45 protein-coding genes, 1 other RNA gene and 1 riboswitch (2 of these 47 running past the window's edge) are annotated in these 57,671 nt (G+C 52.7%); of the genes, 23 read left to right on the plus strand and 23 right to left on the minus strand.

Translation table 11 applies throughout. The features are described from left to right. The 4 genes from GGR27_RS15225 to cysS form a co-directional block, all read left to right on the plus strand. Positions 1-694: the 3' portion of a HEAT repeat domain-containing protein gene (locus GGR27_RS15225; protein WP_168038838.1), read on the plus strand. The gene continues 125 nt to the left of window position 1, outside the view; only the last 694 of its 819 coding nucleotides appear in the window; the start codon falls outside the window, past its left edge; it ends in the stop codon at positions 692-694. 160 nt (positions 695-854) lie between these two features. Continuing rightward, a complete protein-coding gene (locus tag GGR27_RS15230; RefSeq protein ID WP_168038840.1) occupies positions 855-1,646 on the plus strand; it encodes a DUF4097 family beta strand repeat-containing protein in 792 nt (263 codons plus the stop codon). Positions 1,647-1,789: 143 nt separating this feature from the next. After that, the gene (locus GGR27_RS15235; protein ID WP_168038842.1) at positions 1,790-2,542 is read left to right on the plus strand and encodes a DUF4097 family beta strand repeat-containing protein; all 753 of its coding nucleotides are present in this window, start codon (positions 1,790-1,792) and stop codon (positions 2,540-2,542) included. 114 nt (positions 2,543-2,656) lie between these two features. After that, positions 2,657-4,171, plus strand: a complete 1,515-nt coding sequence (gene cysS / locus GGR27_RS15240; protein WP_168038844.1) for a cysteine--tRNA ligase — start codon at positions 2,657-2,659, stop codon at positions 4,169-4,171. Between the two features lie 36 nt (positions 4,172-4,207). On the opposite strand, the gene ppgK is transcribed toward cysS, so the two are convergent. The 5 genes from ppgK to rnpB form a co-directional block, all read right to left on the minus strand. Continuing rightward, positions 4,208-4,972 (minus strand): polyphosphate--glucose phosphotransferase, encoded by a 765-nt coding sequence (gene ppgK / locus GGR27_RS15245; protein WP_168038846.1) that lies wholly within the window; start codon positions 4,970-4,972, stop codon positions 4,208-4,210. 307 nt (positions 4,973-5,279) lie between these two features. Then, a complete protein-coding gene (locus GGR27_RS15250; RefSeq protein WP_245184688.1) occupies positions 5,280-6,158 on the minus strand; it encodes a peptidylprolyl isomerase in 879 nt (292 codons plus the stop codon). 46 nt (positions 6,159-6,204) lie between these two features. Then, positions 6,205-6,846 (minus strand): peptidylprolyl isomerase, encoded by a 642-nt coding sequence (locus tag GGR27_RS15255; RefSeq protein ID WP_168038848.1) that lies wholly within the window; start codon positions 6,844-6,846, stop codon positions 6,205-6,207. 130 nt (positions 6,847-6,976) lie between these two features. Further along, positions 6,977-7,342, minus strand: coding sequence for a hypothetical protein (locus GGR27_RS15260; protein WP_168038850.1), 366 nt, complete (start codon positions 7,340-7,342; stop codon positions 6,977-6,979). 187 nt (positions 7,343-7,529) lie between these two features. Next, an RNA gene (gene rnpB / locus GGR27_RS15265) (RNase P RNA component class A) lies at positions 7,530-7,955 on the minus strand. Between the two features lie 100 nt (positions 7,956-8,055). On the opposite strand from rnpB, the gene GGR27_RS15270 reads away from it, so the two are divergent. The 4 genes from GGR27_RS15270 to GGR27_RS15285 all read left to right on the plus strand — a co-directional run bounded on the left by GGR27_RS15270 (position 8,056) and on the right by GGR27_RS15285 (position 10,893). Continuing rightward, a complete protein-coding gene (locus GGR27_RS15270; RefSeq protein WP_168038852.1) occupies positions 8,056-8,319 on the plus strand; it encodes a hypothetical protein in 264 nt (87 codons plus the stop codon). Further along, positions 8,312-8,566 (plus strand): type II toxin-antitoxin system RelE family toxin, encoded by a 255-nt coding sequence (locus tag GGR27_RS20635; RefSeq protein WP_168038854.1) that lies wholly within the window; start codon positions 8,312-8,314, stop codon positions 8,564-8,566. The genes GGR27_RS15270 and GGR27_RS20635 overlap by 8 nt, the downstream gene beginning before the upstream one ends. Positions 8,567-8,579: 13 nt before the next feature. Further along, entirely contained in the window at positions 8,580-10,082 is a 1,503-nt protein-coding gene (crtD, locus tag GGR27_RS15280; protein WP_168038856.1) for a 1-hydroxycarotenoid 3,4-desaturase CrtD, read from the plus strand. A 97-nt stretch (positions 10,083-10,179) separates the two neighbouring features. Continuing rightward, positions 10,180-10,893 (plus strand): OmpA family protein, encoded by a 714-nt coding sequence (locus GGR27_RS15285; RefSeq protein WP_320060358.1) that lies wholly within the window; start codon positions 10,180-10,182, stop codon positions 10,891-10,893. Between the two features lie 122 nt (positions 10,894-11,015). On the opposite strand, the gene gatA is transcribed toward GGR27_RS15285, so the two are convergent. Continuing rightward, the gene (gene gatA / locus GGR27_RS15290) at positions 11,016-12,425 is read right to left on the minus strand and encodes an Asp-tRNA(Asn)/Glu-tRNA(Gln) amidotransferase subunit GatA (protein WP_168038858.1); all 1,410 of its coding nucleotides are present in this window, start codon (positions 12,423-12,425) and stop codon (positions 11,016-11,018) included. 35 nt (positions 12,426-12,460) lie between these two features. After that, complete coding sequence (locus GGR27_RS15295) at positions 12,461-13,816, minus strand: MATE family efflux transporter (protein ID WP_168038860.1); 1,356 nt, start codon at positions 13,814-13,816, stop codon at positions 12,461-12,463. 119 nt (positions 13,817-13,935) lie between these two features. On the opposite strand from GGR27_RS15295, the gene GGR27_RS15300 reads away from it, so the two are divergent. After that, entirely contained in the window at positions 13,936-14,523 is a 588-nt protein-coding gene (locus GGR27_RS15300) for a hypothetical protein (protein ID WP_168038862.1), read from the plus strand. Positions 14,524-14,724: 201 nt separating this feature from the next. Then, a complete protein-coding gene (locus GGR27_RS15305) occupies positions 14,725-15,483 on the plus strand; it encodes a glycoside hydrolase family 25 protein (protein WP_168038864.1) in 759 nt (252 codons plus the stop codon). A gap of 118 nt (positions 15,484-15,601) precedes the next feature. On the opposite strand, the gene GGR27_RS15310 is transcribed toward GGR27_RS15305, so the two are convergent. From GGR27_RS15310 to GGR27_RS15325, 4 genes are all read right to left on the minus strand, one after another. Continuing rightward, positions 15,602-16,702, minus strand: a complete 1,101-nt coding sequence (locus GGR27_RS15310; RefSeq protein WP_168038866.1) for a homoserine O-acetyltransferase family protein — start codon at positions 16,700-16,702, stop codon at positions 15,602-15,604. Between the two features lie 17 nt (positions 16,703-16,719). Next, positions 16,720-17,058 carry a DUF5615 family PIN-like protein gene (locus GGR27_RS15315; RefSeq protein ID WP_168038868.1) on the minus strand — a complete coding sequence of 113 codons (339 nt, stop codon included), beginning with the start codon at positions 17,056-17,058 and terminating at the stop codon, positions 16,720-16,722. Then, complete coding sequence (locus tag GGR27_RS15320; RefSeq protein ID WP_168038870.1) at positions 17,055-17,396, minus strand: DUF433 domain-containing protein; 342 nt, start codon at positions 17,394-17,396, stop codon at positions 17,055-17,057. Before GGR27_RS15320 ends, GGR27_RS15315 begins: the two co-directional genes overlap by 4 nt. A 74-nt stretch (positions 17,397-17,470) precedes the next feature. Beyond that, the gene (locus GGR27_RS15325) at positions 17,471-18,757 is read right to left on the minus strand and encodes an O-acetylhomoserine aminocarboxypropyltransferase/cysteine synthase family protein (RefSeq protein WP_168038872.1); all 1,287 of its coding nucleotides are present in this window, start codon (positions 18,755-18,757) and stop codon (positions 17,471-17,473) included. Between the two features lie 249 nt (positions 18,758-19,006). Beyond that, positions 19,007-19,131: riboswitch (SAM riboswitch) on the minus strand. 224 nt (positions 19,132-19,355) lie between these two features. Here GGR27_RS15325 and GGR27_RS15330 point away from each other — a divergent pair. Continuing rightward, positions 19,356-19,664, plus strand: coding sequence for a hypothetical protein (locus GGR27_RS15330; protein WP_168038874.1), 309 nt, complete (start codon positions 19,356-19,358; stop codon positions 19,662-19,664). A gap of 33 nt (positions 19,665-19,697) precedes the next feature. Further along, entirely contained in the window at positions 19,698-20,873 is a 1,176-nt protein-coding gene (locus tag GGR27_RS15335; RefSeq protein ID WP_168038876.1) for an MFS transporter, read from the plus strand. Positions 20,874-21,023: 150 nt separating this feature from the next. Here GGR27_RS15335 and GGR27_RS15340 read toward each other — a convergent pair whose 3' ends face one another. The 3 genes from GGR27_RS15340 to GGR27_RS15350 form a co-directional block, all read right to left on the minus strand. Beyond that, a complete protein-coding gene (locus GGR27_RS15340) occupies positions 21,024-22,058 on the minus strand; it encodes an L-rhamnose/proton symporter RhaT (RefSeq protein ID WP_168038878.1) in 1,035 nt (344 codons plus the stop codon). 68 nt (positions 22,059-22,126) lie between these two features. Next, positions 22,127-23,560, minus strand: coding sequence for an arabinose isomerase (locus tag GGR27_RS15345; RefSeq protein ID WP_168038880.1), 1,434 nt, complete (start codon positions 23,558-23,560; stop codon positions 22,127-22,129). A 195-nt stretch (positions 23,561-23,755) separates the two neighbouring features. After that, positions 23,756-25,618, minus strand: coding sequence for a CocE/NonD family hydrolase (locus tag GGR27_RS15350; RefSeq protein WP_168038882.1), 1,863 nt, complete (start codon positions 25,616-25,618; stop codon positions 23,756-23,758). A 292-nt stretch (positions 25,619-25,910) separates the two neighbouring features. On the opposite strand from GGR27_RS15350, the gene GGR27_RS15355 reads away from it, so the two are divergent. From GGR27_RS15355 to GGR27_RS15365, 3 genes are all read left to right on the plus strand, one after another. Next, positions 25,911-28,853: a hypothetical protein gene (locus GGR27_RS15355; protein ID WP_168038884.1), complete on the plus strand. Its 2,943-nt coding sequence runs from the start codon at positions 25,911-25,913 to the stop codon at positions 28,851-28,853. Between the two features lie 202 nt (positions 28,854-29,055). Further along, a complete protein-coding gene (locus tag GGR27_RS15360; RefSeq protein WP_168038886.1) occupies positions 29,056-29,775 on the plus strand; it encodes a hypothetical protein in 720 nt (239 codons plus the stop codon). 251 nt (positions 29,776-30,026) lie between these two features. After that, a complete protein-coding gene (locus GGR27_RS15365; RefSeq protein WP_168038888.1) occupies positions 30,027-31,265 on the plus strand; it encodes a hypothetical protein in 1,239 nt (412 codons plus the stop codon). An 87-nt stretch (positions 31,266-31,352) separates the two neighbouring features. On the opposite strand, the gene GGR27_RS15370 is transcribed toward GGR27_RS15365, so the two are convergent. From GGR27_RS15370 to GGR27_RS15405, 8 genes are all read right to left on the minus strand, one after another. Beyond that, positions 31,353-31,685 carry a helix-turn-helix domain-containing protein gene (locus GGR27_RS15370; protein WP_168038890.1) on the minus strand — a complete coding sequence of 111 codons (333 nt, stop codon included), beginning with the start codon at positions 31,683-31,685 and terminating at the stop codon, positions 31,353-31,355. Between the two features lie 244 nt (positions 31,686-31,929). Further along, a complete protein-coding gene (locus GGR27_RS15375) occupies positions 31,930-32,679 on the minus strand; it encodes a LytR/AlgR family response regulator transcription factor (protein ID WP_168038892.1) in 750 nt (249 codons plus the stop codon). Beyond that, positions 32,660-35,788, minus strand: coding sequence for a sensor histidine kinase (locus GGR27_RS15380; protein WP_168038894.1), 3,129 nt, complete (start codon positions 35,786-35,788; stop codon positions 32,660-32,662). The genes GGR27_RS15375 and GGR27_RS15380 overlap by 20 nt, the downstream gene beginning before the upstream one ends. A gap of 21 nt (positions 35,789-35,809) precedes the next feature. Continuing rightward, positions 35,810-37,282 (minus strand): Dyp-type peroxidase, encoded by a 1,473-nt coding sequence (locus GGR27_RS15385; RefSeq protein WP_168038896.1) that lies wholly within the window; start codon positions 37,280-37,282, stop codon positions 35,810-35,812. Continuing rightward, positions 37,272-37,967: a hypothetical protein gene (locus tag GGR27_RS15390; protein ID WP_168038898.1), complete on the minus strand. Its 696-nt coding sequence runs from the start codon at positions 37,965-37,967 to the stop codon at positions 37,272-37,274. Before GGR27_RS15390 ends, GGR27_RS15385 begins: the two co-directional genes overlap by 11 nt. Before the next feature lie 433 nt (positions 37,968-38,400). After that, positions 38,401-38,772: a hypothetical protein gene (locus GGR27_RS15395; protein ID WP_168038900.1), complete on the minus strand. Its 372-nt coding sequence runs from the start codon at positions 38,770-38,772 to the stop codon at positions 38,401-38,403. Positions 38,773-38,842: 70 nt separating this feature from the next. Beyond that, positions 38,843-39,064, minus strand: a complete 222-nt coding sequence (locus GGR27_RS15400) for a hypothetical protein (protein ID WP_168038902.1) — start codon at positions 39,062-39,064, stop codon at positions 38,843-38,845. A gap of 61 nt (positions 39,065-39,125) precedes the next feature. Further along, the gene (locus GGR27_RS15405) at positions 39,126-39,566 is read right to left on the minus strand and encodes an energy transducer TonB (protein WP_168038904.1); all 441 of its coding nucleotides are present in this window, start codon (positions 39,564-39,566) and stop codon (positions 39,126-39,128) included. Between the two features lie 116 nt (positions 39,567-39,682). Between GGR27_RS15405 and GGR27_RS15410 the strand changes: the two genes are divergently transcribed. The 8 genes from GGR27_RS15410 (at position 39,683) to GGR27_RS15445 (ending at position 56,249) form a co-directional block, all read left to right on the plus strand. Further along, positions 39,683-40,405, plus strand: a complete 723-nt coding sequence (locus GGR27_RS15410) for a WD40/YVTN/BNR-like repeat-containing protein (RefSeq protein WP_168038906.1) — start codon at positions 39,683-39,685, stop codon at positions 40,403-40,405. 34 nt (positions 40,406-40,439) lie between these two features. Then, positions 40,440-43,832 (plus strand): sacsin N-terminal ATP-binding-like domain-containing protein, encoded by a 3,393-nt coding sequence (locus tag GGR27_RS15415; protein ID WP_168038908.1) that lies wholly within the window; start codon positions 40,440-40,442, stop codon positions 43,830-43,832. 13 nt (positions 43,833-43,845) lie between these two features. Beyond that, positions 43,846-44,484 (plus strand): hypothetical protein, encoded by a 639-nt coding sequence (locus tag GGR27_RS15420; protein ID WP_168038910.1) that lies wholly within the window; start codon positions 43,846-43,848, stop codon positions 44,482-44,484. A gap of 33 nt (positions 44,485-44,517) precedes the next feature. Further along, a complete protein-coding gene (locus GGR27_RS15425; RefSeq protein ID WP_168038912.1) occupies positions 44,518-47,292 on the plus strand; it encodes a TrlF family AAA-like ATPase in 2,775 nt (924 codons plus the stop codon). A gap of 232 nt (positions 47,293-47,524) precedes the next feature. Further along, positions 47,525-50,914, plus strand: coding sequence for a VPS10 domain-containing protein (locus tag GGR27_RS15430; protein ID WP_245184689.1), 3,390 nt, complete (start codon positions 47,525-47,527; stop codon positions 50,912-50,914). Between the two features lie 310 nt (positions 50,915-51,224). Further along, positions 51,225-52,556 carry an ATP-binding protein gene (locus tag GGR27_RS15435; protein ID WP_168038914.1) on the plus strand — a complete coding sequence of 444 codons (1,332 nt, stop codon included), beginning with the start codon at positions 51,225-51,227 and terminating at the stop codon, positions 52,554-52,556. Continuing rightward, positions 52,553-55,102 (plus strand): AAA-like domain-containing protein, encoded by a 2,550-nt coding sequence (locus GGR27_RS15440; protein WP_168038916.1) that lies wholly within the window; start codon positions 52,553-52,555, stop codon positions 55,100-55,102. The genes GGR27_RS15435 and GGR27_RS15440 overlap by 4 nt, the downstream gene beginning before the upstream one ends. 625 nt (positions 55,103-55,727) lie before the next feature. Beyond that, on the plus strand, positions 55,728-56,249 hold the full coding sequence (locus GGR27_RS15445; RefSeq protein ID WP_168038918.1) for a hypothetical protein: 522 nt from the start codon (positions 55,728-55,730) through the stop codon (positions 56,247-56,249). A gap of 260 nt (positions 56,250-56,509) precedes the next feature. Here GGR27_RS15445 and GGR27_RS15450 read toward each other — a convergent pair whose 3' ends face one another. Further along, positions 56,510-57,671, minus strand: the 3' portion of a protein-coding gene (locus tag GGR27_RS15450) for an ATP-binding protein (RefSeq protein WP_168038920.1). Its footprint extends 89 nt past the window's final position; the window shows 1,162 of its 1,251 coding nt (coding positions 90-1,251); its start codon lies off the right edge, out of view — the gene reads right to left on this strand; its stop codon occupies positions 56,510-56,512.

Genomic DNA, 57,671 nt, shown 5'->3' on the forward strand with positions numbered 1-57,671 from the left:
CCGCGCGATGCGGACAAGCTTGGCTGGTTTAGAGGATTTGGAGCCTTCCGCCATGACTGACCAACGCTTCGCAGCAGTGCTTGCCGCAACGGTGGCCGAGACTGCCGAACAAGCTGCTACGACAACTGAAAATGGTTCCATCGTGCGACGAATGCGCGAGGTATCTAGCGCAAAAAATACTTCCGGCCGAATGCGTTCCCTGAGTTGGAAAATCGCCGCGGTCGCCGCCGCCATTGCCCTGATCTTTACCGCCGGCCGCTATTACGAAGGTGGCTCGGCACTGGATGCTGATCGGGAACTTGCCGCCACCCGCACCCTCATGCTCGACCTAATGAATGACAACCGGACGAGTGCCCGCATCAGGGCTACGACCGTTACCCTGAATATGCCGACTGCCGACCCCGTAACTACCCAAAACCTCGGATACTTACTAAGAAACGACAATAACGCCAACGTACGTCTGGCTGCCCTCGACGCGCTCCGCCGCTTCGTCGATGACCCCGGCGTTCGGGATGAGTTGCTAGCCGCCATCGCCGAATCTCCGCCGGATGTCGTCCGCTTCGAACTGATCGAAACGCTGGTACGCGCCCGGGATAGCCGCGTGCTGCCCTACCTGCAAGAATTGATCGATACCGATTCCACCCCCCGACCTATGCGGGACGTGGCGCGGATGGGTAGGCTTAAGCTTATCTAAGTATTTGATTTACTCATCCGATGAGCTTTTGATTCTTCGCTTCGCTCATCGTCAAAAGTCGCATCTGATGATCACTACTGACCGATGGAGGAAGCGAAGCGACGAGTATAACGTCCTTACTCTTTTCTCTTACCTCTTTATTCCAAAACCTCCCCCCAACATGAAGTACCTCATCCAAACCATCTTCCTACTCCTACCCCTCCTCCTTCCGGCCCAAGCCGAACACCGCATCACGGTAACCGGAAAAGTCATTGAATTCGAAGAGATCGATGATTTGTCGATCATCGGTACCGACGAAAAAGACCTCAGAATCAGCCGCAGGGGCGGAAGTAAGGAAGTCGACGAAAAGATGAAAGGCATGCGCAAAATCAGCGCCGACGGTAAAGTGGACAACACGGGCTTCGGTCTTTCCGCCGAGGAACTGGACGGGCGGGTAGTCATCAGTCAGGTCGGGAAAAATAACGGGACGATTATCGTCCACGTTCCGAACTCGGCTAGTGTAAAAGTTACGCAATCCACTTACCGTGGTGATGACCTGGAGGTGGATAATTTCAAAGGGGAACTGGACGTGAGCATGATGTACCACGACGTGAACCTGACGAACGTGTACGGACCGCTGGCCATCAATACCGTTTACGGGGGCATCGAAGCGACCTTTTCCGCCGGTCCGCCTACGGAAGACCTGCGCCTACATTCTACCTACAGCACCGTCGACGTAAGCCTGCCCCAAACCACGCCGGCCACTCTTCGCCTGAGTACCGGTTACGGGGCGATGTACACGGATTTCGACTTGGACGTGAAGGCGAACATGCCGAAGTCCGACGCAACCGTACGACGGGACCGCGATGACAGCGGGAGTAAGAACAGCGGACTGACCGGTACCATTAACGGGGGTGGGATATTGATCAATCTGCGGGCTACCTACAAGGATATTTACGTCCGTAAGCTTTAAAGACTTTTGATTCCTTACGAATACTTCCTACGTTGCTATCTACGCTGCTCCCGGGTTAGCTACCGGCTGCGTAAACGGAGCAGTACGTGAAGCGAGCCCGAACTAAGCTTCCAGCCTTCCCGCCCACTAAAACAACCCAACCCATGAAATTCTTATTCAGCCTCCTCCTGGTGGCCCTCCCCCTCTTTGCCTACGCACAAGAAAACCGCCAGAGCATCGACCTGAACGGTGCCACCTCCCTCCACATCTACGCCCCCTTCAGCAGCGTGAAAGTCACCAGCGGCGGAACGAGCACGCTCGAAGTGCTGCAAAGGGTAATCATTGACGACACGGATAGGTCAGAACTTGCCGAACTGGAAGTGAAGCGCGAAGACGATGCCATTCATTTACGCCAAATCAAACCCACCGTCGAGCTGGCCAAGCAGTACTGGAAGGAACAAACCCGTGATGGCCGCGATCGCGTCATGGTCATCGGGAGCGACGTGCGGGGCGGCAACAACGTCGAAGCGGTGCTGGAAGTGGTGGTTCCGGCAGGTATTTCCGTAACCGTAGAAACCGTTTACGGCGGCATCGAAGTAGCCGGAGTGACGGGGCTGCATAAAGCATCCGCCACCTACGGCCCAGTTACCGTCGCGTACGGCGAACTCCCTTCCCGTGAAGTCGGATTGTACAGTAATTACGGTGAGGTAGACGTCTCCCTTCCCGCAGGAAGCGGTGCCGATCTGGAACTTATCACCCAGTTCGGAGAGTTGTTTACGGACACGGACATCAAGGTCAGCGCCGGTGATGGCGAGCTGCGTGAATTTTACCAACGGACCGTCGGAACGATCGGCGGCGGTGGGCAAAAAGTAAGGTGTGAGGCGCCGTACGGTAATGTGTACATCAGGAGTAAATAGTGCTCCGGAGCTCACGGCGGCAGTCACCACGCTACTACCAGATTTTCGGAACGAAGCGATCACCGGACTAACGCCCCAAAAGCCGTAATTTCGCCGGCCCAATTAGCCTGCAATATGTCGAACGATCTGAAACTTTACAACAGCCTCTCCCGCGAAAAAGAGGTGTTTACGCCAATCACCCCGGGCCACGTTGGCCTCTACGTGTGCGGCCCGACGGTCTACAGCGACGTGCACCTGGGCAACGTGCGCACCTTTACGAGCTTCGACATCATCTACCGGTATTTGCTACACAAGGGCTACCAAGTCCGCTACGTCCGCAACATCACCGACGTCGGCCACCTGCGCGATAACGGCGAGGACCGCATGGGCAAACAGGCACGGCTCGAAAAACTGGAACCCATGGAAGTAGCCCAGAAGTACACGGTCGGGTTTCACGAAATGATGCGATTGTTCAACAACCACCCGCCCAGTATCGAGCCCCGCGCCAGTGGCCACATCATCGAGCAAATCACGATGGTGGAGGAGATCCTCAAAAACGGTTACGCCTACGAATCAAACGGCTCCGTCTACTTCGACGTGGAAGCGTTCAACGCCAAAAACGACGGCCTGTACGGTAAGCTTTCCGGCCGCAAGATCGACGAACTCCTCGCTGAAAGCCGCGACCTGAACGCGCAGGCCGACAAGAAAAATCCCACTGATTTTGCCATCTGGATGAAGGCCACCGACGACCACATTCTCCGCTGGCCCAGCCCCTGGGGCGAAGGCTTCCCCGGCTGGCACCTGGAGTGCTCGGCGATGAGCACGAAGTATTTGGGGGAAGAATTCGACATCCACGGCGGCGGTAACGACCTCAAATTTCCCCACCACGAAAACGAAATCGCGCAGAACGCCGGTAGCTGCTCCGACGGCTGCCAGAACGCTGGTGCCCATTACTGGCTACACACGAATATGCTGCTGATGAATGGCCGAAAGATGTCGAAATCAGACGGAAATACCATTACTCCGCAACAACTCTTCACCGGCGACAGCGCCCACGTGACGGACAGCTACGGCCCCATGATGCTCCGCTTTTTCATGCTCCAGACCCATTACCGCAGCCCGATGGACCTGACGGACGACGCCCTACAGGCCGCCAAAAAAGGCTACGCACGCCTGATGGAAGCCTGGGCAAATCTGCAAAACCTGGAGGGCGAAGGCGGTGCGCAGAACGGTACGGTGGGTAAGGAATTAACTGCCGGCCTCGTGGCTGCCTATGCGGAAATGGACGACGATTTTAATACCCCGAAAGCCCTGGCTAAGGTGTTTGAACTCGTCAGCCGCATCAACGCGCTGAAGGGTGGGCAGCTGAGCCTTCAGGAAGTAAGTAAGGTGGCACTAGAAGACTTTAGGTCCGGCCTCGCGACGCTGTTATTCGACGTCTTCGGCCTGCAGGATGGGGGTCCCGATTTAATCGGGATGGGTGCCGGGGATGAGGCACTGAGCAAGGTTATGGACCTTGTTCTCGACCTGCGCGATCAGGCGCGTACGGATAAGAATTGGGGGATGTCCGACAAACTACGGGACGGGCTGAAGGAAGCCGGCGTCGTGGTGAAGGACGGTAAAGATGGAACCGAATGGAGCATGGGTTAACAACACGGTCCATGCTGATTTTGGTGGGCTACCGTGTTAGTTGCCACTCTTGCGCGCAGCGTAAACGGCCGCACCGATCGTGCCCGCGGTATTCTGTAGGGTGGCCGGCTTTATCTCCGCGTTGGCCTTGAGGTATCTCTCATACTCGGTGAAGTGCTTACTGGCTCCGCCCCCGAGGACGATTAAGTCCGGACTAAAGATCTGGTCGACGTGGCTAATGAACTGCTGGAATTTTTTACCAAACTCCTTCCAGCCCATGTCGCTATCCTTGCGGACGCGGTTACTGATGAATTTTTCCACGATCATCTTGTGGTTGCGCAGAAACAGTTGGCCGACTTCGAAGTTGGGCATCAACTCACCGTCGACGAAAAGCGCGCCGCCCAGGCCCGTCCCGATGGTCACCATGATGACCGTCCCCTGTTTGGCGTAAGGCTTACCGATGCCGTACTCCATGGTGGCAATGCCGGCGGCATCCGCGTCATTCAGGGAAAAGAAATTGAGGCCCGTCGCGTCGGCGAGGGTTTTTTCGATATTCGCCCCGATCCAGGATTCGTCGATGTTGGCGGCCGAACGAGCTACGCCGTGGCTAACGATGGCGGGGAAGCCAACCCCGACGGGGCCGTCATAACTAAAGTGGTCCACGAGTCGCTTTACGGTCTGAGCCATCGCCGCGGGCGTTCCACCGGTGGGGGTATCCAGGCGGTGGCGTTCGCTGACCATGCGCCCCTCCGCCACGTCGACCAAGCCACCCTTGATGCCGGTGGCACCTACGTCAATTCCTAGGATTACGTTCTGCTTCATGGCACGTGGTAGTTTTGGGGTGATGGCTTGCGGTTAGGGCGGATCGCAAATATATGTAAAGAATAACACGGTTTAGCCGGAAAATGGGCGGTTGGTGCTGGCGAACAATAATCCGGGCCGGCGGTGCACGACCAAAATATTTCCCGCCGCGGCGAGCGGTGGTTACGATTGTAGTACGGACAAACCGTAGCCATCAAAGCGCTCGGCTTGTATTTGCGACGTCCCCAGCGGATCAACCCTCGCAACCATAAATAACGAGGGCGGGCTAATTGCTTAGCCCGCCCCCATTCACGATGAATTTTGGTGATTACCTGATCAGAGAAATCTTCATGCTCACGTCCTCCGCCGGGCGGTCACCGGGCCGGGTTTTGACGGCGGCGATCTTATCGATCACGTCCAGGCCCTCGATGATCTGGCCGAAGACGGTGTAGTTCTGGTCGAGGAAAGGAACACCACCTTTCTCCAGGTAGGCCTCCCGTACTTCGCTGGGGTAGCGCACGCCCGTCTGGGCCTCCTGGCGGTTCAGGTCGGCGTCGGTAACGGTTTTACCCGAAGCGATGTAGAACTGAGAACCGCTGGACTTCTTGGCGGGGTTGTTCGTCCGCGCGGCCGCGATGGCCCCCTTTACGTGGGCGAGGCTGTCGACGAATTCCGCGTCGACCTGGTAGCCGGGGCCGCCGGAGCCGAGGCGGGCTTCGGGTGAGGCGTCCCGACTGTCGGGGTCACCGCCCTGAAGCATGAACCCGTCGATGACGCGGTGGAAAAGGAGGCCGTCGTAGAAATTTTCTTCGACGAGTTTAACGAAGTTATCCTGGTGCTTGGGGGTGGCGTCGGAGAGGCGGGCGATCATTTCGCCGAGGGGCGTCTCGATGCGGATGAGGCATTCTTTGGGTGGGGTCACGTTGATGGTTTGGTTGATGGATTTGGTTTTGCCCTTTTCGTTGGTGGCGGCCAGGGAGACGGTGTAATCACCGGATTTGTAGTAGCGGTGGCTGGGGTCGGCTTTGGTGCTGGTCGTCCCGTCGCCAAAAGACCATTCGTAACTAACCGCCTTTTCACTGCTGTTTGCGAACCTCACGGTATCCAGCGTCCGCGCCGTCTGGGTGGGCATGGTAAAGCCTGGCTTAGGAACGGCACAGTGGGTAAACAGAAAACCGAGCAGCAGCAGGGGAAGTAATCTTTTCAAGGGGAATGTAGCTTAGTGAGGGTGAAAAACCGATTTACGGGAGCGCTTATTTCATGATGACGGTCTCCATGACAACGTCTTCCGTGGGCCGGTTCTGGCGGCCGGTCGCCAGGGCGCTGATTTTATCGACGACGTCCATGCCGCTGACGACTTCGCCAAAGACGGTATAGTCCATATCGAGATCGGGGCGGCCACCGTCCTTTTCGTAGGCGGCGCGCTGTTCGGGGCTGTACTGAATGCTTTTCATCGTCTGAATCTGATCAATGCTGGCTGCGCTCTGCGGCTGCCCCGTCACGATGTAGAATTGAGAACCGCTGGAGGCCTTTTCCGGGTTCTGGGTCCGGGCCGCGGCAACGGCGCCGCGGAGGTGGGGGGAGCCGATCTCCTGGTCAATCATATAACCGGGGCCGCCACCACCGAGGGGCTGGTCCGGCGTGGCACCGATGCTCTGCGGGTCACCACCCTGAATCATGAACGTGGGAATCACGCGGTGGAATAGCGTACCGTCGTAATACCCCTCGGCGACCAACTTCTTAAAATTGTCCCGGTGCTTGGGCGTCTCGTCGAACAGCCGGATGACGATGTCACCCTGACTGGTTTCGATCAGTACGTCGTTAGAATTACCACCACAGCTAGCGAAAATGCTGACGCAGAAAACTAAGAAACCTAGATAAAGTAAGTTACGCATGGAGCGGTAAATTTTTGGGGAAGGTCAAAGGTAGGAAGTAGTATGATAGTACCGCGCTGCGGAATATGATAGTATTGCTGCGCAAAGTATGATGGTATGGTAGTCCGGCTCTGAGAGACGTACCATTATGTTAGCCCAGCAAGCCTTCTTCCGCTTCCAGCTCCTGAAAGTAGGTGACGATGTGTTTTTTCAGTAAGCTCTCCTGCTCGACCAGGTTACGCGGCGGAATCTTAGCGACGAGTTTGTAGTGCGGCCACCCGTCATCATCCCGCCCAACGAACTCGTAATTCCCGTCGTAAGACAGCAAACGGCAAACCGCAATGTGCATCAGGTCCTGCTTCTCCTCTTTCTCAAAACTCTGCTGCCACCGACCGAGCTCCTGCACGCCGATGAGAAACAGCAGCGCGTTCATGTCCGGCAGCGCGGGGCGGTCGAATTTCTCCTTGATGAGGTGGCGGACGCGTTGGAAGTCGAAGTCTTGTTCCCAGGGTTGCATTTTTGGTCTGTGGTTTGGGGGGGAGGAAAGAATATAGAGGAAAGAGTAAGGACGACTACTCAATCGCCGTCGTTCTTTCGGTTGGATAGTTGAGCATCCGTTCCCACGCAAGCATCTTTATTTGCTTCGCAGTACTTCGTGCTCTTTAGTCCTACAGGCCAAAGGCCGTTCTATAATCTCTTAAAAAAGCGCGATCCCGTTCCGATAAGCCGGGTTCTGTCATCCTCACCGAAGCAAAGAGCCCCACCATTTATCTAGGCCGCCGGTTGCCCGACGGCTCCATCTACCTACCCGTGCTGCTCCCCGAAGGGTCCGCCGGAGCCGACGGATTCCGACTGGGTCGGAAACAACACTGTTTGGTATTTCAACCCACGGGGTTTACCCGCCAACCTTGTTACCAAGGCCGGCCGTGCGCTCTTACCGCACGTTTTCACCCTTACCTCCCTCCCTAAAGAGGAAGGCGGTATAGCTTTCTGTGGCACTTTCCGTATTCCCGCGGCCGAAACCGCAAAAACCCCGGCCGTTAGCCGGCGTGGTGCCCTACGTTGCCCGGACTTTCCTCTTGCCCATCCCGATTAAATCGGGAGGACAAGCGGTGGGGTGGACGGGATCGCGCGTGGGTACAAACATAGGAAGTTCCGGCTTGGTTGCCGGCTCGGGTTCGCAACTATGTTTTTATCTTGTCGTTAATCAGGTCATACAAAACCACCATCATGTCAGCCCCAGCCAACGCAGAAGCCGCCACGGAAGTCGAAAAGCCCATCGAAGGCATCAACTATATCGTAGACAGCAATGGTAAACGCACGTCTATTGTGATCGATCTCAAGCTGCACGAGTATGCGCTGGAGGATTTTCTGGATTACGTGCACGCAAAGGCTATTTTGGAAGACCCTGAAACTGAGTTTGTCACGTTGGAGGAAGCCCTCGAAGAGTTAGGTTTTACTAAAGAGGAATTAGAAAACATGGAGGATGTATAGAGTCCACCTGACTAAAAAGAGCCTCAAAAGTCTTAAAAAACTTGACCACCAGGTTCAAGGTCGATTGTTAAAAGCTGTAATGAAACTGGGAAATGACCCACGCCCTGCCGGTTGTAGGCAACTGGTGGACTCCGATGGGTTGTGGCGTATCCGAGTTGGTGATTATAGAATTACCTACAGAATAAATGACGAAGTTGAAGTGGTGAGCACCGACCGATTTGGCCACCGCAGTGACATTTACAAGTAGTCAGCCAAAACTCATGAAAACCACCATCATCGGCGCCGGAATAGCCGGCCTCGCCGCCGCCGTCCGCCTCGCCGTCGCCGGCCACGAAGTCGACGTTTTCGAAGCCAACGCCACCCCCGGCGGCAAACTCTCTCAGTTTTCACTGGGTGATTACCGCTTCGATTTCGGCCCCTCCCTGTTCACGATGCCGCAGTACGTCGATGAGCTTTTCGAGCTGGCTGGGGAAGACCCGCGCGCGCACTTTAATTACGTCCGCCTGCCCGACGTCTGCCACTACTGGTGGAAGGACGGCACCACCTTCAGCGCGCCCGCCGATACGGAGGAACTCGCCGTGCGCGCCGAATCCACCTTCGGTATCCCCGCCCAACGAGTACGCGATTTTATGGCCACCGCCGAACACAAGTACGAAACCACCGGCCGCACCTTCCTCGAAAAATCCCTCCACAAATCCAGCACCTGGCTCGACTGGAAGGTCGCCGGCACCATGCTCAAAATCCCCGGGCTCGACTTGTTCAGTAACATGAATGCCGTCCACGAACGCGACCTCGGCCACCCCAAACTCGTCCAGCTCTTCAACCGCTTTGCGACTTACAACGGCTCCAATCCCTACAAAGCGCCGGGATTGCTCTCGATGATCCCTCATTTCGAGCATCATTTCGGCGCGTGGCTGCCCGTGGGCGGCATGTTCGACATCAGCCAGAGCGTTTACGAGCTTGGCAAAAGACTTGGCGTAAATTATCATTTTAATACGCCGGTGAAGCAGGTTTTGCGCGGTCGCGGGTGCGTAGTAGGTGTAGAAACGGAGCAAGGTTTGGTGGATGCGGACGCCGTAATTTGTAACATGGACGTCTGGCTAGCCTACGACCGACTGCTCGACGGAGCTAAAAAACCTAAGCGCACCCTCAGCCAGCAAAAATCCACCAGCGCCGTCATCTTTTACTGGGGCATCGACCGCACCTTCGACGAGCTCGGCGTCCATAACATCTTTTTTGCCGACGATTACGAAAACGAATTCACCAAACTCGAAGCCGGCGAACTAGCTGACGACGTCACTATCTACGTCAACGTAAGCAGCAAGCTCGTCCCCGGCGACGCGCCGGCCGGCGGGGAAAACTGGTTCGTGATGGTGAACGCCCCGGCCGATACCGGTCAGGATTGGGATGCCTGGGTAAAACCACTGCGTACCCGCGTAATTGCTCGGCTCTCCTCCCAACTAAACTTTGTACTTCCCACTCCCATTGCACCCGCGTCCACGCCTAAAAACGATTTAGCCGACCACATCGTCGAAGAACGCATCATCACCCCGACCCAGATCGAACGCCTCACCGGCAGCCACCAGGGCGCGCTCTACGGCAGCAGCTCCAACAACACGATGGCCGCCTTCCTGCGCCACCCGAACTTCAGCAGTGACATCGGCGGACTATACTTTCTGGGCGGCAGCGTCCACCCCGGCGGCGGCGTCCCTTTGTGTCTGCTCTCCGCCAAGATTACGGCCGGCTTGATTGAAAAAGATTAACGATTCGGAAAGATTTCGTAGCAAACACGTTGCACGGCTAGCGGGTTTTATAGAGCATTTCGACCTAATCGTCGACGAACGCTCAAAATCTAACCACGTGAAACAATTTACCTACTTCTTTTCTATCCTGATGGTTGCCATCGCACTCACCTTCAGCGGCTGTACTGCTTCCAGAACCGCAAAGGGCGGCGTGATCGGTGGAGCTGCCGGCGGCGTGCTTGGCGGCGTGATCGGTAAAAATGGCGGCGACGGTACCAAGGGTGCCGTTATCGGCAGCGTCATTGGCGGAACCGCCGGTGCCATCGTAGGCCGTTATATGGACAAGCAGGCCCAGGAAATTCAGGAAGAAGTCCCCGGCGCTACCGTAGAAACGACCACGACGACCGACCCCGAAACGGGCGAAACCGTCACCGAATCCATTAACGTCACCTTCGCCAGCGGCGTACTGTTCGAATTCGGCGCCTCCTCGCTGACGACCGCCAGCCGCGCCGAGTTGGACCGGATGTCCGGCATCATGAACCGCTACCCGGACACGGACATTACCATCGACGGCTACACGGACTCCAAGGGCTCCGATGATTTCAACCTGAAACTGAGTCAGAAACGCGCCGCCTCCGTGGCTGACTACCTGGCACAGAGCGGTATCAACCGGCAGCGGATGATTACTCACGGTTACGGGGAAGCAAACCCCGTGGCTTCTAATGATACTGACGAGGGACGCGCGGCCAACCGCCGGGTGATCCTTGGTATCAAGGGAAACGAATCAATTCAGCAGAAAGCTCGGGACGGGGAGTTGACTTCTCCTGAGTAAATCACCAGAATTCTTTTTTAACACAAAAGGCACAAAAACACAGAAGGCACAAAAACGCTTATTGTGGTTTTGTGCCTTCTGTGTTCATCAATGGATAAAGGTCGTCCGCAATGGCTCAGTGATTACAACCCCTTCACAAAACTCAGCAACTTACTTTCCTCCCACTGGTCCGCCATCAACTGAAAGCCGACCGGTAGGTGCCCCGCCGTGCCCGCCGGAATAGCGATTGCCGGTAGGCCCGCCAAATTTGCCAGCACGGTGTAAACGTCCGCTAGGTAGTTCGCGACCGGGTCGTCCAACCGCTCGCCAACCGGCCAGGGCAGGCTAGGGCTGACGGGCATCAGGATGAAATCGTGTGCGTCGAGAATGCCCCGCAAATGATCGTGGATGAGGCGACGAACCTTCTGGGCTTTCCCGTAGTAAGCATCGTAATAACCGCTACTCAGCACGAACGTGCCGAGTAGAATACGCCGCTGAACTTCCACGCCGAAGCCCTCCGTGCGGGATTTCGTGTACGTATCCGCAAGGTCAGTCGCCTCCGGACTGCGGTAACCGTAGCGCATCCCGTCGTAGCGGCTAAGGTTAGAACTGGCCTCAGCGGTGGTGAGGACATAATAGGTGGGAACGACGTAATCGAAATAAGAAAATTTGGCGGGCGTCAGCGTGTGACCCCGGTCTTTCAGTCGCTCGATCGTCTCCTGCATACTTTTCTTGATGGCGGGGTCGAGGGCATCGCTTTCGAGAAGGTCGGCGAAGTAAACGATGCTTTGCTGCTCGGGCTCGGTGGTTGTCTTTGAATAAGGAAGGACGGGCTTGTTGGGCGCCGTCGCGTCGCGGCCATCGGCCCCGGCGGTGACTTCCAGGAGCAGGGCGATGTCCTCCACATTATTTCCCAGGAAACCGACGACGTCGAAACTCGATCCGTAAGCGATGAGCCCGTGCCGACTGATGCGCCCGTAAGTAGGTTTGAAACCGTACACCCCACAAAAAGAAGCGGGTTGACGTACGGAGCCACCGGTGCTGGACCCCACCGCCACCAAACAAGTCCCCGCCTGCACGGAGACCGCCGCACCGCCCGAGCTGCCGCCGGGGACGCGGGCCACGTCGGCGGCGTTGCGCGTCGGTCCGTAATGACTGTTTTCGTTGCCGGAACCCATCGCGAACTCGTCGCAGTTCGTCCGCCCGATGATGATGGCGTCTTCGTCGAGTAGCCGTTGGACGGCCGTGGCGTTGTAGGGGCTCACGAAATTTTCCAACATCGCCGAGCCGGCGCTGACGCCGTGGCCGGCGTAACAAAGTACATCTTTGATGCTAACCACGACCCCGGCTAATCTGCCCAACCCGGCACCCTGCGACCGCGCCTCATCCTGGCGGGCGGCGGTGGCGAGAGCTTCGTCGCCGTAGACTTCCACGTAAATATTCAGGTACCGCTGGTCGTCGATCGCGTGGAGGTATTGCCGGACCACCTGGACGGTCGTCAATCGGCCTTTGTCGAGTGCCCCGCGGGTGGCGGCGATGGAGGTTGGTAGCATGGGGCGAAGTTATGTGACCGGAAGTTGGTGCCTAGCTAATCAGATGGAATGATTCGGCCGGACTTCCACCACGCAACCTGCAAAAGCGCCCGTAAAACCATGAAAAATAACAGGCTGCCCCAGAGGCCCCAGTTGCCGTAATGCTGGCCCACCAGAAAGTAGCTAAGTAGGTAGCCGGCGAAAGCAATCAGCATTGTCTGGCGCATCGCCGCCGAGGCGGTGAGGCCGATATAGATGCCGTCGAGGAGGTAACAGGGGGTAGCGAGGAGGCAGAAGGCGACGACGACGGGTAAGTAGGTTAGGGCGGCGGCGAGCGTCTCGGCGGCGGCCCGTTCGGGTGCGAAGAGGCTTAGTAAGTGTGCTTGGCCGAAGCCGTAGATCAGTGCGTACAACACGGCCAGCGCCATGCCCCAGCCGAAGATGTATTTGATCACGCGGTTCAGTTTTTGCCGGTCGCCGGCCCCGTGGTACTTCCCAACGAGACTCTCGGCAGCGAAGGCAAACCCGTCCACGCCGTAGCTGAGCCAGTTGACGAGTTGGAGCAGGATGACGTTTGCGGCCACTACGGCCGTGCCCACGTCGAGGGCGTTGGCGCGGTTGTAGAAAAAGGCGAAACTGAGGGTAAGGCAGAGGGTGCGGATGAAGATGTCGCGGTTGACCTTCAAGAAGTTGGCTAAGCTGGCGTGGTCATTTACCGTTCCGTCTGGCACCATTTTTTTGCGCGGTCGCAGGTGCCGGGTAAAATTAGCAAGCAAGCCGAGCCGGTGCCGCCGCCCTTCGTACCACAGCAGACCTATAGCGAAGATCAGGCCGACGTACTGCGCACCCACCGTCCCCCAGGCCACGCCAGAGATGCCCCAGCCGAGCGACTTTACGAAGTAAGTGCTCAGACCGATGTTTACACCGTTGATTAAGAAGGTTAACAGTAAAGGATAAACTGCATTCTGCCGTCCGAAAAACCACCCGAACAGCACCATCTGCAGCATCGCCGCCGGCGCGGCAAAGATCCGGACGAAGAAATATTCATCGACCATCCCCGCCTGCTCCGCCCGAATGTTGAGCAACCAGGCGGTGAGTTCGGAAAGAGGGTATTGCAACACGACCAGGCCGAGCGAAAAAACGATCGCCAGGAACATCCCCCGGTACAGTAAAGTCCGTTGCTCATCTACATCCTCCCGCCCGTAGGCCTGCGCCGTGAGCCCCGTCGTGCTCATCCGTAAAAAGCCAAAATTCCAGTAGACGAAATTGAACGCCATGCTGCCCAGCCCGACCGCCGCGAGGTGGCCCCCGCTCAGGTTGCCCATCAGCGCCGTATCGTAGCTCGACAGCAGCGGCACCGACAGGTTACTCAGGATGTTAGGCACGGCGAGCCGGAGGATGCGTCGGTTCATGCCCGCAAAGGTGGAGTTTCCGGATTCGGTAACAAAGTTTATGACCGCCTTATCAACTAAGGAGTGGTGGTTGCGCGTCTTTAGTCCGAACTTTGTGACTCACGTAAACTGCCCCACCCATGAAAACCCTCCGCTTACCTTTTTTCTTTTTACTCTGCATTAGCCTACTACTTTTTAATGGTTGTGGCGATGATGATGACGATGAACTAACGACGGAAAGACTTAACTACGACGGCGTTAACGACACCGCTCCCATTCTGGATGCGGCCGTGTTCGCCGCTTATTTCCCCGCCGACCAGGTGCGTGATTTCCAGGGCCGCGAACTCGAAGCAGTCGAGTTTTTCCTGGCCACTCTGCCGCCCTCCGTTAGGGTAGTCATTTACGCCGCCGGCCCGACCGACGACGCCCCCGGCGACGAAATTTACGTCAGCCCCATTCTCAACCAGCGCATCAATAATGTGCAAACCTTCATCACCCACCGCCTCACCAGCCCACTGAGCCTTACTAGCGAGGGGATCTGGATCGGCATTGAAACCGGTATTGAAGAGGGCGCTGCCTCGCAGACCGTAGGTTGCGATAACGGAGCTAACTACAACCCCAACGGCGATCGTATTCGTATCGGAGACGAGTGGCTAAGCTTCAGCCTGCGGAGTGGAGGTCAGGAGCAAGTCAACTGGAATATCCGCGGCGTCATTGCGGCTCAGTAAAGTAATTAGTAACCACCCGGCCCGCCCCACCTTACAACGGTGCGGGCGGGCTTTGTTTTTGCACCTACCGGACAAAGCCGTCGCCCCCGTTGTGGCCAATTAGAAAATTCCGTACCTTAGTCTTACCGTTTCTCCGCTAAATTAAACCAATTCATCATCTTTTCCCGCCCCATCATTTTGCTGTGCGCTTGCTTGGTAACCGTGGGGTTCACGGCTTGCTCGTCGGCCCCGCACGACGCGGATCGCTACGCGACGGTGGGTCTGGACGTGAGCCACTATCAGGGCCTGATCGACTGGGGTGACGTCAGTCACGGAAATCACGACTTTGTGTTCATGAAGGCCACCGAGGGGCGGAGTTTGCGGGATAAAGCCTTTCTGTACAACTGGCAGAAGGCCGGCGAGCAGGGTTTGCGCCGGGGGGCTTATCACTTTTTCCGCCCGTCCGTCCCCGCCGCCGAGCAGGCCCGGCTGTACTTTAACACCGTCGATCTACGGCCGGGTGATCTCCCGCCGGTGCTGGACGTGGAGAAAATCGGTCGTCTCACGGGAAACCAACTAGTTAGTGCCATCCGCGAATGGTCGGAGATGGCCGAGCTACGGTACGGCGTCAAACCCATCATCTACACCGGGCAAAACTTTTACAACAACTACCTTGCCGGCCGGATTGACGACCATCACCTCTGGCTCGCCCGCTACGATAACGAGCAGCCCGTCACCGTTTGTGGGCGGTCGTACCAGTTTTGGCAGTATTCGGATCGGGGGCGCAGCCGGGGCATCCAGGGTCGTGTGGACAAGAATGTTTTTACGGGGACGACCGCCGAGTGGGCCGCACTGCCCATTCCACTACCGGGCGCTTCACCCGACTACCCGGAAGTACTGGAAGAGAGGACGATCAGCCAGCTACCGCGCGCGAAGAAGGGGATGGATGATTTGGTGAGTTTCGGGGTAATTAGACGATAAAGTGACGGACAGCTGAGACTCTTTTGGTAAGCTGACAAAAATCTTCTGCTCCGTTACCAAATGACCCTGCACCCGCGACCGCGCCCAGATAAAAATTACAACTGACTACGTTTACACCTCATACTTCTTCACTACCCGGAATCGCAAAATTCCGCCCACTCAAACCCTCGGTGAACGCCCGCTTCGTGCCGGCGTCGATGTGAAGTTGATCCCCCAGAAAATCAGCTAGTAAGCGCCCGATTGTCCTGGTTTCCACCAGGAAGCCGTCGTGGCCGTAGTCCGATTGCATCACCTCCAGGCGACTGTTCTTAATGTAGCGACTGAGGAGGGATTGTTCTTCCGTGGGAAACAGAATATCCGTGTCAATGCTGATGATGAGCGTCGGGGCCGTGATGCCGCTCAGCGCCACCGCTGCGCCGCCCCGGTGCCGCCCGAGGTTGTGGGTATCCATGCTGCGGGACAGCGTGTAGTAGCAAGCCGGGTCGAAGCGTTTCCAAAGCTTAAACCCCTGATAACGCTGGTAGCTGCTGGCGCGAAAATCGTCCACGTCGTTGAGGTCGGGCTGCGTCTGCGTCGCGTCGTAGGTGCGGTAATGGCGGTAGGAAACGACGGCCATCGCACGGGCTGCTTCGAGGCCGGCCTTGCCCGCGTCGGGTGCGTCGGTTCCTAGCGTCGGGTCCGCTCGCAAGGCCATGCGTTGGGTTTCGTTGAAGGCGATGCCGTAAGCAGAGTGGCGGGCGTTTGTGGCGAGTAGGCACAAGAGGTCGAAACGGTCCGGTTGCAGGCAAGCCCACTCTCCGGCGCACTGGCCACCCATGCTGCCGCCCATCAACAATCTGATTCTGCCGATACCGAGATGGTCGGCGACGAGGGCGAAGAAGCGGGCGTGATCGCGGGTTGTAACGAGGGGGAAATTGAGCCCGTACCGTTTCCCAGTTTCCGGATTGATGCTCCTCGGACTCGTCGTACCGTAGCTACTCCCCAGCATGTTGACGCAGACGATAAAATACCGCTCCGGATCGATCGTGAACCCCGGCCCGACGAGGCCCGGCCACCAGTCTTCGCAGTCGGAATTGGCCGTCAGGGCGTGACAGACCCAAATGACGTTGTCGCGCGCGGCGTTGAGGGTGCCGTAGGTGTTATACGCGGCGGTCGGGTCCGGCAGGGTGGTGCCGGATTCCAGGGTGAAGGGGTGGGATATGTGGAGGTAGTTGGTCAAATCAGTTGTGTAGGTAACTAAGCCTTGGTCAGCTTATGGTAAGTACTACGGAACGTTTCTTGCTCGCTCAGGTGTTGCTGAATTCTTTCAGCCAAAAAAATGTAGTCTGAAGTTTGAAAGCACGCCAGTATTCCAGGATGCGTCTCAACTTGTGCGTGAAGTTTTTTAAAGTCGCGCCAATTGTGTGTAAGGATGATGCGATCTTTTTCAATAGCTAATTCCAACACTTTGTTATCAGAAAACCACTGTCTGTCTAACCCCAAATCTTTGATCGAAGTAATATCGTAGCCCGCGTCCCGCAGAAGTGGAATAACCTTTTGGTTGAAATCTTCATCCGCTAATAAAAATTTAATCATTCTTCTTCCAGTATTGCCGCCTCAAGTTCCTGCTCACGCCCTTGATAATATCTTTGAGCTACCCCGATGTCAATCATCGTCAGCGAGGAAAAAATCTCCAATATTTCAGCTTCCGATACACCATCAAGCAAGAATTTAACCACCCGAAAAACCGGTATACGCGTAGCACCCAAGCAGGGTCTACCGCCCGCAATATTCGGCGTCTCGAATACTCCGGGAAAAACCAAGCGGCTATTCTCCGGCATCAACATCTTTTGTAGCGCGGCAATCAATTCCATCTGTTCGGCGCGGGAGTGGGAGCGAGCCTTCTTAAGCGTATCGTCAATAAATGCGGTCATAGCGGCAATTTTTTGGTAAAGAGGCAACGCTAACCCAGGGGGCTAGGGTTGCCTCTTTTGTGCACCACTACGAGTTAAACCAAAGCCAACGCCTGCTCCAGATCCGCCTTGATATCCTCAATGTGCTCGATACCAACGGAAACCCGCAACGCATTAGGCTCCACGCCCGCCGAACGCTGCTCGTGCTCGTTGAGCTGCTGGTGCGTCGTCGCGGCCGGTTGAATGATGAGCGTTTTGGCGTCGCCGACGTTGGCGAGGTGGCTGATGAGTTTGACGTTATCGACGACTTTCGTAGCTGCCGCCTTCCCGCCCTTCACGTTGAAGTTGAGTACGCCGCCGAAACCGTTACGGAGATACTTTTTGGCGTTCGCGTGGCCGGGGTGGTCGGGTAGGCCGGCGTAGCTGACGCTTTCGACTTTATCGTGGCCTTCGAGCCACTTAGCTAGTTCGAGGGCGTTGTCGACGGTGCGTTGGACGCGGAGGGAAAGCGTTTCGAGACCGAGTAGGAACATCCAGGAGTTGAAGGGGCTAACGGCCGGGCCGAAATCCCGCAAACCTTCCACCCGGGCGCGGATGGCGAAGGCGATGTTACCGAAGGGGCCGTCCTTTCCAAACACGTCATTAAATACCATGCCACGGTAACCCGGGCTAGGGTCGGTGAACTGCGGGTACTTACCGTTGCCGAAATCGAACTTACCCGAGTCGACAATGACGCCACCGACGCTCGTACCGTGGCCGCCAATCCACTTCGTAGCGGACTCCACGACGATGTGCGCGCCGTGCTTAATGGGTTGGCATAAATACCCGCCGGCGCCAAAAGTATTGTCGACGACCAGGGGCAAATCATGATTGGTAGCTACTTTGCTGAGGCCTTCGAAGTCGGCCACGAGGAAGCTGGGGTTAGGCAGCGTCTCGGTGTAGATAGCCTTGGTATTCTCGTCGATCAGTTTCACGAAATCAGCCGGGTCGGTACTCTCCGCAAACCGCACTTCGATGCCGATGCGCTTGAAAGCGACCTTGAACTGGTTGTACGTTCCGCCGTAGAGGTAAGGGCTGGAGACGATGTTGTCCCCCGCTTGCGCCAGGTTGTTGATGGCGATGAACTGAGCGGACTGTCCGGAAGCCACGGCCACGGCGGCCACGCCTCCTTCGAGGGCGGCAATGCGCTTTTCGAAGACGTCCGTCGTCGGGTTCATCAGACGGGTGTAGATGTTACCGAATTCCTCCAGGCCGAAGAGCTTAGCGCCGTGCGCGGAGTCCTTAAAAGTGAAGCTCGTCGTTTGGTAGAGCGGCTGGGCGCGGCTGCGGGTCGTCTCGTCGACTTCCTGACCGGCGTGGAGTTGTAAAGTCTCAAAATGCATGGTTAATTATTTTAAAGGGTGATGATTTTTTTCAACACAAAAGGCACACAAGCACAAAAGACACAAAAAGGGGAAGTGTCGTGATCTTGCTTGTGTTGTCTGACGCGCTGTCTCGTGTCGTCGTTTTTGTGTTTCTGCTTTCTTTGTTTTGTGTCTTTTGTGTTCCCATTAGAAAACAGGTTAACCGCTCGCGAAAAGGCAAGGGAGCAGGGGGAACGGACTTATTCAGGGAGGAAGCATTGGCGAGGTTTTTTATAGTTCCACGCCGGGGAAATACCCGGGGCGGCAGGCTTTGGCACCTTTTCCCTCCGGCCGGGAGGAAGTGGTTGCCAGCGTTTCGTCGAGCCTGTGCTCTCCACGCTTCTGTATAAGGGCCGGCGGAAACGGATTTCCGGCAGCGGGTGCAAATGTAAGGGGGCTTTGCTTAGTTTACAAATGAAGCTTTGTTCATGGGTGCGTCCGGGGCCTTCGTGGCGGAAGCACTACGTCCACGGTTACCGAAATATTGATGGTGTTGGAGCGAACGGGCAGGTCACACTATCTTTATCGTCCCAGACGCTCCACCGATTTACCCACGGCACCGATTCAACCCAGTACAATGAAAACACCCCTCGCCATTACCTCTGGACTGCTCTACCTCAGCGGCGCTGCCTTAGTAATTTTGGGTACTACCTATAAAGTCAATTCCTGGGAGGACCCGGCCTGGTTTGGCGGGGTAGAAATGATATCCGTGGGCTTCCTGCTGCTGGTGGTCGCGACGTTGGCCCTGGTCGCTTACGTCTACTTCAAGTTCAACGGCGTCGAATCGGCCCGTACCGTGGAGACCACGCTCGTGCTGGAAGATCTACCCGAGACCGTAGAGCAAGCCGAAGCCCAACTCCGCCGCGACGAAGACATGATTATTTAGTCGACCCCGCCGGGCCACGCTACCTTCGCGTCCATGTCCCTCACCTTTCGCCTTTCCGCTCTTCAATGGCTGCAAAACAGCGTGTACGCCACGACGGCCATCGCGCTGGGGACTTACTTGCTGGAAGCCCTGCAATTCAGCGGCCGCGAGGTGGGGCTGGTCTACGCTTCGAGCGCGATCGCGGCTACCGTCGCGCCACCGGCCATCGGTTGGCTGGCGGATCGGCATCTGCGGGCGGACCGGATGCTGATCTGGCTTAACCTCGCGGCGGCGCTTGCCCTGGTTGGCTGCTACTTCGCGACTTCTTTTGTCGGATTCTATGCAGCAATTCTGGTGTTCAATCTCTGCTTCATCCCCACTTTTACCTTGCTTAACTCCATTTGTTTTCACCAACTGGAGCGGCCGGCCGATCAATTTCCTTTCGTACGAACCTGGGGGACGATCGGTTTCATGCTCGTCGGCGTGAGCCTGAGTTTGCTCGGCTGGGAAGCGACGCCGTGGCCCCTATTAGCCGGTGCGGTAATGGCCGTGCTGACGGCGGTATTATCGACTAGTTTAGACCCGATTCAGCCGCAACCGGGCTTCAGTTGGGCCGACCTAAAGGGGGAAGAAGTGGGCCGAATTATTCGCGAGCCGGGAATGCTGGTGCTGATGGTGGCGATGTTGTTGTCGTGCATTCCCTCGTCTTTTTATTACAGTTTCGTCAATCCGTTTTTGAACGAGGTGGGGTGGCCGGCGGCGGCGGCAAAGATGTCGCTCGGGCAGGTGATCGAGATCGGGGCTTTGCTGTCGATGCCGCTCTTGCTGCGCAAAGTGCGGTTCCGGAAGATCATTTTTTGGGGCTTATTTGTTTGGGGCGCGCGGTACGTCGCCTTCGCGTTCGGTCGTCCGGGGGAGTTGGAATGGTTGCTTTATGCGGGAGTAATGGTCCAGGGGATCGCATTTGTCTGGATCGTGATTGCCGCGCAGATCTACATCGACAAGCGCGTCCCGGTGGCGTTGCGGAGTACGGCGCAGGGGCTCATTACGTTTGCGAATCAGGGCTTCGGTATCATCGTCGGCAGTTGGCTGGCCGGGGAGGTGGTCAATGCTTACGAACTGCCCGGGGGTGGGCACGCCTGGGAGATCATTTGGCTGGTGCCGGGGGTGGTGGGGTTGATTACGGCACTGGGGTTTTGGTGGTTTTTCCCGCGGGCGGGGCGCTTATAGGTTTGGGCGCGGTCGCGGGTGCAAGCGTAGTTGGGGGGAAGGAGCCAGGGATCATTGGCCCGGCTCCGAAGGAGGCGGAAGGTAATTACCCGGCACCCGCGAAGCCATAGCAAGTCCCGCACTCAGTCGGGACGACCGCGCAAAAACGGCTTAACTACCGGCCCCGATCAAAATAACGGACACCAACAACAGGGCCAGGGAAGTGTACAACACCCTTTTCGTCCCCCGGCTCACCCCCGCCCACTCATCAAAATACAGCCCCCAGGCATTGCCGAAAAAGATGATGAAAGCCATGTGGATCGACCAGCTCGCAAAGTCATAGGCCGGCCCCAGAAACGTCGAGCCCATCCCGTAGAACATGAACTGGAAGTACCAGGTCATCCCCGCCAAACCTGCCCAGAGATAATTGCTCACTAAAGGCGTACTCGAATTGCCGTAATCCCCGAAAGTTTTGTTCACCCCGTTCCGGTAGAGGCAGTACACAACGTTCGTCAGGAAACCACCCCAAAGGAGGATGACCAGCACCGGACTACTCTGAAAAAGAGGAGCCGTCTGCCGCGCCACGGCCAGTTCGGCGATCGGTGCCCCACTCGCCAAACCGAAGGCGAAACAGGCGCTCAGCAAGCCACTCACCACGGCGACCAGAACGCCCTTGCGGGTGTCACGCTCTTCTTCCCCATCCTGCTTGTCCGCCGTCGCGCCCCGTTCCCGTAGTAAGCCCGCGTAGCCCCCGACGGCGATCCCCGCAAAGCAGATCAACAGGCCCGCCAGGACCACCAAACCCGAAGTAGAAGCAAATTTTTCCGCTAGTGTGCCCTCGATGATCGGTGGCACGAGGGTGCCGAAAGCGGCGCAACAACCCAGGGCCACGGTCGTCCCCAAGGCTACGCCGAGATAGCGCAGCGACAGCCCGAACGTCAAGCCGCCAACGCCCCACAACAGGCCGAACAGGAAAGTGTAACCGGCGGCGCTCCGTTCCGCCGCAAGCGCTTCCTTCAGCACTTCAAAAGTACCCGGCACGGTAAGCAGGGCAACCACCAGGGGCACCAGGATCCAGGCCGCCACCCCGTTGACGAGCCAGGCGCTTTCCCACGCCCAGTCCCTGACGCGCTTGAACGGAATGTAAAAAGAGCCGGCGGCGAAGCCACCTACGGCGTGCAGGAAAATCCCGAGAATGGAAGACATGAACCGGATTTTTTAGAAATAATAGTAGGTCATATTCGACACTCGTGATAGTCGCTCCAAGTGCTTTCCTAGCGAACTTGCTGGCAAGTAATACCCAACAGCGCCGCCAGTTTATGCAGTTTTGCACCGATGTGCCCCACCCCGACGGCGCAGTGGTGAGCCGGCCCGGCGGCATTCCAGTCGTTCACGAAAGCTCTTACCCCGCCGGTGAAGCGGTAGCGGCTGTTCGTGTTGCCGATCTCCAAAATGGGGCCGGCCTCGGTGTGGCCTTCGGCGACTAATAACTTTAGCCCGTGCTCCCGGTCCTCCACCACGCTCAGGAGGGTGACCGGTCCGGGCCGGACGGACATTTCCACCGAGAGCCCCCGCCCCACTTTACCGTGGTAAACCGTGAGGGGCTTGACCTTGATCTTACCCGCCGCGATCGTGAGGTGCCCCGGCCCGTCGTGGCCCATCAGCACGACGTCGTCCGCAAAGTCCATCGCGTAAAACTCGGTGAAACTGCCGCCGACGCCGAAGGTGTCCATGATCTTCATCGCCTGGGCGTTTTTGATCTCGTATTCCCCGGCGACGGGCACGCCGGCCGCCGTCAGCAGGGAATTACCGATGATGATGCTCGACATCGTGTCCTCGTTTTCCGGTACGCCGGTGCCTTTGTAGTAGTAAGCAAGGCTTCCTAATTGGTAGCGGTCCACGAGCCGATCAAGGGCCACGGAGGTGCGGGCGGCGCGGGTGAGCTCGGCGGCGGAGCAATCGGACTGTACGGCAAAAGTGGTCCGGAACTCAGCGACGCGGTCGGTGGCTTCCCGTTCCGTGACTTCCCGGCGAAGCCCCGTCAGTTCGTCGACCTCGATGATCTCGAGGTGGCCGCCGAAGGTGATGAGTTGCTGGGTGGTGTCGGTGTAGATGTCGAGCATGCCGCCGTAATAGTGGCCCATCGCGCCGAGGCGGTTGAAGGCCATGACTTTTTGCACATAGGCCGCTTCGATCCAGTCGGCCAGTTCCGTCCAGCAGGGGTCCTGCGCGGCGAGCAGGCCGGTGACCTGGTGAAAGGGAATGCCGGCTCGTTGGAAGACGTTACCGATCTCGGGCACGGGGCAGGCCGAGCAGTAAGCCAGCCACTCCCCCGTCATTTGGCCCCGGTCGCCGATGGCGTTAAAACTTAGGTAATCGATGGCCGCCAGCGGGGCGACGTTGAGCACGATGACCGGAACGCCGGCCTGGCGAACGAGCGGCAGGACGGTCGCCGACAGGGCGTAGGTCGTTACGTAGATTACGATCAGGTCCGCCTCTTCCCGGCGGCAGCGGCGGCCGGCGGCGAAGGATTTGTCGATGGAGTCCACCAGGCCCAGCGGGATTATCCGGGCGTGATCGGCGGCGGCAATGCGGTCGGCAACGGTTTGGAGGTAGCCCTGGAGGCGGGTTTCGAGGCCGGGGAACTGGGGCCAGTATTCCGCCAGGCCGATGCCGCAGAGCGCGACGTTGAGGGAGGGTTTTTGCATGGGTAGGGGAAGGTACGCAGCGCGGGGCCCGGAACTTTCCTTTACCGTGCTGGTCCGCTGCGTTAAATAATGTTGCCGCCGAGTTTGGTGCCGCTTGGTGACCAGCCGGGTTTTGGTACTCGCAACGCCTACCCGGCGAACAGCCCCGGCCCCGACGGCCGCCGGGAACAAAACGTAACCGGTTGCAACAAATAATTACCGCACGATCGGTAACGCCACCCGGCTGAGCGTTTCCCCGCCGTGGTGCACCACGTTACGGGCCACGACGCCCTCCGACTCATCGTAATTCCGCCCGCCCGTATTCATGTTCCGGTCGAAGCGGGGGAAATTGGACGAAGAAACTTCGATCCGGATCGAGTGCCCGGGCTTGAAGTAGTTGGCCGTCGTCAGCGGGCTCAGGGTGACTTCGTAGACCTCGCCATCTTCCATAAAAACCTCCTTGTCGTAACCCTCCCGGTAGCGGACGCGCTGGATGGTTTCGTCGAGGTTGTAGGCGGTGCCGTCGGGAGCGACGTCGATGAGCTTGACGGTAAAATCGGTGTCCTTGGCGTCGGAACTGATGAATAAGGTCGGTTCGATCGAGCCCGCGATCTCTACGCCGTTCGGGAACGGGTCGGTGGTGTAGACGAGAATATCGTTGCGGGCTTCCATGGCCTGCTGGTCGAAAGCTCCGCCCTGGACGGCGTTACCGGTGCAGCACACGTTGCCGCCGTAGCTGGTGACGGGGTTCAGGGGGTCGTAAACGAAACTGTCCGGCGTGTCGGTGGTCGGGGCGGTGGTGGTGAGTTTTCCGTCGCCGTTCAGGGTATTCGCGTTGCCGTCGGAATTGAGGTAGTAGGTCGTCATTTCCACGCCGGCCGGTGGCCAGGTCGGGCTGCTTTTCCATTCATTGCTCCCCATCACGTAGTATTGCACCTGCGGCCGCGCAATCTTCTCCTCATCTTTCAAATGCTCCGCGAAAAAGGCTTCAATTTGCTCCTGGTAATTCAGCCGCGCGTCGCCCACCGAGCGTTCGCCGACCATGGTGTTTTCGGTCGCGCGGGTGTAGGCGCAGTGGAGCGTGGGGGCGATGACGAGGTACTGATCGTCGCGTACTTCGGGGCTCACGGCGTTGGTGCGGACGTGGTTGAACAGCTCCAAATTTGGCCCGATCGACACGTCGTACCAACTCGTGAACCAGAAGGCGGGCACGTCGAAGGGCATGGTTTCGTGGTAGAGGCCGCCCGCGTACCAGAACTCGCTGGCCGGGGTGCGGGAGGCAATTTCCTCAAAAATCCCCTGCGGCCCGTTCTGCGCGCTGATGATCTCGTTGACGGGCAGTGTTTTGAGTCCCTCGACCCAGTCTACTTTCGGGTATTCGGGGGCCATGTCGTAGAAGCGTTGGAGGCGCAGCAGGTCCTCCCGCGTCGCCTCCGCCGGGATGCGCGGCCGCAGCGGATCGTGCTGCACGGAGTAGAGCCAGGCGACGAATAGCAGCTGCGTCGCGCCGCCCCGGTACCAGTTGCCCTGCTCCTGAAACCGCCCGACCTGACCGACGCCGGCGCCGTAGCCCTGCGGTACGATGGCCTTGAGGGCCGGGTGGTCGAGACTGGCGACGGCCATTTGCCACTCCGCCGTCGAGCTACAGCCGAGCAGGCCGATGTTGCCGTTGCTCCAGGGCCGGTCGGCGAGCCAGGTGAAGGCGTCGTAACCGTCGGTGGTCGGCATGCCGAGGATGTCCCATTCGCCTTCGCTGTAGTAGCGCCCGCGTTCGTTTTGCACGACGTACGCGTAGCCTGCTTTTACCCATTCGAGGGCGCGTTCGTAGGTCCGGGTGCGCTCCTCGCCGTCCACCCAGCCATTCATTTGGTAGGGCGTGCGGCTCAGAATGATGGGGACGGGCTTATCGGTTTTTGGCCGGTAGATGTCGGTTGCCAGGCGGATGCCGTCGCGCATGGGGGCGCGGTGTTTTTGCTCGATGTGGGCTACGGCGGCTAGGTCCTGGTAGGCTTTTGATGTTTGGGCGCGGACGCTGGTGCAGAGCGATAGGATGAGGAGCAGGGGGAGGAGATGGCGCAATTTACTGTTGGTTTTGGTGGAAGTAAGTTACGATGCAAAAATCCGCAACTGCTGATTACGTACAGTCTTGACGCAGGCAGAAGTAGTTTATCTCCCGCCGCACGGCAAAGCACCAAAAAATCTACTACGCTCAACGGCGTATTCTATCCTGAAAGCCCCGCTAAAATTAGCAAAGCGACCACCATCTCGGTAGCTTAGTGGAAGCAACACACCTCAATAACACACTAATCGCGGTATCCGAAAACCACCCCTACGGGAGTGCGGAACCCGTACGTCCAAAAAGAAAAATGTCATGAAACAATTATTACTTTTCACCTTGTCGGCTACGCTTTACGTAGCCAGCCTGACCGGGCAGGGAAAACCTAAGCTCTGGACAAATCTAGACATCGGCAACAACGCCACTACTTCCATTGGCAGCATTTACGGGTTCGGTTCCAACGTCATCGCCACCGCCCGGCAAAACGACCCCGACGCCGGCGACGGGCCTTATTTTCTGATCGACCCCGTGACGGGTAACCGAACTAATCTCGTGGAACCCAACGAAAGCATCACCGAAAACCTCTACGGAACCCGGGACCAGGGGCTGGAAAACCTGGAATTCGTAGAAACGAACGGTGAGTTGTACGCCTTCCGCAACGAACCACCCACGGCCGTGTATCGCTACGAAGATGGCCGCTTCAACACCTTCGTGCAGGGCACCAACCTGCGCTACGAGAACCTCGCGGTCAACAACGGTACCGCCTACATCGTCGCCGCTGACTACGACAACGGGCAATTTTACTTGCTCAGTTCGGACGGGACCGCAGACGGGACCCGTGTTTTGGGGAGCGTCCCCGCGGTCCGGTCCAACCTCAGCAGCGTGAAATGCCAGCTAGAAACAAATGAGACCGGGCTTCTCTTTACCGTCACGGCTAACAGTAATACGGAGCATTTATACGGGTATCAGTTTGCAACCGAAAGCCTGACCGCCATTACTTTTTTGGGGGAAGACGTAGCCCTTTCTAGTAGTGAGTTCTCCGGAAGTGGACAGCGCACCCGCCGTACGCTAGCCTACCACGACGGCCATTATTACTTCTGGGGTTTCAGTTCCGGGGGTTCTCAGTTCCTCAAGATAAACGCCGCGACGTTTGTTGCCGACACTGCGTCGATCCCGCAGCCGGCGGGGTCGGACTTTCGCTTCAGACAAATATTATTTTTGAATTACGGTGATGAACTTATCGCTCAGGTTGACGGCGTCTTCAGTTCCCACCAGTCCCCCCTGGTAAGACTCAATGATGCCGGCGAGTGGGTGCCCTTGCCCGGTAGTACCGAAATCTCCGGCCCGGTAGCTTCCCCTTTCGTACACGACAACGTCGCCTACTTTACCAATGAAACGGGAGACTCTAATTTTGAGCTACTCGCTTACGACGGTGATCGCCTCCGCTCCGTAGCGAGCTACGAGGGAAATTCGCTGAGCTACGAAATCTACCCCGCCGGAGATTGGTTCTTCGTCGCTGAAAACAGTGACTATAACCTCACCTACACCGCGCTCGATCTAACGGCAGGTACTGAGAACCCGCCAAGCATTACCACTAACTGGGACCGGTATTCTGGCCTCGGTGCCGGAACGACGACGACCGTCGGGGAGTCACTCATTTTTTTCGACGACGACGGCGATGGCCTGCGCCGGTGGACTCCTGGCGAAAATCCGGCACCGACAATTATCCCGACGGGTCTTCCCATCATCAATGATTGGGAAGAACCAGTGGTCAATCTTTTGGGCCACGATCCCGTTTCCGAAGACGTAATTGTGTTCGTCGACGAATACGACATCATTGCCATTAGCCAGGGTGGTGAGACAACTAATCTCGACCCCGACGAAGCCTTTAATCTCGATTCAGGTGACAAATTTATTTCCGTGAGTGGTCGCCTTTTCATCCGCGACTTCGACGCCGGCACGTTGGAGCACGTCGCCGGGGCTTTGCGGGAACCGATCTATTCCATCCCCGCCCGCAACTATACCGGGCCGGAACCGGAGCTTTCGTTCATCCAGCAAATCGCCCCGGATCGCTACGTGGCCCAGGTGCTCGGTGATTTGCGCAACGAAACCGGTTCCAACCGGGCTTTCGTCGACGTGGCGGCCGACGCACTTACCGTTACCCTTCTCCCCGGTGACGAGGTAAATGACTTCTTTTTCCTCAGTGTAGGTAATGACCCCGCTTACTTCCAGTCCGCGCAGACCTCTGACGCCGCCGGTACCTACCGACACACCGTGACGGACGCAGACGGGGCGGTCCTCTTCACGTTTACCGATCCGGCGGAGTTTTTTCTGGACGGCGTGGACGATAGCTATTTTTACCTGAAGAGTAGCACCTTCATAGATCAAACGGAGCTACTCGTTTTCAACCGCCTGGGCACCGTGGGGTCACTCGCGGCTACTATTGCTATACCCGACGACTTCGAGGAAGTAAACGACGCCGCCCCACTCGGCGGCAGCCTGCTACTAACCTTGAGGAGAAGTGACGGCCGATCACGCTTCTACCTGGCCCAACCCGCTACCGAGACGCTGGAAGAAATCACTATGGTGTTGGCCGATCCGTTTAACGACCTTACGGGTGGTGCTTTACCCATTACGGGCAGATCCGTTTTTCCGGGTCTTGGCGGCGGGATCGGGCTGGAGCTTTTTGCCAGCGACGGAACCATAGCTGGCACGACGCTGCTGGCCGACATTAACCCCGGAAGCGCCAGGAGCGACCCCGATAATTTCGTGGGTAAGGACGGGTTCGTGTTCTTCAGCGCGACGGGGCCGAGTGGCAATGAATTATACCGCGTCACGCCCGCCGGGACGGTGGAATTGCTGGCCGATATTTTCCCCGGCGTCCGGTCAGGCTCGCCGCGTGATCTGCTGTTTTCGGGTGACGATCTGTTCTTCATGGCCCGTAATCCCGCGGATAAATACGTGGAAGTCTACCAACTGCCGTTAGCCCTCATGACGAGTACGGAAACGTTTGCCACTACGCCGCCGCTAGTTTTTCCTAATCCTGTCGGTCAGGGGACCTGTACCGTTCGCGCGCCGGAGGGGCTGTCCATCAGCCACGTCGAGGTATATGCGGCGGATGGTCGGTCGGTGCTGGCTCGCCGCGTTAGTGATGCTCCTTCGGTCAGTCTTCAGCTCGCCGGCTTGCCCCCCGGTCAGTACTGGCTGCGGACCCGCTATACCGATGGGCGGGTTTCGATCAGTGGGGTAGTTCGCTGATATTCACATAAACCCTGCTTTATTCAATTTTCATTGCACCCGCGTCCGCGACAGAATCAGGTGGGCGCGGCCGCGGGTGCAAGGTTGGGTGGGTGGGGCCATAATTGGTCGTTTCCGGGCTCTTTTTACGCTCATTAGCGTATTGCAGACGCCCCGCCGTAGCGTGAACTTTGGATCAACGCTTAACAACAACCACACCGTCATGAAATTTTCCAAAAGCATACACAATCAATTCACCTTACTGATGGCCTGGCTGACGTTCGCCCTCGCTTTACCGGCCGGGGCGGACGCCCAGACCCAACGCCGGCGGATCGCCGTGGAGATTGGCTACGGCGTGCATCAGGAAGCCATCAATGCCCTGGACGGGTTTGAGGAGGTGGAGTTTTACGAAGCCGCCAAGGAGGTACTCCCCATCACCCTTGGCCTGAATTACCGCTTCACCAAACGAATGTCTCTGTACGCGGACTACACCCAGTCAGCGCATTATTATTCTTTATCCGGGTCAGCGGGCGATCAGCAACAATTCAGCGCGCTCACGTTGGGGATAATGCCCCTCAGCGGATTTTTAGAATTCGGCCTGGGTTACAGCCGATTTAATCGCGAGAATACTATTTTATCCAAAAACGGATCGCAACGCGAGTCGTTAACTTCCGAAACCGTTCACGGGGCGAATATGCGCCTCCGTTTCGATATAAAAATATGCGAAGGCCTGAGCGTTTACGCCGGTGCCATGCTGTACGGCACCCTCCCGGCGAGTGAGACGAATGAGCTCGATGTTTTTGCGAATGGTAACGTCGGGGTGCAGTTTTATTTGCTTGGGAAAGATAAGAAGTACGTTTCGCGTAAGGAGCGGAGGTTGTTGCGGGAGATGCGGCGGGAGCGGGATTTGGAGGAGCTTAGGGAATTAGAGGAGGGAGCGTAAAACACCTGTTTATTTTGTCCATGAGTATCGATAAAAATAAGCTCGTGTAGCTACATAGAGCGACCAATTGTCAGTGCTAACTCTTGGATTAAGTGCTTGGCGGGGTTTGCGTTTAAAGATACGATACGCCTTACGCTCCTTATCGCAAACTGGCACATTTGCTTCGAACTAATACTTATTGGCGATTCTCACATGAGTGGAACGCCCATTATTTTAAACAAAAATCAATCATTTAAAAAAGTAAAAATACCATGAAAACATGCAAACTAATTATAGCTCTCCTCATTGTGCTTCACTGTCTAGTGGCTACGCACGTGATCAAAGCTCAAGATAGCCTTAAAACAAAGGTATCCATCAATGCGTCAGGAGAAAGTGTAGAGATTTTTGCTCTGAAATCTGATACTATAGATACCCACCTAGTAGATTCGAAGATTAGATCAGCAGTGTCTACCATACAATCAGAAATAGGCACGCTAGAATCGAAATTGCAATTTAAATTAGATAGTTTTCTACGCGGTAAAGCAAATGACGATGATGAACTTTATGATAGAAATTATAAGGAAACACTAAATTCAGTTCAACTAGCTTATGCCGCGAAGTTGTTAAATACGGATATTTTGCAAGATATTTCGCAATCAGGTGCTTACAACATCTTGATTAGAATCAACAACCCTGAAAGTAATGAATTAGGCTTTCAATTTTCTGACGTTATCAGTAAGCAAATTGAAGACCAGCTAGTTGGAATGGAGGATTTAAAGAAAGACGACAAAACTATCTTCAAAATAGGATTTAAAAAATTAATTGGTGGTATTTCAAAACTGTTGACCCCTACTTCGTTGGTTGGAAGTGCAATTCAATTCATCTCAAGTTTTGTTCCCGCTAAGGTTAAAGATGCGATTTCTGATCCGATTGGTGAAAAATTTATAGACGATTTTAAATCAGGCATTGATAATTACATAATATATTATCGCACCTTAGACACATACAATGGGCTATTTGAACAGGATCTCAGAAATTTAGTGATTAAATACAGCACAATTGAGCATCGACTTGAGGCGTATATTGATCAAAACGTCGAGCCACTTAATCTCAATGAGAATCAGCCTTTAGCTGATGAGGTAAACTTATATTTTAATTTTGGAAACCAAAAAACTTCATTGAACAAGCAATTGCTAAACAATGATGAGAATATTATTAGAATGTCTAATAACGTGAGTGAGCTACGAAGCATTGTAAGACTGCTGACTGAATTCGTTTCAGATTATGATCGAATTGTATCCAGTAATTTTAACAGAAATCTCGATCTTTTAAAGACAGCCTCTTCACTTCCGGACATAAAGAAAGGGAATATTGATAATTTAATCATTGAGCTTGAATCACGAAAGAAAGGTGGTATTCTTCCTAATCAACAAGTAGTAGCGCAGGGATTTGAGAATAAATTTGATGATAACATAAATGCAGTGCTTGTTTTTGCGAGGGCACTAAATTAGAAAGCGTCATCCATGAACTAGAAATAAAGCTATTCGCCCGAATCTTATCTACCGCCAAATAGTCCGTCAACGTTGCGCCACACCTCATCAAACCAAATCAAAACAAGCCCCCCACCAAACCGCCTCCACCACCGACCGGATCCCCAACTGCCGCCAAATGTTATTCCGATGGGTCCGTACGGTGTGTACCGAGCGGTAGAGCGCCGTTGCGATCTCCTCGTTCGTTTTTCCCCGGACGATTAGGGTGAGTACTTCCCGCTCCCGCCGGGTCAGGTTGTCGAAGCGGTTGCGGTGCTCCCGGGCGAAAGCGCGTTGGCGGCGTAACCGATTGAGCGCGGCCGGGGAAAAACCGGTGGGGGAAGGCTGGCTACCGCTCGTTAGGCTGACTGGCTGGGTAGCGGTTAGGGATTGATCGAACATGGGGGGGAAGTTTGCGGCGCGGCTTTTCGGGCAAGGCTCCGCCCGTCGAATGATTTTTACGTCATTGGACCGCAGCGGCCACCGCCGAATACCAGCCTGATTACTAATTGAGTACGCTAGTAAAGCTAGGCCCCCGGGCCTACTACATTCGGCGTATCACACCCGCCCCGGGTTTCGTGACGGGAAACACGGGTTTCGTGACGGGGCGGCTATCACGATTAACCTTTTTTGGTAATAAAATTGATTACAGTGCCTCCAGCGCCCCTCGGACCTGCCGCGCCTTTTGCGCCGTCAGCACGACTTCCGTGCCGTCTTCCATAATCAGGTAAGGGCCGGTGACGAGCGCCTTTACCCGCCGGAGGTTGACCAGGTTGGACTTGTGGACGAGCATAAAGTGTGGGTACTCCGAAAACTGCTGTTCGTACGTAACCAGCCGCGCCGTTTTGTGGAATTTGCGGCCATCGGCGCAGTGGACGGTCACCAGGCCGTCTGAGGTGCTGAGGCGGAGGATGTCTGCTACGGGGACGAAGAATATACCTTCGCTGTTGGAGATCGTGAGGCGGGTGGGTAGTTGGGTATTCCGGAAATTCTGGAGGGCGACGGTCAGGTCCTTCAGGCGCTCGTCGGCGTTGCGCTGGGCGAAGCGGCGGCGGGCTTTGAGGAGGGCTTCGGCCAGGTCGGTGGATTTGAGGGGCTTGTCGAGGTAATCGAGCGCTTCGAAGGTGAGCGCCAGGCGGCCGTACTGGCTATGGCCGGAAATAAAAATAATCAGGTAACGGCCGGCGTCGATTTGTTCCAGCAGGTCGAAGCCCGTGCCGTCCCCCAGTTCGATATCCAGAAAAAGCAGGTCGGGGGCTTCTCGCTCGATTACGGCGACGCCCCCGGCGACGGAGGTCGCGGTGGCCACGAGGTCCACGCCGGCGTTGGTCAGTTTCAGCATCTGGCCCAGCAGGCGGTGCATTCTGGGGTCGTCATCAATTGCTACGGCGCGCATCTTCGTCGGGGTAGGTTAGCGGTAAATATAGGACGACGAGCGTTCCGGTAGCTTCCCCGGCATCATTTTTCAGGTCGTGAATTTCGTAGCGTGGGGTATTACGCGCGGTCGCGGGCTGGCTACTAGCTAGTTCCATACTTTGTCGGGATGCCAAGTAATTAGAGGAGAGCAAAGCCAGTCGCTTCCGGGTGATGTCTAACGCCCGGGATGTTTGCTTCTTGCTATCCGACCCTGCATTCCCGCGTCCGCGCCCGTCATCTTCTACCTCCGCCACGAGCATATTTTCGGCTTCCCGAAAGCGTAAAGTGACCGTCCCGCCCCCATCCCGGCGGCCGATGCCGTGCCAGATGGCGTTCTCGACGAAGGGCTGGAGGATCATCGTGGGCAGGTAGGTGCTGATGTCGTCGAGCGCCTCGTCCACGTCGACCACGAAGCGGAGGCCGTCGCCGATCCGTTTGCGCTCGGCGGCGACGTACCGGCTGAGCAAGTCCACTTCCCGGTCGAGCCGCGTGAGGGGTTGGGCGGAGCGGTCGAGGATGTCGCGCATCAGTTCGGCGAATACAACGAGGTAATCGTGGGCCTCGACGGGGTTTTGGTCGATGATGTAGTCGTCGATCGAGTTGAGGCTGTTGAAGATGAAGTGAGGGTTCATCTGGAGGCGGAGGACGGACGTTTCCGTTTCCGCGGCGAGGCGTTCGGCTTCGGCGGTGCTGAGCTGGGCGAGCTCGACCTTGCGGAGTTGGCGGTAGCGGAAGTAGAGGATGGCGCCGAGGAGGGTGAGGAAGGTGAGGGTGTAGGCGGCGTAGGCTAGCCAGGTTTGGTGCCAGGGGGGACGGATTGTAAAAGACTTTTTGACGGTATTGGAAGTCCTTACCCCGTCCGAATTAAAACCCCACACGATTAGTTCATAAGTGGCCGGAGCTAGGTTGATAAATTCGATACTAGCCCCCGCTACCCGTTGTTCGTCCGAGTTGGCCGAGCCTTTCAGTACGTAATAATATTCCACCTCTTTCGGGTCCGCAAATTCACCGCAGGCCAGTTGGAACTTTAGCCGATTTTGGTCGTGACCAAAGCTGCTTTCTTCTTCTGTTTTTTGCCCATTAACGAAGGTGTTGACAATGCGGACGTGATTCGCCGGCAGGCTTGGGGAGACGTGGCCGGGCAGGAAAGTATTTACTCCGTGGCTTCCTCCGAAATAGAGCCGGCCATCCGATCCGGTGATACTGGCATTCGCAATGTATTCGGTTCCCTGAAGTCCGTCCGCCAACGTGTACGTTGTCTGCGTATTTGTGGCGGGGTCATAGCCGATGAGGCCCGAGCTACCGGCTAACCATATTCGACCGGACGAATCCACCTCAATACTCACGAAATTTGCTTTCGTGACTTGATTTTCGGCGCGCAATTCCCATCCGCCAACCCGGCGGCTCAGTACGAATAAACCATTGCGCGTAGCCAGGTAAAAAGTAGATCCCCGATGCTGGTATGCTGCGTCCGTAACGGAAGGAAGCATAGAAAAACTGGTATCGATACGACCTGCCGGGACGTCGATGAGGTGAACAGTATCGGAATAAGTCAGGTAGAGCGCCTTACCATTTTCACCGGTAATGATTTCCTTTGGGCGGCGTAGGGTGGGGATCCATGTGTCCAGCGTATCCAGCGTTGAATTCGCAATTACCGGTAAAGAGTCATTTATGGATAAAATAAAATTACCGCTCGGAAGTGGATGCAAGCCGTTATACCCGAAGCCGAAGCGGTAAGGCGCGTCAGCGACGGCGTGTAAGGCTTGCGGGGGTTCGCCAATCCCTTCCGCTACGTAGAGTTTGTCGTAGGAGCCAATCATAAGGCGGCCGGTGGCGGCGTCCTCGTGAAGAAAGGTTTTTTCGTCAAAGGAATTCGTTAGCCCGGCAAGTGGGAATGACCTCGTCTCGTCCTCTTCCCGCAAGGTGTAAAGCTCATGATACAAGGTTAGGAGCCGCTCCCGCGAATCTTGTGCCAGATTGACGACGGGCAGAGACTCTTTATCCGGAGGCGGCAAAAAGTCGAATTTAACCGCCCGTGGGTCCGTGTAAAAGACGCCGTCGTTGAGGGTACTGACCCAGATGACACCTTCTCTGTCCACCGTTAGCCGTGCTGTCTTTGGTTTGAATACTTCCGTACCGCCATCCGCAACGCGGTGCAAAGGACCCATGGACAGCTGTTTGTTCAAGTCAAAAAGGAAGAGGCCGTTATTTTTTGTTGCGACGAGCAATGTGTGCTCCCTGAATTCCGCTTCAATCGGGTCCGCGAAGCCATCCGCAGCTAGAGTGGTGAAGGCTCGCCAGGCACTGGTGTTTACCCCTACCGAGTAGACGGCTTTGTTGGAAACGACGATCAGGCCATCCTTCCGGCGCCACTGTACATCGTTAACGACCTCCCCGACGGGTAAGGAGAAGGACTTACGGAAAGTAGCGGTGTCGTTTTTCCCGTAATCCACGACCCGAAACGCTTCTTCGCCGGGCACGAAGTCCAGTAAACGAACCTTACCGCCGGGCAGGCTCACCATTTTCGCCTTGAAATTTACTTTGATACTGTCCAGCACCGCGTACTTGGAGAAGTCCGCCGTTGGTGTTTTGAACAAATAATCACCCGCACCGAAGTAGAGGTAGTCACCTGGTGTATCGACCCAGGCCCAGTCGTAGTGGTCCGTTAATGGCCGGTTATTGATTTGAACGGTATAGGTAGCGAAGGAGTCGGTTGCGTAGTCGTAACGAGAAATAGATTTTTCGAGCGCGAACCAGATGTGACCGGCGCGGTCCTCGCAAAACTCACTCCAGCCCGTTATTTCGGACGTTAACCCACGGGGGGCGTCACTCTGGTGGTATTGCGTGACGCGGTGGCCGTCGAACCGGTTGAGTCCGGCGAGTGAACTGATCCAAACGTTATCGCGTCGGTCGCGAAAAATGAAGTGGTTGTTTGTGCCGGCGGATAGGCCTTCTTCCTGTCCAAGATGATTGAAGGCGTGAAGCTGGGTTTGGCCTGTTAGCCAAAACGAACCCAGAAAAAGGGATAGGTAAGAAATGAAGCAGCATACTCGGGATAAACATCCTCGTGACAATCGATTCTGCGTCATGACGTACGATAGGCCGGTGTGTTAGTACACTGAAAAAGTACACAAGAAAGCGACTGAGGGAAGATAGAAGTAGTCTCCACCTCTGAAGGTCGTCAAATTTTCCCCTCCGGGCAGGATGAATGGTTTAAGGCTAATTTCCTTTCCCGTTCCCGTGGGTATCTGTAGTTGAGGTTCGGGGCTAATCGCAGGAATTTTTAAGTTTGGATCATTAGGGTTGGATCGGTACGCAATTGCGTCTACGTGAAAAGGAGCCGCCATACGATCAAATAACGGTTCGAATTGATCGTCGATGCTTTTTTGTAGGCTCACGAATAGTAGACCTGCAGTGTTTTCCTCCTGGTACGATATACCACGGCGGACGATTTCTAAATCGTTCTTTTCAGAACCCTGGGGGTTCATTGCCCTTACGTGAGCACCCAGTGGGCAGCGGGCTCCCGCGGGGTCGTCCCGGTAATTAAACGGAAGGTCTTTTCCTTCGGAAGTCCAATACTCGTGGCCAAGGGGCTCCTTACTAATTGCTAAGGGGGTGCCATTCTCGAACCGGCCCATTAGTAGGGCTTTAGCGTAGGATTCAAGACTTTCGTCCTTCTTGGTTGTGACGGTGGGTTTTAGCTGGCCCACTAATGACTCGACGCGCTTTTTCCACTCATCTTGGTGGATTTCTAGCTTTCGAAAGGCCAGATACGTTCCGTAGGTAGGCGCGCCGGAGCTGTATAAGTGCCATCGTTCCTTTACCAAAAGTCTTCTGGCCAAGCTATCCTTATCAGAGATGTCGGAAAAGCCTTCCTGAAAACTTAGCGGCGATTCAGCTTTGTTGGTTGCTGCATTCCTTAACCGCACACCGGCCTGGGTAAACAGAAACCCAATGCCTGGGCTTTTACTCAGTGCGTCGCGTATCTCCGTGGTCTTTTTAACACAAATTTCATCGTCCGAACTAGCTATGGAAATAAACATATCGACCCGGCGGAGGTGCAAGTCAATCTTCTCGTCCCCCGGGCATCCCGAAGGCTGACCCGACTCGCCGGCTTCATTAGTGCCACTCTCTGAATAAAACCAATCACAATCAACGTTACTGCCTCTCTCAGTTTTATGATCTTGCCAAGAATCGCCGTAGTCCTGCAATCGTGCCTGCGATTGTCGCATCCCGTTCCGAAAGCTCCTGTCGATGGTCAGATTTCTTAAAGCGGCTGAATTTAGTAATTGCTCCATCCCTGGGTAGGTAAAGCCAATGTTTATTATCGAAGCACTTTTATAGTTTCCGCCGTCTCTTATGCTTTTTTTATAATTTATCGTATCGAGTTCTTGCTGACTTTGAGAAGTCAAATACTTTTGAGCAATTTTTTTAATTGTTTGCCTCAATTGAGTTTTACCTCCGTCAATTTGCTTAAACCTAATAAATACATAATTTCTATATTTTCTACCATCAGGTTTGAAAATATTTGCCTGTAATAATTCTCCTGGAAGGTTGATTTGAAATCTTTTGCTATTTTTCATGATCCACTTTAATACCCAGCATCACACTGATTGTCTTTTCGTCAAGTTCTGGTAGTCCATTATTTGAGAAAGCTGCTTTGATTTTAGCCCTCGTAATTAACTCTTTACCGCCATTTGTAACTCGGGTCTTAATATTTTCTGTAATTAGGGCAAATGATTCTTCACCCTTTTCTATCTGCTCTTCAATGCTAGATACTACGTCCTTCAATATTTCATCCTCGTTTTTTTTGGCGGGAAAGCTACGCTGGTATTGAGTTTGTGCATATCTAGAGTAGTCATTACACGTTGGAGGATCAGGAGAGAGATCAGCCACGCTACCCCCGCCACCCAAGCATTCCACGAAAATCGCCTGACCTCCTATTCTGGGCTTTTGTCCATTTGGGCATTCGATAATCATGACTTTAGGATAAAGTGGCTCTGTTTTTGCTTCTAGCTTAATTATTGGGACAGATCCTTTTCCAAATTGGTAATGGTTTATTTTGTCAAGGCTATCAAAAATGGCCAATTTAGTGTAGACATCCTTCCATTTTAAGGTGTAATTTGAAAACTGATTCTTGATTCTATCAATAAGCTCATTTTTGTCTGTGTCTTGTAGACTACCCTTGATGATGTCATTGCTATCCACCCCTCCATATGGAGTGTACGAATAGCCGTAAATGCCTTTGTTTAAATAAATAACTGACATATGATTAAATTATAATTTATGTGATGGAAGAGGTTTCGGTAATTACTCCGACTCAATTCAAAAAAAACCTCACCACCCAAACACCCAAACACCCAACCGCCGCCGAGCATCCGCACGATACGAATAGAAAGAAAGCGCCTCAAGCCGATCGCCTAATTGAAATACCCCAGAGCTAACGGGACTAATATTTGACGTTCCCACTCCGATAGCCCTTCGGAGCGGCCGCGACGTGACGTCGCAAAAGTGTGTGTTTGGCGTTACGGACGCTTCCGAACAACTTCCGGGCGTCAGCGCGGGAAAATGGTTCGGGGTCGTTGCCGTTGCTAAAGTAGAAAATTAAATTGGTAAGTGTTGCAACAAGCGACTAATTTATTTTGGAATGTCGGGTTTTATTATCCGGTAGTAAGGGTGCCGTAGGCTAGGGGACGTGGTATTACGCTGGATGGCGTAAAGGATTGGTCGGGTAATAACGAGCCGAATCGGATGAGTAACCAATCCGCATTACTTCCCCCTTGATCTCCACACAAGTTCGCCAACCGAGCTCGACGACCCAAACCCGTTGAAATTGAGCGATGCGCTTCGCTATTTCTTCACCATCTGTAGCATCGGTGACGTACGAGCGTTTCTTGTCAACTACCACCAGCAGTTGACTTCCAGCGAGTTGAGAAAGGTAGGATTTAATTAAACCCATGTTTCTATCTTCAAACGGACCGATATAAATGTATTCGGACTTGTCCCTAACGACTGGCCAGCTCAGTTTGTGGAAAATGTGTTTGAAGCCTCTGTAGATTTGCAGAGAAGTCATAAGTTAATATTGAGTTTTTAATTCAGGCACGTTTCGTTCGGCACGCTCTGTCTGTAACTAACTTACCGCTTTATTTCCCCAACCGATACAACACCTCCTCCCGCACCGCCCCACCCACCAAACAAACCCCGGTGTTCAACACCACCAGCGCCAGCGTCCCCGGCCAGAACCACGCCCCGCCAGCGTACTTCACCATGGCCGCTTCCGCAACCAGGCAGACGCCGAAGCCGATCACGGCCAGGCCGAGGGGCGCGAGGAGGAGCCAGCGTTGGCGGTGGGTTAGGGTGGGCATGGGTAGTTTTATCCTCTAAATAATTGTGCTTACAGAAGGTTTAGCCAGGTAATGTTTGAGTTCAGTGCAACACAAATTTGATTGGCCAGTTAAACGTCACGGCGGCCCGGCGACCCCGGTGAATTCCACCAGGAGACCATACGGGATAGCGCTCGAAAAGTAGGTTGGTCACGCGCCAAACCTCCTCAGTGCTCGGGCCACCAAGGTCACGAACTATTTTGGGATCAACTAAGCTACCTGTCTTGTCGACCGTGATTTGAACGACGGCAATACCTTGCCCGCACCAGTCCGGAGCGGGCCAACGGAGGTTACTTTCAAGAAAAGATTTAAGGTTATCACCAGAACACTTGCTCCACTGAGCGGCCGGTAGTATCTCGCAACCGGGGAAGGCGGGCATTTCTTCCCACGTACCGACGAGTTGCTCCCGGGCTGGAGGCGGTAAGCTATCGGATTTCGGGACGGAAAATGGTAGTGTAAGCAGCGCAAGCAGGAGATAAGTCACAAAAAATAGTTTCTCATAAGATGTCTTTGTTTTCAAAGTTGGTGTACCAGGCCAGACTGAAGTAATCCGTTACCCACCATTCCCTATCTTGCCCCACCAACCACTAAGCCTAGCCCATGCGCCACCTCTACCTTGCCTTCATAACTATCCTTTGCACCAGCGCCAGCGCCCAACTGAACGCCCAACAAAACCCCGACCACTGGCAAGCCCTAGCCCCCCGCAACATCGGCCCCGCCGGCATGTCGGGCCGCGTAACGTCCATCGACGTGCACCCCCGGGACCGCGACAACATCTACGTCGGCACGGCCAGCGGCGGACTGTGGCAGAGTAAGAACGGCGGCACGAGTTTTACGCCGATTTTTGACGACAACCGCTACCTCAGCATCGGCGCCGTGGCTGTTTCTGACGCCAACCCGAGCGTGATTTGGGCGGGCACCGGCGAGGGCAACCCGCGGAACTCGGCGAACTACGGCGGCGGCATTTATAAGTCGCTCGACGGTGGCGCGACCTGGAAACACATGGGCCTCGAAAAGACGCGCCACATCCACCGCGTGCTGCCGCACCCGACCGACCCGGACGTCGCCTACGTCGGCGCGATGGGCAACATGTGGGCCCCGAACGAGGAACGCGGCGTGTACAAAACGACCGACGGCGGCGTGACCTGGGACCGTATATTGTACGTCAACGAAGGCACCGGCATCGCTGAAATGGTGATGGACCCAAGTAACCCGAATAAGCTCATCGCCGCGACCTGGACCTTCGACCGCGACCCCGACTACTTCAACTCCGGCGGCACCGGCTCCGGCATCTGGGTGAGCCACGACGGCGGTAAAAGCTGATGATTATATTCCAATTAGTAAAAATATTGAGCAGATGAACCAAACCCCATATAAACAAACACCAAAATTTTCCGACGACCCAGAAGAAATTCAACGCTATAATAATAAGAAACAAGCAGCGGATAAAATTCGACAGATACTATCGCAGGTAAGAAACAAACCCGCCGATTCAGCGAGACGGTGGATCTGGGAGCTTATACAAAACGCTAAAGATATTCCAACGCGAGGTGATAGGCGGCGAACGATGCGCGTTGATTACGATGGCAACAAAATTGTCTTTAGTCATAATGCTGAGCCCTTCAGTATGTACAACTTGAATAGCTTAGTCCAACAAGTCTCTGGAAAGAGTTCTACCAATAATGACGAAGCAGTAACGGGTAAGTTTGGAACCGGCTTTATTGCTACCCACTTACTGAGCCCTATAATTCAGGTCTCCGGGCCTATACTATTTAATGATACCCAGATAGTTAAGCGGGTCAACGTTGAGTTAGATAGGTCTGGGGAGTCGTCCGAAGAATTGATGGAAAAAATTGGCTTCGCTCTTGATCGGATTTCTAGGAAAGATGACCCAGAAGTTTTTGCCCCGTTTGAAAATATCAACCGCTTAAACGATCCTTCCTATTTGGGGACATCATTTACGTATCCACTTACTTCTGATGGTGCCGTCAGAGCGGCGGAAGATGGGTTAGCGGACGTTGCCGCTACCTTACCCGTGGCTTTGATCGGCAATGCCAGCCTAATTGAGAAAGTAGTAATCAATGATCGGGGGCAAGAAACAGTCTACACGGTTAGCTCTCCTGAGCAAAAAGGTTGCGGAATCAATTTAGCAACCATCGTAATTACGCAAAATGGATGCCAACCAAACGCGCAATCTTTCTACTATACGAAAGGTGCGTTTGGTGAAAAAGATTTAGGAATTTCTCTGTACGCGCCATTTGCTGATGGTGCCGCGAAGAACTTGGTTGCAAAACCTACAACCACCCCCTTTCTATATCGTGACTTTCCGCTCATCGGCTCGGAAACGTTCAATTTCCCCTTCATAATTAACGGTAAAAATCTAAATCCTACTGAGGACCGGGCAGATATCGTCATCCATTCCGAGGAAGATAAAGAAGCTAAAAAGAACCGAAGGCAAATAGAACAAGCTTTTGAACTGGCCCGGAAATTCACACTTGGACTCATCGATCTGGACGTCTCGGACAGGTTTAAGTTAGCGTTCACGAGATTGCCCAAAACCTTGGCGGCCACCAAAAAAGAGAAACATCGATGGGATTCAAGAACTTGGTACGAAGCGCTACAAGAGCAGCACCGAGCCTTTTTATTTGATCTTCCGCTTGTCAGGTGTGCTGATAGTAAATATCGTGCCCTGCGAAATATTCTACTGCCTAAGTTCGGTGCGAAAGATGAAGTTAAAAAAGCGTTCTACGATTTGGCAGCGCAGTTTCTCGGGCATGATACCGTACCTGCAAAGGAAGAATTGCTGGATTGGCACGAAATGCTTGGTCCCGAAAGCGAAAACAACTGGCCGGAAACCGTTGATTTTGACCTGAAGGATCTGTTCGTAGAAGTACAAAAGGAAAAAAATCTACTTCAATTATCTCAAAGTTTAGGCGGAGAAGATAGTGCGGTAGCGTGGGTAAAAGATTTGCTGGCCTTTGCGCATGAGCATAACGAAACAGCCTTGCTTAAGGAATACGCCGTGCTTCCCAACATTTATGGCCGTTTCAAAAAGCAAGTCGTTGGTCAACTCTTTAAGCAAGATGAGCAAGATATATTAACCGACTTTTTCCTGGATCGGCTAAAAGAAGTTTACAGCCAGAATGTAATCAATTGGCGAACGAGCATTATAGATCGGCGCTTTACTGAACTACCCTTCTTAGAAAGCACCCGTAGCCTTACTGACTTATCTCAAGAACTCAATGACAAGCTTAAACCTATTTTAAGCACTACTGGCAGTTTTAACTATAAGTTCTTAAAAAGGGGCGACGAGGGGCGCCAATTTGTTTTCCAACTTTTAAAAGCGAAAACCACTAACCAGTCGGAGGACAGCTTCCGATTCAAACTACTTACTCACCTCAACAGACTTTACGGCGAAGAAAATCACCGGATTGAAGTAGAAAACATAAACTCATTCAAATTTGAAATAGCGCTTAAGCTGGCTATTTGTTTTGCCAATCGCGATATACAACGAGCAACAAACATCAACGGCCTCGCGGAGAAAATGGGTGCAGATGATGCCGAAGCAATGCAATGGCTTAACGCGTACTATAAGTTGTTGCAAGGGCCGGGTGGATACGCTGACGAAATTAATCGCGGAAAAATAGTCCCGGACTTATACGGGGACTTCCACAAATGGGATGACCTTGAGGACCCCGGAACGGACGACGCTCGCTTACCCGAAGAACTGATCGACGTACTCGCCGAGCTAAACCCACGAAAGGACTGGCGTGGAGACCTCATGTCGTACGAAGTGGAAGTGCGCAGGAACAACGCAAGATCATTCGCTCAGCTTAGTGAAGAGTTGGCTGCGGAAGTGCGAGCCGTACAGGATGACTTAGCAAACGGCAATACGAATATCCTGAATGAGAAAGCGACCCCACTCAGCACCCTGATTGATTGGTGCGTAGCTAATGCCCCTTTAGCGGAAAAACACCTAAGCTCTTTCAAGCAAAACCGGGTTAGTCTGTCTTTCGCTCTGACCGTAGGTAACACGAATATTCGAATACAGGATATCCGCCTACTTGGTGAAGAAGGCACCATTGAGATTCTACAAACGATCGATAAATCGGGGCTAAAGAACGAACAGGTGCAAGAATTGCTGGCAACCGTGAATGCCAACAACTTTGCGAGTATCATTAAACAAGCAAAGGGAATCAAGGCCGAAGCGGACCACAAAGCGAAGATGCTGCAAATGGGGCAGGACATCGAGAAAGTTATTCAGGAAGCCTTAAATACTAACGCCCCCGGCCTTACCGCCTCCCGCCCAAACCAAGGTAAAGGCAACCACGACATCCTCGTGACTAACAGCCTGACCGGTAAAACTTGCCGCATCGAAGTAAAATCATATGCGAGCCATAAGGGACAATATCTGCGGTTCGCGCCCAGTCAGGCTGATGCCGCCGTGCAAAACAGTGATGACTTCATTATTAGTATGATACCGATTCAAGATTACACAAAAGAAGTTTCACAGGAGTACATCGCGGTGAATTTATTCAGTTGTCATCAAGTTGGCGATCTCTTTGAAACAGGGATGGAAGATTATCGTACTCACCAAATAATCAGAAAGCGGGGTGGCGTATCTACGTTGTATCTAGACTTACTTGGGGAAGAACGTATTGAGGTCTCCGGCGATGAACTTAGAAAACGATCCGTGGATCTAGCCGAACTAGTAACGCATCTACGGAAGACAACAAGCGTAACTTTTTAAAGCACAAAAAACTATGGCAACTTTTGACGCACAATTCGTTCAGGACTTTTACAAAATGGTATTCGGGGATCACTATCCGGTTAAGCTATCTGAATTTATCCCGGATTTAGTTAACCGTGACTATAACTTGATGACCAAAACGGATACGATTGATTCGCTGCGCGAACACAACTACGCCAAATTCGCCGATGACGACATCCTCAATTTCTGGACGACCGTGGACAACCGGGACCGGCGGATGAAGCTCTTCGGTGGTTTCCAAAAAGCCTGCTACCCGCACTACAAATTCGATACTGCCCAGGAACAGACCATCGCCCGAATCTGCGAGGCGGACCCGGCGGTAGAAAAGTGGTTGCGGCCGGCGCTGGGCCAGCTCCGACTGTATTGGGACAATAACCGGCGGGAGTACAGCCCGGACTTTCTGATTGGAACTACGGACGGTCTCTACCTGCTTGAGCCGAAGATGCGGCGGGATATGGAGGCTAATGATGTGCTCGCTAAGGCGCGGACGGCGGTGGAGTACTGCGCGCCGGCCAGTGCGTACACCGCGGCGCACGGGGGGGAATCCTGGGACTACGTACTGATCCCGCACGACCGGACTTCGGCTAATGCTTCGATAGCGGGTTTGGTGGGGGAGTTTGTGGTTGCATAGATTTTTCAAAATTTTTAAAACATTGTGTTGATCATGAAAAGATACGAACGAGGGGCGGAGTGGCGCCGGTGGGATTTACATATTCATACACCAGAGACGAATAAAAACCCACAATTCGAAGGGGAGACGAACGAGGCGAAGTGGACACGGTATGTGAAGGATATCAACGAGTATCCATCTACGATCGCGGTTATCGGCATTACGGATTACTTCTCGGTGGAGAACTACTTTAAGTTTAAGGCACGGTGGGAAGCTGGAGATTTGGCGGAATCGGGGATTGAGTGTGTGATTCCGAACGTGGAATTACGCCTGTCACCTGTTACGGGAGGCGGGCAAGCGCTAAACCTGCACTGCTTATTTGATCCGGTAATAGATCATGAAATTGAGCGGCGGTTTTTAGCAAAACTAAAGTTTAAGGATGGCGAAAAAGTATACGATGCGACCCGAGCGTCGTTAGTCGCGCTTGGCCGAGCGTATAAAGGGGAAGATTATCAAGAATTAGGCGCTTATATAGAAGGAGTTAATCAATTCGTCGTATCTCACGACAGCTTATATACACTGTTTGAAGAAGATATGGACTTGCGCAAACAATGTCTAATCGTTGTCGCTAATGGTAATGACGGGGCAAGTGGAGTAAGGCGACACTCTGATTTTTTAACTAATGAGCAAAGCACTAGCCTTGATACGCTAGTAACCAGCCTATATAAAAAAGCAGACGCGGTATTCTCAAGTTCAATTACGGACCGGAATTATTTTTTAGGCAAAAAAGACGAACGACATAGTCCGGCTATAATTCTTGAAAAGCATAAGTCGTTGATGCCCTGTCTACACGGCTGTGATGCCCACGACAGTAACAAGATTTTTGAGCCTACAAACAAACGCTACTGCTGGATCAAGGCCGATCCAAATTTCAACGGTCTCCGTCAGGTAATCTACGAGCCGGAAACCCGCGTCCACATAGGTGAACTATGTCCGGAATCTCCTGCGCCCCGGCAGCAAATCGAGGAAGTCCTCATCCACCACGATGACATGGTTAATACCCGGATCAAGTTCAACCCGCAACTTACTTGTATCATAGGCGGGCGGAGTACGGGTAAGAGTGCCTTGCTGGCAGGCATCGCGAAGAAACTACTACCTGCGGAGAAAGCTAAGCCTAATAATGATAGATACAATGATTTCATAGCTAAGCTGGCGGACGGTATGTCTGTCCGCTGGGCCGACGGCGTAGAAAACAACGAGCGGGAGATTGAATTTTTCTACCAGGGGTACATGGAACAGTATAGCCGTAGTCCGAAAAAATTTGACGACCTCGTCCAGGGCATCGTCACGACGGGACTTGATCGTGATCCCGTAGCGACCTTCCGCAATTTCAAATCAGTCAACAGCGCGGAGATACTGGAAAAACTTAAAGAACTCGAACTGCTTCGCAAAAAAACGAAAGAGAAACTGGCGGAACGGAAGACGATCGGAGATATCGCCGGAATAGATAAGGAAATTGAACGGTTGATTACCCGTCGGGACGCGGCACGGGCATCCCAGAGCATGTCCGAAGAAGAATACGGTAAATACCAGGAGCTAAGCGGTGAACTCAGGAAGATCGCTCAACGCGAAGAAGTGATCGAACGCGATCAGGTGCGCCTCGGAACCTTAGGGAGTCCTGCGGTACGCAGCCCAGACGTAATCGACTTTTCGGAACCGACCCGAACTACCTTGGGAAAAGCTATTGCGGATGCCGAAGTGGAAGTAAACCGTATTTGGGCGGAGGCACTGGCGAAAGTACGAGCTGAAAGTGCGAAGGAAACTGCCGCTATTACCGAAAGAAGGAACGATATTGGAGCGAACCCGCTCCATGTCCAAGGCAAACGCATGACTGAAGAAAACGCTGAACTCGAACGCATCGAAAAAGCATTAGCCGTACAGCAGGACGCCAAACTACAATTTAATCAAGTGACGGCGGAGATGATTGAAATTACCGCCCGGGAATCCTTACTGCGCCGGGAAATACTTGACCTAAACTACAAATTCTACGACGAAGCAAAGCGATTAAGCGCGGAACTAACGACATCTTTAAGCGGGGGGAGCCTACGAATTGAAGCTTACCCGCGGCTACTACTAAAAAAGTACAACGAAGATTTAGATTATGGCATCAACCTTAAAAGTCAGGAGCGTAAGGATTTGGCAGTTTTTGAGCCGTCAACGGCAACCGAGGAAGCGGACTACAAAGCCGAGATCAGGGAAAAATTCGACCGCGTCCTTAAGAACGAAATCGTACTAAAGAATCAACAGTCAGCCTTTTCCTTTCTTCGTAAAATAATCGGTGAGTGCTACGTCAAAATTTCTTATCACGTTAGGTACGAAGGGGATGAATATGCGATGATGTCCGAAGGTAAACAAGCCTTTGTCGTTCTTCGGCTACTGCTGGATTACAGTGATAAAAAATGCCCGATACTGATCGACCAGCCAGAAGACGACCTGGACAATCGTGCTATTTATACTGATTTGGTCAGCTATCTAAAAAAGACAAAATTGGAACGCCAGGTTATTGTCGTGACCCATAATCCTAATATCGTAGTTGGTACTGATGCGGAGTTAGTCATTGTAGCTAATCAACACGGTATTAACGCGCCAAATCAAAATAGCAAGAAGTTTGCCTATCTTCCTGGTAGCATCGAACATACAAAAGAACTCGACTTTAAGACTCCAACTGCTCTACAAAGACAGGGTATTAAAGAACACATTTGTGAAGTACTAGAAGGAGGTGTCGAAGCTTTCAAAACACGCGAAAAGCGATACCGTCTACACAGTTGAATGAAATAAATGTCTGAACCTCATTTATCCACACTCCCCTTTATTGGTATGTTCAAGACTGATTTCAACGTTCACCGAAGGTAGTAATCAGCACTAAATCATACGTAAATCGAAATAAGATTTGCCGCCTCCTTACTGAAATCTAATTGGTAGACGATGGCTTAAACGCTTAAACACCAATATTTTTCCACATCGCCGTACCTTTCTACTACCAAAAAAGCACCTCTCCACTATGATGCTCCGCCACCTCCCCCTGCTCCTACTATTCTTCCTCTGCACCAGCGCCAGCGCCCAGCTGAACGCCCAGCTTAACCCCGACCACTGGCAAGCCCTAGCCCCCCGCAACATCGGCCCCGCCGGCATGTCCGGCCGCGTAACCGCCATCGACGTGCACCCCCGGGACCGCGATAATATCTACGTCGGCACGGCCAGCGGCGGCCTCTGGCAGAGCAAGAACGGCGGCACGAGCTTCACCCCGATCTTCGATGATAACCGCTACCTCAGCATCGGCGCCGTGTCCGTGTCCGACGCTAACCCGAGCATCATCTGGGCCGGCACCGGCGAGGGCAACCCACGGAACTCAGCCAACTACGGCGGCGGCATTTATAAGTCGCTCGACGGCGGCGCGACCTGGAAACACATGGGCCTCGAAAAGACGCGCCACATCCACCGCGTGCTGCCCCACCCGACCGACCCGGACGTCGCCTACGTCGGCGCGATGGGCAACATGTGGGCCCCGAACGAGGAACGCGGCGTGTACAAAACCACCGACGGCGGCGTGACCTGGGACCGCGTGCTGTACGTCAACGAAGGCACCGGCATCGCTGAAATGGTCATGGACCCGAGCAACCCCGACAAGCTCATCGCCGCAACCTGGACCTTCGACCGCGACCCCGATTATTTCAACTCCGGCGGCACCGGCTCCGGCATCTGGGTGAGCCACGACGGCGGCGACAACTGGGAACGGCGCACGGCCAAAAGCGGCCTCCCCAAAGGTGACCTCGGCCGCATCGGACTGGCCATCGCGGCCAGCTCGCCGAACATCGTTTACGCCCTCGTGGAAGCGAAAGTGAACGGGCTGTACAAATCCACCGACGGCGGCGCGACCTTCAAACTCGTCAGCACCGAAGACATCGGTAACCGGCCGTTTTACTACGCCGAACTCTACGTCGACCCTAAGAACGAGAACCGGATCTACAACGTGTTTACCTACGTCTCCAAATCCGAGGACGGCGGCAAATCCTTCCGCCAGATCGCCGACTACGGCAACGGCGTCCACCCCGACCACCACGCGCTGTGGATCGACCCGAACGACCCGGAATACGTCATCGACGGCAACGACGGCGGCCTCAACTTCAGCAGCGATGGCGGCGAAACCTGGCGCTTCGCGGCCAACCTGCCCCTCGCCCAGTTCTACCACATCAACTACGACATGAGCTTCCCCTACCTCGTCGGCGGCGGGATGCAGGACAACGGCTCGTGGGTCGGCCCCAGCCAGGGCCTCCACTCCGGCGGCATCACCGACGCGGACTGGCAGGAAGTCAACTTCGGCGACGGCTTCGACCTCGTCTTCAAGCCCGGCGACGCCAACACTGTCTACGCGGCCAGCCAGGGCGGCTACGTCAACCGCATCAACCGGCGGACGGGTAGCAACAAATCCATCCGGCCGATCCACCCCGACGGCACCTTCCTGCGCTTCAACTGGAACGCGCCGATCGCGCAGGGCGACCAGGACCCGTGCAGCTTTTACATGGGCAGCCAGTTCGTCCACAAATCCACCGACTGCGGCGACAATTGGGAAATTATCTCGCCCGATCTGACGACAAATGATACGACGCTGCAACGCTCCATGCGCTCCGGCGGCCTGACGATCGACGCGACGCAGGCGGAAAACCACACGACCTTATTAGTCATCGAGCCGAACCACAAATCGGGTTCCAGCCGGCAGGCGCTGTGGACCGGCTCCGACGACGGGCGGCTACACCTGAGTAAGGACGACGGCGCTACCTGGGAAGAACTCACGAGCCGCCTCCCCGGCTTCACCGCGCGCAGCTGGATTCCCTACATCGAGGCCAGCGAGCACGACGAGGCGGAGGCCTTTGTGGTCGTCAACGACTACCGCCGCGGCGACGTCGCCCCCTACGTTTACCACACGGATAATTTCGGCCAGTCGTTCACCCGCCTGGTTGATGAAGATGATGTGACCGGTCACGTCCTTTGCATCGTGCAGGACCCGGTCGAGCCAAATCTACTCTTTCTCGGCACCGACCAGGGACTGTGGATCAGCTACAATAAAGGACAGGACTGGACGCATCACACGGCAGGTTTTCCCGCCGTCCAGGTAGCCGACCTCAAGATCCACCCCCGCGAGTACGACCTCATTATCGGCACTTTCGGCCGCGCCGCCTGGATTCTCGATGACATCCGCCCGTTCCGGGAAATTGCCAAGTCCAACAACACGATGCTGCGCGATTCCTTCGCCGTTTTCCCCGCGCCGGACGCCTACGACTGGAGCCGCCGCAGCTACCAGGGCACGCGTTTTTACGCGCAGGGCCAGTACCAGGGCGAGGACCGTCCGGGCGGCGCGATGCTCACCTACTGGGTGTTGCCGCAGAAAGATTCTACGGAGTTGGCGCAGGAGTTGGCGCGGCCGCTGGTGCAGGGTAATTTAGAAAAAGGCAAGGTTCGTAAGGCGAAAACCCCGAGCGTCGCCACAACCGACACGACTGACAACACCGCCCGCATGCTCCGCTACACCGCCCGCCCCCAGGGCATCAGCGAAGACATGCCCGGCCGCGAAAACGCCCGCTTCGGTCTCCGCGAAAACCCCGACGCCAGCACGGACGGCAGCGGTAATCCCAATCCGATCGACGGGCCGAAGCAGAAGGTGAAAGTCCAGGTGGTCGATCCGCAGTCCGGCGACACCATCCGCACCTACAAGATCACCCCGACGTGGGGCATGAACCGCACCGGCTGGAACCTCCGCGCCGACGGCGTGCCCTACCCCAGCCGCACCGAACGTAAAAAAGACGCCGACCTCCCGAGCGGTAACGTTGTCGCCCCCGGCGTCTACGAAGTCGTCATGACCTACGGCGAGCAAACCGGCAAAACGATGCTGACCGTCAAGGCGGACCCCCGCGAACCGGCCACCGACCAGACCGACCTACGCGGTAAGGCCATGCGCACCGAACTAGATTCCACCGTCGTCCGCCTCGACCGCGCCTGGACGCAGTTGCAGGACGCCGGCAAATCTCTCAAAACGGTCGAAACCCTCCTGAAGGACGCCCCCGCCGACTTGGGCGACGGCACGAGCAAAGATTCCCTGACGGCCGACATCAAAACCCTCCGCAAACAAATTGCGGACCTGGAAGAAGTCTACACCGAACCGGAAGACCAGAAGGGCATCCAGCGGGTGCCGACGAACGTGCAGGCGATGCTTTACACCGCGAGGTCTTACGTCAGTGACGTGGACGGTGCACCTTCGCAGATGGCTACGTTGGCTTTGGCGCAGGCGCAAAGTGCTAGTCGGGACTTTATTCGGCGGGTGGAGGTGTTTATGAGTGGGGAGTTTGCTGGGTTTCGGGGGGTGGTTGAGGGGGTTGGGTTTAGTTTGTTTCGTTAGGTTTGGGTTGCTTCGTCATTTAAACCAATTTTTGTGCTCAAACGATTTTGAAAACTCAGTACAATGACTATCCGAAGCCACTGTAGAGTTGCAGCTAACAATTAAAAATATTGGTTTAATTTCCGGCAAAATTAGAAGTAAGATAATTTGATGCCGGGTTTGGTGTCTTGATCAAAGTTTATCCTCCCTGAACTCTTGCTATCTAAAAGATTTTTTGGTGTGGCTGGTTCTCATTATAATAGTTTGATAGAGATTTATTCTAGTTAAACGTAGCACATAAATCCATTTAAAAAACTCTAGATTTACCGTGATGAAAGATTGGCATGATTTTAAACAGCAAAATGGAGGAATTGAAGGTGCTAGGGCTGCATTTGAAGTTGCATGTGAAAACCTTTTTAGAAATATTTATAGTGAGAAGAATGTTCAGCAAGTAGAGGTGAAAAGAGGAGATGGGGGGATAGACATATTTGTTGGAAAAATAGGTGTAGAACCAATAACCGTCATTCAATGTAAATTTTTCCTATATGAGTTTGGAGATGCTCAGAAAAATCAGATTAGAAGTTCATTCAAAAAGGTTATTGAGAGTGAAAAATTCGAAATTAAAAAATGGATATTGTGTTCGCCTTTTATTCTTGATTTAGACTCAAATATTTGGTGGAGTAATTGGGTGAAGAAACAGTCGGATTTGTATCCTGCTCTCTCAAATAAAATCCAGTATAGGAATGGGAATGAACTAATTGCTCTTTTTGAGAGATACAATCTTTATAGTTCTATATTTAAAGAGCATGATTCACTTGCAATACACAAAACGCTAGATATACTATCTTCGATAACACATTCATCTGATTCGCCTGATGGAATTTCCGAGTTAATTGATCTTCAAGCGGTATTATTCTATCGCTACATTCCTGAATACGAAAAATACTACTTAAATAGAGAGTTGGATGATCTATTTAAAACGTCACTGAAACACGCCAATTGCTGGATTTATGGCAGTTCAGGCGTTGGTAAAACAGCGTTAATACATAGGAATCTACTCATTACGTCTTCAAAGTTTTATTATTTTGACTTCGGCGCTGTTACAATCACATCAGCTGATGTGTTTTTAACTGAACTTTCATGGTTGATCAGCGATATAGCCGGCGTTTCATTAGATAAGTCAAACAACAAAATTCGTGCAATTTGTAAAATGATTTCTCAGGTAAATGTAGATGTCTCTGTCATCGTAATTGATGAGATTTCGATTAATCATGAACTTTTCCATTCGATAGCTGAAACTATATTGCAAATAACGGCATATCAAAAAAACATGCAGGTGGATAGTAAGAAATTACGCTTTGTCATTTCAACTATAGATAGCCCCCAAAAATATATTGGACCACTACGTAGTAAAGCAAGTAGCCTTTTCCGTTTCATTAAGTTAAATGAGTGGAAAGAAGATCTAGGGAAATTGGCTTTGATATTATTGTTGAATTTAAAATTGTCATTTACCAAATTAGAAATAGAAACTATAACTAAATCATCAGAAGGTAACCCGAGATTGTTGAAAAACATATTTATGAATTGTTATTTGAAAAATGCTCAGTATGCTAAATTTAATGTAGGTTTGTGTATAGAGAAAGCAAAATCTGAATTTGTATGAAGAAGTTGATAAAGTATACAATTCTACCTCAAGATTTGTATGTGGATAGAGAAGCTGACCGACAGTTAAAAAGAATTGTAAATGAAATGCAACGCCCTGGGTACGTTCTCGTGGCACGGCAAATGGGTAAAACCAATTTGCTTTTTAACGCAAAGAGAAATCTCGAGACGACTGACGTAAGGTTTGTATATATTGACATGTCTAATATGTTCAATAGTCAATTAGATTGCTATAGAAATATCATAGATTTGATTGTAGAATCCCAATTTGAAGGTTCAATTACTGTTGATACGCAAATAATAAAAATAAGAAAACTAAGTTCTCCACCACATATTGAATATACTAAATGTTTGAGATTCTTGTTGAAGGAATTTAGTGGTAAACTAGTGTTAGTTTTAGATGAGATTGATGCGTTGAAAAGTGTATCATATTCCGATCATGTCTTTGCTCAAATCAGAAGTAATTATTTTGCTAGAGTAAATTATCCCGAATTCGAAAGATTAACGTACTTGCTGTCAGGAGTTATTGAACCGATTGACCTAATAAAGGATAAAAACAAGTCGCCATTTAATATTGGTGAAAAGATTTACTTAGATGACTTCACTCTATCAGAGCATGAAGAGTTTGTAAGAAAATCAATGTTAGATATTAATCATGAAATTTCTCTTTTCATTTTTGAACAAACTGGAGGCAATCCAAGATTGACATTTGATATTTTATCAGAGTTAGAAGATAAGATAATAGAAGGTCAGAATATATTCATAGAAGATGTTGAGAAAGTTATTAAGAAAAAGTATTTAACTAATTTTGATGTTGCACCTGTAGACCACATTAGAGAGTTAGTTCAGGATAATAAGATGGCTCGTAAGGCTGTTAGGAAACTTCAATCAGGAATCAATAATATATCTGATGAAGAATGGAAAAAACTCTATTTATTTGGGATAGTCGGAGCAAAGAAAACCTCTAAAGTAATTATAAAAAACAGAATTATTTCTGATTCATTAACTCTTGAATGGATAAATTCCGTAGATAATTTGATAGGTGATCTTTTTGCTGAAGGATACGGTAGCTTTTCAAATAAAAGATTCGAAGATGCCATTGAAATTTTTACAAGATATTTAAGTGAAACAGATATAATTAGTAATAGCAACAAAGATATTGCCAATTTTACTATTGGAAGATCTTATTATAATCTAGGAAAGTTTGAGTTAGCATCTGAAAAATTTAAAGAGCCTTTTAGTACAAAACCTCTCGATAAGGAGGCAAGAATGTTTCAAGGTCTTGCCATGATGGCTAGCGGACAGTCTAGTATTGGTGCTGAAATTATTGAAACTGAATTAAAGACTGCTCATCCAGGGTATACACATAATCTAGCTAAAATTAACTTAGCATATTTTTACTCAGATGTAGATAGCATCAAGACTGAAAGGATAGTTGATTCTCTTTTAAAAGATTTATCTTCTGAGATCGATGATGGAGAAAACGGTATTGATTATTTTTTGACTGCTTCTAGATATTTGAAAGCAGCAACCTTAGTAGAAAAGGATGAAATTAACGGCGCATTAGAATTAATACTGCTGGCAATGAATTCATCGGCAGTTGAATATATGCCCGAGATATTACGTTATAAGACTGAATTGGATGGTGATTCAAGTGGTGATGATATTCTACGAGCTAAGAATCTTATAATTGACAATAGCCTAAATTTTGAATCTAGTGGACAGAAATATCTTGGATTTAATGAATTTATATTACTCAATATACTCTATACTTTACATAAGTTAAGATTGTATGATGATCGAGATGAACTCGTGTCTTACGCAGTAGAAAAATTATACACTGGACGTTCTGAGTGGGAGATACTTGCTATTGTTGGCAAGGTTGTAAAGAAGAAACATGACTTGGCACTTTACACAAAGTACGTTATTGACAAAAAAATAATTACAGTTAATTCAGAACATATTGGCATTATTCGAGTATTGTTGATGAATTCTGATGATAAAGTTTTTAATTATTTAGATTACTTTAATACTTTCGTTAGTCTGATAAGTAGTGATGTTAGTATATTTGTTGCCAGTGATATTAAGATTATGGGTATTGGTAATGGATATGAATATCAAGAATCAAATTTCTTAAGGCTAATATCGAATGTCGAAATTTTTGAAAAGTGTATTGGTTATGTACCGCTTGACAAGATACATGAAACATTCTTAGTTTATTATTGGAAAGCATATGGGTTATATGCTATTAACCTAGAAAAAGAAGCCAAATTGGCTGCTAACAGGTGTATATCCATTATAGAAGAATATAGAGACCTTGCTATAAGCCTTATTACTAAGGAAGGTTTAGAAAGTGTTAGGCGACAGATGTACCAGATCATAGGAAAAACTATAAACTCAAAACCTGTTCTCCAAGGAAAGAAAATCCAAAGAAACACTGTAGTCAAAGTGGAGTATATTAATGGGGATATTAAATTAGTTAAGTTCAAAAAAATAGAAAAAGATTATAGGAATGGACAATGTAAAATATTAGAAATAAATAAATGAGAAATGTAAATACTGAGGTGAATACGATGACACTTCGATTAAGTCGAGATGTATCAGCCAATGTGTTAATATGTTAAAACACTTCCCTTTATTGTTCCAACTAACCTCGAATATCAGTGCCTCTTGAACTAGATGGTTTTCTCCTTCAACCGAAGACCGTCAGTTCATATGTAACTGATTGAATCGGTTCTATAATTTCAGTCTGTATTTTGGTTTGCAATACTTTGCGAAATGTAGTAAGTTGTTATTACACGAAATTATCTGCTAAATAAAATAAATTAGACGATAGGTTACATTCCAGACGGGAGGTGAACTAGTTGCCTCACCTTCAACTACTCCACCCACCCACCCCCCCCAACTACATTCGCCTCCCAGCTCCATATACGATTATAGACTATAAAGTATAATTCTCCCTCACTTTCCTGCTGAAAATTATCCTGCGAGCGAGTTTTAATAAAATCTCCTAGTTGTTTGGCTGTTCGCACTGGGCCTTAGCAGCAGCTTTCGTGAGAGTGATTACTTACATCTCACTCACTTATTCAGTAGATTGATGTATATTCGTGCTATTGAAAATGGCATCTCGTATGCCTACACACGCTATGTGACATCTAAAAAAGACGAGATAATGAAATATGCAATTATGTTAGGCTCTAATATGTTTATTGGTACAGATGGAGTTTTTACAGTAGAAATTAATGGAACTTTAAAGGAATTCTTTAAAGTTCGAGAAATATTTCGGGAAAGGTCATACGGTTCATTCTTAGTAGTCGATTGTGATATTAAAGATATTGATAATAAAAGGGAAGTAAAGCTTTTTAAAAGTAAGCCAGTTGCGGCTGATGAGAATATTCAGTTTGGTTTCAATGAAAAAGAGATAAGTGCTACACGACCAGATGGAAGTGTAATTATTAAAATTGAACAGCTTAAAGATGATGATTCTACTCTGCCAAAATCTGGACCAATCCGAGAACAGCTTAAAGAAAACCCAGTGGACGCTATTTTGAGAATAACCGGAAATTTTTATGCTGGTGATTTTGAGGTAAATATTGATAATGAAAGTATGAAGATAGATGATGCAACTGTTAATGGAAATTTAAGCATCGGAACCGGTGGAATGCAAATTACTCGACAGGGATTTTCTATGTAAATGATAACACATAGTAATTGAGCAGACAATATTGAAGTTACATAGTGTGATTTTCTCTCCAGATTCTTTCAGAAAGAGAGACGAGGGAGAATGCTACCATAACATGGTCCAACTACTTCCCATCAGTAGTGGAATGAGGACTCTAATTACATCAACACTATCTTAACCCAACTCCCCCGCACCCGCGACCGCGCAAAACTACCAGCACACGACTGCTAACACACAGCTTCTTGGGGAAGAAAACCCTCAACCCAATCACACTAATAAAAAAACCCAAACAACCAAAGCGGAATCCGGTGACCAGCCGCCGTAGCCGCCGCATCCACCACGGTAAAGCACCCCGGCCCAGTCCCAATCTGATCGGCAGTTTTATTGGGGCCACCAATTTCAAAAACGTAGGCTTCGCCCTGATAGCGATAAATAAAATCTCCTTTTTTCGGTAGCCGTATCTCCGGAGGAAAGGCAAGTTTTCGGCGAACGAGGTAGCTGAGTTGATTGTAGAAAAAAGTTTCCCTGATCGCGCCCACCTCAGCTCGCTGTGGGGACAGGGCGTAGATTAAATTAGGATTATCGAGATAAATTTTATCCGGTTTGGAGAGTGGAGTGATGCCCTTTCCGTCCGCGCGCAATTGGTGGATAACGTTGGCGCGTTCCAGTAGATTCAGGTATTCGATCAGTGTATTTCGGTCGATCCCGATCCGCTGGGCAATTTTTGAGATATTGGGCTTAAAGGGGACGGAGCTGGCAACGGCCTGAAGTAGCCGGCCCAGTTTGTTGGCGTCGGCCGTGCGTAAGGCGCCGACCGATCCAATGTCTTGCGATAAGACTAACTGGATGGTTTGATTTACCTGGTCGTAGTAACCGTATTCATCCTCCAGCACGAAACCGTAATAGCCGTTTTTTAAATACTGCTCGAAGTAGGGCAGCGGGGTAAAACCATCTTTTAGGTAAGGTTCCATAGCGGCCTGTGGTGCACGTAGCAGGTCCGTAAAATCCAGTGGCTCCAGGTTGAAACCGTGCTTCAGGACCAGGTATTCCCGGAAAGAAAGCCCCGGAAGATGATAGTAATGTATCCGCCGACTTAGGTCCGCCCCCGCGTCCAGCAACTGTAGGATGGAAGACCCGGAGATGACGACGGAAAGATTTGCTCGGTGAAAGTCGTACAGTAGCTTAACCGCCGCCGCCCAGTTTTCGCCGGGGTAGCGATGAACTTCGTCGAGAAATAAATACTTCCCACCGCGTTCTTTGTACCACTCCGCGAAATCTACCAGACTGTATTCCTGAAATAACAAGTCGCCCAAGTCAAGGTAGAGTGCTTCGCTTGGCGGTAGCGCTAACTGGATCAGCCGCTGTGCGAGTAGCGTTGTCTTGCCCACGCCACGGGGGCCGAGAATGGCGATTAGCTTACTGTTCCAGTTCACT

The organism is Neolewinella antarctica (assembly GCF_011927835.1).
Lineage (GTDB): Bacteria > Bacteroidota > Bacteroidia > Chitinophagales > Saprospiraceae > Neolewinella > Neolewinella antarctica.

Coding starts and splice junctions, on each gene's coding strand:
- GGR27_RS15260 (WP_168038850.1), bottom strand. CDS start 7,342: ATGCAACCCTGGGAACAAGACTTCGACTTCCAACGCGTCCGCCACCTC.
- GGR27_RS15295 (WP_168038860.1), bottom strand. CDS start 13,816: ATGAACCGACGCATCCTCCGGCTCGCCGTGCCTAACATCCTGAGTAAC.
- GGR27_RS15430 (WP_245184689.1), top strand. CDS start 47,525: ATGATGCTCCGCCACCTCCCCCTGCTCCTACTATTCTTCCTCTGCACC.
- GGR27_RS15435 (WP_168038914.1), top strand. CDS start 51,225: ATGAAAGATTGGCATGATTTTAAACAGCAAAATGGAGGAATTGAAGGT.
- GGR27_RS15335 (WP_168038876.1), top strand. CDS start 19,698: ATGTCCCTCACCTTTCGCCTTTCCGCTCTTCAATGGCTGCAAAACAGC.
- gatA (WP_168038858.1), bottom strand. CDS start 12,425: ATGCTACCAACCTCCATCGCCGCCACCCGCGGGGCACTCGACAAAGGC.
- GGR27_RS15340 (WP_168038878.1), bottom strand. CDS start 22,058: ATGTCTTCCATTCTCGGGATTTTCCTGCACGCCGTAGGTGGCTTCGCC.
- GGR27_RS15385 (WP_168038896.1), bottom strand. CDS start 37,282: ATGAAAAATAGCAAAAGATTTCAAATCAACCTTCCAGGAGAATTATTA.
- GGR27_RS15370 (WP_168038890.1), bottom strand. CDS start 31,685: ATGTTCGATCAATCCCTAACCGCTACCCAGCCAGTCAGCCTAACGAGC.
- GGR27_RS15330 (WP_168038874.1), top strand. CDS start 19,356: ATGAAAACACCCCTCGCCATTACCTCTGGACTGCTCTACCTCAGCGGC.
- GGR27_RS15315 (WP_168038868.1), bottom strand. CDS start 17,058: ATGATTAAATTTTTATTAGCGGATGAAGATTTCAACCAAAAGGTTATT.
- GGR27_RS15410 (WP_168038906.1), top strand. CDS start 39,683: ATGCGCCACCTCTACCTTGCCTTCATAACTATCCTTTGCACCAGCGCC.
- crtD (WP_168038856.1), top strand. CDS start 8,580: ATGAAAACCACCATCATCGGCGCCGGAATAGCCGGCCTCGCCGCCGCC.
- GGR27_RS15360 (WP_168038886.1), top strand. CDS start 29,056: ATGAAATTTTCCAAAAGCATACACAATCAATTCACCTTACTGATGGCC.
- GGR27_RS15425 (WP_168038912.1), top strand. CDS start 44,518: ATGAAAAGATACGAACGAGGGGCGGAGTGGCGCCGGTGGGATTTACAT.
- GGR27_RS15440 (WP_168038916.1), top strand. CDS start 52,553: ATGAAGAAGTTGATAAAGTATACAATTCTACCTCAAGATTTGTATGTG.
- GGR27_RS15355 (WP_168038884.1), top strand. CDS start 25,911: ATGAAACAATTATTACTTTTCACCTTGTCGGCTACGCTTTACGTAGCC.
- GGR27_RS15400 (WP_168038902.1), bottom strand. CDS start 39,064: ATGCCCACCCTAACCCACCGCCAACGCTGGCTCCTCCTCGCGCCCCTC.
- ppgK (WP_168038846.1), bottom strand. CDS start 4,972: ATGAAGCAGAACGTAATCCTAGGAATTGACGTAGGTGCCACCGGCATC.
- GGR27_RS15235 (WP_168038842.1), top strand. CDS start 1,790: ATGAAATTCTTATTCAGCCTCCTCCTGGTGGCCCTCCCCCTCTTTGCC.
- GGR27_RS15320 (WP_168038870.1), bottom strand. CDS start 17,396: ATGACCGCATTTATTGACGATACGCTTAAGAAGGCTCGCTCCCACTCC.
- GGR27_RS15445 (WP_168038918.1), top strand. CDS start 55,728: ATGAAATATGCAATTATGTTAGGCTCTAATATGTTTATTGGTACAGAT.
- GGR27_RS15270 (WP_168038852.1), top strand. CDS start 8,056: ATGTCAGCCCCAGCCAACGCAGAAGCCGCCACGGAAGTCGAAAAGCCC.
- cysS (WP_168038844.1), top strand. CDS start 2,657: ATGTCGAACGATCTGAAACTTTACAACAGCCTCTCCCGCGAAAAAGAG.
- GGR27_RS15300 (WP_168038862.1), top strand. CDS start 13,936: ATGAAAACCCTCCGCTTACCTTTTTTCTTTTTACTCTGCATTAGCCTA.
- GGR27_RS15230 (WP_168038840.1), top strand. CDS start 855: ATGAAGTACCTCATCCAAACCATCTTCCTACTCCTACCCCTCCTCCTT.
- GGR27_RS15395 (WP_168038900.1), bottom strand. CDS start 38,772: ATGACTTCTCTGCAAATCTACAGAGGCTTCAAACACATTTTCCACAAA.
- GGR27_RS15420 (WP_168038910.1), top strand. CDS start 43,846: ATGGCAACTTTTGACGCACAATTCGTTCAGGACTTTTACAAAATGGTA.
- GGR27_RS15390 (WP_168038898.1), bottom strand. CDS start 37,967: ATGTCAGTTATTTATTTAAACAAAGGCATTTACGGCTATTCGTACACT.
- GGR27_RS15325 (WP_168038872.1), bottom strand. CDS start 18,757: ATGCATTTTGAGACTTTACAACTCCACGCCGGTCAGGAAGTCGACGAG.
- GGR27_RS15345 (WP_168038880.1), bottom strand. CDS start 23,560: ATGCAAAAACCCTCCCTCAACGTCGCGCTCTGCGGCATCGGCCTGGCG.
- GGR27_RS15255 (WP_168038848.1), bottom strand. CDS start 6,846: ATGCGTAACTTACTTTATCTAGGTTTCTTAGTTTTCTGCGTCAGCATT.
- GGR27_RS15415 (WP_168038908.1), top strand. CDS start 40,440: ATGAACCAAACCCCATATAAACAAACACCAAAATTTTCCGACGACCCA.
- GGR27_RS20635 (WP_168038854.1), top strand. CDS start 8,312: ATGTATAGAGTCCACCTGACTAAAAAGAGCCTCAAAAGTCTTAAAAAA.
- GGR27_RS15380 (WP_168038894.1), bottom strand. CDS start 35,788: ATGACGCAGAATCGATTGTCACGAGGATGTTTATCCCGAGTATGCTGC.
- GGR27_RS15375 (WP_168038892.1), bottom strand. CDS start 32,679: ATGCGCGCCGTAGCAATTGATGACGACCCCAGAATGCACCGCCTGCTG.
- GGR27_RS15365 (WP_168038888.1), top strand. CDS start 30,027: ATGAAAACATGCAAACTAATTATAGCTCTCCTCATTGTGCTTCACTGT.